General features: G+C 69.4%; 53 protein-coding genes and 4 pseudogenes (2 of these 57 only partly in view). 24 read left to right on the top strand and 33 right to left on the bottom strand.

The features are described 5' to 3' along the window. A protein-coding gene (locus MTQ01_RS06990; RefSeq protein WP_247487502.1) for a hypothetical protein crosses the window boundary here: on the top strand, positions 1-879 show its 3' portion. It extends 96 nt beyond the left edge of the window; 879 of the gene's 975 nt are visible here — the last part of the coding sequence; the start codon falls outside the window, past its left edge; the stop codon is at positions 877-879. Positions 880-1042: 163 nt separating this feature from the next. Here the strand turns inward: MTQ01_RS06990 and MTQ01_RS06985 are convergent, their stop codons facing one another. The 7 genes and pseudogenes from MTQ01_RS06985 to MTQ01_RS06955 form a co-directional block, all read right to left on the bottom strand. Next, a complete protein-coding gene (locus MTQ01_RS06985; RefSeq protein ID WP_247487499.1) occupies positions 1043-1786 on the bottom strand; it encodes an ABC transporter ATP-binding protein in 744 nt (247 codons plus the stop codon). Then, positions 1783-2331 carry a hypothetical protein gene (locus tag MTQ01_RS06980; RefSeq protein WP_247487498.1) on the bottom strand — a complete coding sequence of 183 codons (549 nt, stop codon included), beginning with the start codon at positions 2329-2331 and terminating at the stop codon, positions 1783-1785. Before MTQ01_RS06980 ends, MTQ01_RS06985 begins: the two co-directional genes overlap by 4 nt. A 35-nt stretch (positions 2332-2366) precedes the next feature. Beyond that, complete coding sequence (locus MTQ01_RS06975; protein ID WP_247487496.1) at positions 2367-3608, bottom strand: hypothetical protein; 1242 nt, start codon at positions 3606-3608, stop codon at positions 2367-2369. Between the two features lie 985 nt (positions 3609-4593). Continuing rightward, complete coding sequence (locus MTQ01_RS06970; protein ID WP_247487815.1) at positions 4594-4995, bottom strand: cytidine deaminase; 402 nt, start codon at positions 4993-4995, stop codon at positions 4594-4596. Between the two features lie 123 nt (positions 4996-5118). After that, a pseudogene (locus MTQ01_RS06965) lies at positions 5119-5517 on the bottom strand (NUDIX domain-containing protein); the annotation flags it as partial. A gap of 31 nt (positions 5518-5548) precedes the next feature. Next, entirely contained in the window at positions 5549-6403 is an 855-nt protein-coding gene (locus tag MTQ01_RS06960; RefSeq protein WP_247487494.1) for an alpha/beta fold hydrolase, read from the bottom strand. Positions 6404-6597: 194 nt separating this feature from the next. Continuing rightward, positions 6598-7191, bottom strand: a complete 594-nt coding sequence (locus MTQ01_RS06955; protein ID WP_247487492.1) for a rhodanese-like domain-containing protein — start codon at positions 7189-7191, stop codon at positions 6598-6600. Between the two features lie 261 nt (positions 7192-7452). On the opposite strand from MTQ01_RS06955, the gene MTQ01_RS06950 reads away from it, so the two are divergent. The 8 genes from MTQ01_RS06950 to MTQ01_RS06915 all read left to right on the top strand — a co-directional run bounded on the left by MTQ01_RS06950 (position 7453) and on the right by MTQ01_RS06915 (position 15413). Then, positions 7453-8292 carry a phosphotransferase enzyme family protein gene (locus MTQ01_RS06950; RefSeq protein WP_247487490.1) on the top strand — a complete coding sequence of 280 codons (840 nt, stop codon included), beginning with the start codon at positions 7453-7455 and terminating at the stop codon, positions 8290-8292. Positions 8293-8521: 229 nt separating this feature from the next. Then, positions 8522-8977, top strand: a complete 456-nt coding sequence (locus MTQ01_RS06945; protein WP_247487488.1) for a hypothetical protein — start codon at positions 8522-8524, stop codon at positions 8975-8977. A gap of 123 nt (positions 8978-9100) precedes the next feature. Then, positions 9101-10450 carry a WXG100 family type VII secretion target gene (locus MTQ01_RS06940; protein ID WP_247487486.1) on the top strand — a complete coding sequence of 450 codons (1350 nt, stop codon included), beginning with the start codon at positions 9101-9103 and terminating at the stop codon, positions 10448-10450. Positions 10451-10488: 38 nt separating this feature from the next. Further along, on the top strand, positions 10489-11748 hold the full coding sequence (locus MTQ01_RS06935; RefSeq protein WP_247487484.1) for a S8 family serine peptidase: 1260 nt from the start codon (positions 10489-10491) through the stop codon (positions 11746-11748). Positions 11749-11818: 70 nt separating this feature from the next. Next, positions 11819-12268, top strand: a complete 450-nt coding sequence (locus MTQ01_RS06930; RefSeq protein WP_247487483.1) for a hypothetical protein — start codon at positions 11819-11821, stop codon at positions 12266-12268. A gap of 9 nt (positions 12269-12277) precedes the next feature. Further along, positions 12278-14149: an alpha/beta hydrolase gene (locus MTQ01_RS06925; protein WP_247487481.1), complete on the top strand. Its 1872-nt coding sequence runs from the start codon at positions 12278-12280 to the stop codon at positions 14147-14149. Positions 14150-14231: 82 nt separating this feature from the next. Continuing rightward, positions 14232-14708 carry a hypothetical protein gene (locus MTQ01_RS06920; protein ID WP_247487479.1) on the top strand — a complete coding sequence of 159 codons (477 nt, stop codon included), beginning with the start codon at positions 14232-14234 and terminating at the stop codon, positions 14706-14708. Positions 14709-14954: 246 nt separating this feature from the next. Then, on the top strand, positions 14955-15413 hold the full coding sequence (locus MTQ01_RS06915; RefSeq protein ID WP_247487477.1) for a hypothetical protein: 459 nt from the start codon (positions 14955-14957) through the stop codon (positions 15411-15413). Positions 15414-15888: 475 nt separating this feature from the next. Here MTQ01_RS06915 and MTQ01_RS06910 read toward each other — a convergent pair whose 3' ends face one another. Then, on the bottom strand, positions 15889-16350 hold the full coding sequence (locus MTQ01_RS06910; RefSeq protein WP_247487475.1) for an ATP-binding protein: 462 nt from the start codon (positions 16348-16350) through the stop codon (positions 15889-15891). A 227-nt stretch (positions 16351-16577) separates the two neighbouring features. Here MTQ01_RS06910 and MTQ01_RS06905 point away from each other — a divergent pair, with 227 nt between their 5' ends. Both MTQ01_RS06905 and MTQ01_RS06900 read left to right on the top strand, forming a co-directional pair. Next, on the top strand, positions 16578-17429 hold the full coding sequence (locus tag MTQ01_RS06905) for a helix-turn-helix transcriptional regulator (protein ID WP_247487473.1): 852 nt from the start codon (positions 16578-16580) through the stop codon (positions 17427-17429). 10 nt (positions 17430-17439) lie between these two features. Further along, on the top strand, positions 17440-17631 hold the full coding sequence (locus MTQ01_RS06900; RefSeq protein WP_247487472.1) for a DUF397 domain-containing protein: 192 nt from the start codon (positions 17440-17442) through the stop codon (positions 17629-17631). A gap of 54 nt (positions 17632-17685) precedes the next feature. Here MTQ01_RS06900 and MTQ01_RS06895 read toward each other — a convergent pair whose 3' ends face one another. The 13 genes and pseudogenes from MTQ01_RS06895 to MTQ01_RS06835 all read right to left on the bottom strand — a co-directional run bounded on the left by MTQ01_RS06895 (position 17686) and on the right by MTQ01_RS06835 (position 29480). Further along, positions 17686-18375 carry an OmpA family protein gene (locus MTQ01_RS06895; protein ID WP_247487470.1) on the bottom strand — a complete coding sequence of 230 codons (690 nt, stop codon included), beginning with the start codon at positions 18373-18375 and terminating at the stop codon, positions 17686-17688. A 65-nt stretch (positions 18376-18440) separates the two neighbouring features. Next, positions 18441-18983 carry a hypothetical protein gene (locus MTQ01_RS06890; RefSeq protein ID WP_247487468.1) on the bottom strand — a complete coding sequence of 181 codons (543 nt, stop codon included), beginning with the start codon at positions 18981-18983 and terminating at the stop codon, positions 18441-18443. Positions 18984-19060: 77 nt separating this feature from the next. Next, positions 19061-19618: pseudogene (locus MTQ01_RS06885) on the bottom strand (pilus assembly protein TadG-related protein); the annotation flags it as partial. Between the two features lie 32 nt (positions 19619-19650). Then, positions 19651-19830 (bottom strand): Flp family type IVb pilin, encoded by a 180-nt coding sequence (locus MTQ01_RS06880; RefSeq protein WP_247487466.1) that lies wholly within the window; start codon positions 19828-19830, stop codon positions 19651-19653. A gap of 550 nt (positions 19831-20380) precedes the next feature. Beyond that, positions 20381-21127 (bottom strand): response regulator transcription factor, encoded by a 747-nt coding sequence (locus MTQ01_RS06875; RefSeq protein ID WP_247487464.1) that lies wholly within the window; start codon positions 21125-21127, stop codon positions 20381-20383. Between the two features lie 375 nt (positions 21128-21502). Beyond that, on the bottom strand, positions 21503-22390 hold the full coding sequence (locus MTQ01_RS06870; RefSeq protein ID WP_247487462.1) for a DUF5936 domain-containing protein: 888 nt from the start codon (positions 22388-22390) through the stop codon (positions 21503-21505). Between the two features lie 176 nt (positions 22391-22566). Continuing rightward, positions 22567-23535, bottom strand: coding sequence for a type II secretion system F family protein (locus tag MTQ01_RS06865; RefSeq protein ID WP_374207643.1), 969 nt, complete (start codon positions 23533-23535; stop codon positions 22567-22569). A 147-nt stretch (positions 23536-23682) separates the two neighbouring features. Continuing rightward, the gene (locus tag MTQ01_RS06860; RefSeq protein ID WP_247487460.1) at positions 23683-25020 is read right to left on the bottom strand and encodes a CpaF family protein; all 1338 of its coding nucleotides are present in this window, start codon (positions 25018-25020) and stop codon (positions 23683-23685) included. A gap of 145 nt (positions 25021-25165) precedes the next feature. Next, positions 25166-25699, bottom strand: coding sequence for a TadE/TadG family type IV pilus assembly protein (locus MTQ01_RS24920; RefSeq protein WP_282613150.1), 534 nt, complete (start codon positions 25697-25699; stop codon positions 25166-25168). After that, positions 25696-26109: a TadE/TadG family type IV pilus assembly protein gene (locus MTQ01_RS06850; protein WP_247487457.1), complete on the bottom strand. Its 414-nt coding sequence runs from the start codon at positions 26107-26109 to the stop codon at positions 25696-25698. Before MTQ01_RS06850 ends, MTQ01_RS24920 begins: the two co-directional genes overlap by 4 nt. A gap of 4 nt (positions 26110-26113) precedes the next feature. After that, positions 26114-27505: an AAA family ATPase gene (locus tag MTQ01_RS06845; protein ID WP_247487456.1), complete on the bottom strand. Its 1392-nt coding sequence runs from the start codon at positions 27503-27505 to the stop codon at positions 26114-26116. An 11-nt stretch (positions 27506-27516) separates the two neighbouring features. After that, on the bottom strand, positions 27517-28251 hold the full coding sequence (gene cpaB, locus MTQ01_RS06840; RefSeq protein WP_247487454.1) for a Flp pilus assembly protein CpaB: 735 nt from the start codon (positions 28249-28251) through the stop codon (positions 27517-27519). Positions 28252-28358: 107 nt separating this feature from the next. Next, positions 28359-29480, bottom strand: a complete 1122-nt coding sequence (locus MTQ01_RS06835) for a hypothetical protein (RefSeq protein WP_247487452.1) — start codon at positions 29478-29480, stop codon at positions 28359-28361. 459 nt (positions 29481-29939) lie between these two features. On the opposite strand from MTQ01_RS06835, the gene MTQ01_RS06830 reads away from it, so the two are divergent. Continuing rightward, the gene (locus MTQ01_RS06830; protein ID WP_247487450.1) at positions 29940-30614 is read left to right on the top strand and encodes a hypothetical protein; all 675 of its coding nucleotides are present in this window, start codon (positions 29940-29942) and stop codon (positions 30612-30614) included. Positions 30615-30807: 193 nt separating this feature from the next. Next, positions 30808-31839, top strand: coding sequence for a chitinase (locus MTQ01_RS06825; RefSeq protein WP_247487448.1), 1032 nt, complete (start codon positions 30808-30810; stop codon positions 31837-31839). Between the two features lie 236 nt (positions 31840-32075). On the opposite strand, the gene MTQ01_RS06820 is transcribed toward MTQ01_RS06825, so the two are convergent. The 4 genes from MTQ01_RS06820 to MTQ01_RS06805 all read right to left on the bottom strand — a co-directional run bounded on the left by MTQ01_RS06820 (position 32076) and on the right by MTQ01_RS06805 (position 36700). Beyond that, positions 32076-33356, bottom strand: a complete 1281-nt coding sequence (locus tag MTQ01_RS06820) for an Nramp family divalent metal transporter (RefSeq protein ID WP_247487808.1) — start codon at positions 33354-33356, stop codon at positions 32076-32078. Between the two features lie 279 nt (positions 33357-33635). Next, positions 33636-34493 carry a serine protease gene (locus MTQ01_RS06815; protein WP_247487446.1) on the bottom strand — a complete coding sequence of 286 codons (858 nt, stop codon included), beginning with the start codon at positions 34491-34493 and terminating at the stop codon, positions 33636-33638. A gap of 75 nt (positions 34494-34568) precedes the next feature. Then, complete coding sequence (locus MTQ01_RS06810) at positions 34569-36101, bottom strand: FG-GAP and VCBS repeat-containing protein (protein WP_247487445.1); 1533 nt, start codon at positions 36099-36101, stop codon at positions 34569-34571. 191 nt (positions 36102-36292) lie between these two features. Further along, positions 36293-36700: a RidA family protein gene (locus MTQ01_RS06805; RefSeq protein WP_247487443.1), complete on the bottom strand. Its 408-nt coding sequence runs from the start codon at positions 36698-36700 to the stop codon at positions 36293-36295. Positions 36701-36953: 253 nt separating this feature from the next. On the opposite strand from MTQ01_RS06805, the gene MTQ01_RS06800 reads away from it, so the two are divergent. Both MTQ01_RS06800 and MTQ01_RS06795 read left to right on the top strand, forming a co-directional pair. Then, positions 36954-38345: an alanine racemase gene (locus MTQ01_RS06800; protein WP_247487441.1), complete on the top strand. Its 1392-nt coding sequence runs from the start codon at positions 36954-36956 to the stop codon at positions 38343-38345. Positions 38346-38476: 131 nt separating this feature from the next. Then, a complete protein-coding gene (locus MTQ01_RS06795; protein ID WP_247487439.1) occupies positions 38477-40045 on the top strand; it encodes a D-aminoacylase in 1569 nt (522 codons plus the stop codon). Between the two features lie 76 nt (positions 40046-40121). Here MTQ01_RS06795 and MTQ01_RS06790 read toward each other — a convergent pair whose 3' ends face one another. After that, positions 40122-40928, bottom strand: a complete 807-nt coding sequence (locus MTQ01_RS06790; RefSeq protein ID WP_374207642.1) for a hemolysin III family protein — start codon at positions 40926-40928, stop codon at positions 40122-40124. Between the two features lie 403 nt (positions 40929-41331). Here MTQ01_RS06790 and MTQ01_RS06785 point away from each other — a divergent pair, with 403 nt between their 5' ends. Next, a complete protein-coding gene (locus MTQ01_RS06785; RefSeq protein WP_247487436.1) occupies positions 41332-43203 on the top strand; it encodes a phosphoenolpyruvate carboxykinase (GTP) in 1872 nt (623 codons plus the stop codon). A 405-nt stretch (positions 43204-43608) separates the two neighbouring features. On the opposite strand, the gene MTQ01_RS06780 is transcribed toward MTQ01_RS06785, so the two are convergent. From MTQ01_RS06780 to MTQ01_RS06770, 3 genes are all read right to left on the bottom strand, one after another. After that, positions 43609-44016, bottom strand: a complete 408-nt coding sequence (locus tag MTQ01_RS06780) for a hypothetical protein (RefSeq protein WP_247487434.1) — start codon at positions 44014-44016, stop codon at positions 43609-43611. Between the two features lie 85 nt (positions 44017-44101). After that, positions 44102-45313, bottom strand: coding sequence for a pyridoxal phosphate-dependent aminotransferase (locus MTQ01_RS06775; RefSeq protein ID WP_247487432.1), 1212 nt, complete (start codon positions 45311-45313; stop codon positions 44102-44104). Positions 45314-45430: 117 nt separating this feature from the next. Continuing rightward, positions 45431-47476 (bottom strand): thioredoxin domain-containing protein, encoded by a 2046-nt coding sequence (locus MTQ01_RS06770; protein WP_247487430.1) that lies wholly within the window; start codon positions 47474-47476, stop codon positions 45431-45433. A 194-nt stretch (positions 47477-47670) separates the two neighbouring features. Here MTQ01_RS06770 and MTQ01_RS06765 point away from each other — a divergent pair, with 194 nt between their 5' ends. The 3 genes and pseudogenes from MTQ01_RS06765 to MTQ01_RS06755 all read left to right on the top strand — a co-directional run bounded on the left by MTQ01_RS06765 (position 47671) and on the right by MTQ01_RS06755 (position 48819). Beyond that, a complete protein-coding gene (locus tag MTQ01_RS06765; RefSeq protein ID WP_247487428.1) occupies positions 47671-48237 on the top strand; it encodes a Uma2 family endonuclease in 567 nt (188 codons plus the stop codon). Between the two features lie 227 nt (positions 48238-48464). Next, positions 48465-48584, top strand: a pseudogene (locus tag MTQ01_RS06760) (Uma2 family endonuclease); the annotation flags it as partial. 22 nt (positions 48585-48606) lie between these two features. Then, positions 48607-48819 carry a zeta toxin family protein gene (locus MTQ01_RS06755; protein WP_247487425.1) on the top strand — a complete coding sequence of 71 codons (213 nt, stop codon included), beginning with the start codon at positions 48607-48609 and terminating at the stop codon, positions 48817-48819. Positions 48820-48849: 30 nt separating this feature from the next. On the opposite strand, the gene MTQ01_RS06750 is transcribed toward MTQ01_RS06755, so the two are convergent. From MTQ01_RS06750 to MTQ01_RS06735, 4 genes are all read right to left on the bottom strand, one after another. Further along, positions 48850-49425 carry a Dps family protein gene (locus MTQ01_RS06750; protein WP_247487423.1) on the bottom strand — a complete coding sequence of 192 codons (576 nt, stop codon included), beginning with the start codon at positions 49423-49425 and terminating at the stop codon, positions 48850-48852. 153 nt (positions 49426-49578) lie between these two features. Further along, positions 49579-49797: a hypothetical protein gene (locus MTQ01_RS06745; protein ID WP_247487421.1), complete on the bottom strand. Its 219-nt coding sequence runs from the start codon at positions 49795-49797 to the stop codon at positions 49579-49581. Positions 49798-50064: 267 nt separating this feature from the next. Beyond that, positions 50065-51285: a phosphatidylserine/phosphatidylglycerophosphate/cardiolipin synthase family protein gene (locus MTQ01_RS06740; protein WP_374207616.1), complete on the bottom strand. Its 1221-nt coding sequence runs from the start codon at positions 51283-51285 to the stop codon at positions 50065-50067. An 87-nt stretch (positions 51286-51372) separates the two neighbouring features. Next, entirely contained in the window at positions 51373-52641 is a 1269-nt protein-coding gene (locus MTQ01_RS06735; RefSeq protein ID WP_247487419.1) for a hypothetical protein, read from the bottom strand. 349 nt (positions 52642-52990) lie between these two features. On the opposite strand from MTQ01_RS06735, the gene MTQ01_RS06730 reads away from it, so the two are divergent. The 5 genes and pseudogenes from MTQ01_RS06730 to MTQ01_RS06715 all read left to right on the top strand — a co-directional run. Continuing rightward, entirely contained in the window at positions 52991-53299 is a 309-nt protein-coding gene (locus MTQ01_RS06730; RefSeq protein WP_247487417.1) for a hypothetical protein, read from the top strand. Positions 53300-53460: 161 nt separating this feature from the next. After that, positions 53461-53901: pseudogene (locus MTQ01_RS25260) on the top strand (SRPBCC family protein); the annotation flags it as partial. 27 nt (positions 53902-53928) lie between these two features. Continuing rightward, positions 53929-55071, top strand: coding sequence for a polyprenyl synthetase family protein (locus MTQ01_RS06725; RefSeq protein ID WP_247487801.1), 1143 nt, complete (start codon positions 53929-53931; stop codon positions 55069-55071). Continuing rightward, entirely contained in the window at positions 55068-56636 is a 1569-nt protein-coding gene (gene crtI / locus MTQ01_RS06720; protein ID WP_247487415.1) for a phytoene desaturase family protein, read from the top strand. The genes MTQ01_RS06725 and crtI overlap by 4 nt, the downstream gene beginning before the upstream one ends. After that, positions 56623-56837, top strand: the beginning of a protein-coding gene (locus MTQ01_RS06715) for a phytoene/squalene synthase family protein (RefSeq protein ID WP_247487413.1). Its footprint extends 769 nt past the window's final position; 215 of the gene's 984 nt are visible here — the first part of the coding sequence; the start codon lies at positions 56623-56625; its stop codon lies beyond the right edge, outside the window. The genes crtI and MTQ01_RS06715 overlap by 14 nt, the downstream gene beginning before the upstream one ends.

Raw genomic sequence — 56837 nt, 5'->3', positions numbered from 1 at the left:
GCCGCGGTGCGCCTGCGGGCGACCCGTCGCCGACGGCGGCGCACCGCGGTGGCGCTCGCCGGAGCGGCGTCGGTGCTCGCCGTCGGCGCGCTGGCCGTGGTGGTGCCGCTGGCCGACGGCCCCGAACGTTCCGCTCCCCCCGCCGCGCAGCCGACCCCGGACGCCTCGTCCTCCGCGTCCACCCCGGCCGAGCCCGAACCGTCCGAGCCGGGCCGTGGCACCTCGGGCGACATCGACCTGCGCCGCGCCACCCTCGCCTTCGACGGACGCACCGTCGCCCTGGAGGAAGTCAGCCTCCCGCAGCGGTTGATGGGCGAGGGGGACGACACGACCGTGCTCACGGTGACCGATACGCACCTCGTCGGCGAGCTCGGCATCCCGCCGATGACCGAGGACGGCTCCGCAGTGCGCGCCCACATGGTGGTGGAGCTGAGCGGCAGCAGCGGCGACAGCAAGGAGACGGTGTACATCGGCGTCCCCACCCGGTCGCCGGAACGTCAGTTGACGGACAAACGCGCCCCCGTCGACGGCTGGCTCGGACTGAACGCGGACGACGCGAAGTGGTTCCACAGCTCCGTACGCGTCGGCGACCGCCTCACCATCCGTTCCACCGCCCCCGAGACGGACGGACCCCGCGCGAACGGTGCACCGTCGGACGAGACCCGCGCCGACGGGACAGAGTTCGATCGAGCCGCACCGGACGGAACCGGGAGACGCGAAACCGCAACGGACAGGCCCGAGACGGACCGGATCGACCCCGGACGCCCCGCGTCCGGCGGGGCGGGTCCGCAGGAGCCGGAGCCGGAACGCACCGGTGAAGGCTCAGACGCCGACGAGGGCGCGGAAGGCGGCGCAGGAGGCGGCGCGGCAGGCCCGTAACCACCCCCGCGAACCCCCGGCCGTCGCCTCCCCCACCAACCCACCGCGAGGTCGAGAACGTCCAGCGGTGCGGACCCGCAGCGTTGCGGAAGGGCTGCGCCGCCGGACAGGCCGGATCTCCGCGGTGACCGCGGTACCCGCGTTGCTCCCGCGACAAGCTGCCTCAGGTCTGCTCTCCGCGTTCGAGCAGCGCGGTGTACGCCCCTTCCGCCGAGCGGCCCGGAGCGGTGTCCGCCGGCGCGTGGGCAAGAAAAGCGCCGGTGTCGCCGGAGAGCAGCACCCGCCCGTCGTCCATCACCGTGACGTGGTCGGCCTCCTCCGCGAGGTCGGCCACGTCGTGGGTCGACAACAGCACCCGCACGCCGTCCTCCGTGAGCTTCGTCAACACGTCCCGGAACACACGCCGTTGGCGGGGGTCCATGCCGGCCGTGGGCTCGTCCAGCAGCAGCACCCGCGCTTCGTGCACCAGCGCGGCTGCCACGCCCACCCGCCGAATCTGTCCGCCGGAGAGCCTCGTCGTCCGCGCATCCTCCTGGCTCGTCAGTTCGACGCGGCGCAGCGCCTCTTGCGCCCGCTCCCAGGCTTCGGTCCTGCCGAGCCCCTTCAGCCAGCCCACGTACGCCACGTACTCCCGCGCGGTGAGGGAGGGCAGCGGCGTGATGGTCTGGGGCATCCACGCGACCTGCCTTCGGAACTCCTTCGAGCGCGACGACAGATCGCCGTAGGAGACTCGCCCCGTCTGCGGCACGCTGACCGACGCGGCCAGCTTCAACAGCGTTGACTTTCCGGCACCGTTGGGACCGAGCAGAATCGTGAGGCCATCGGGGAGTTCGTAGGAGAAAGCCCGCAGAACGTAGGGCCGCATGCGGCCGTATCGGTAACTGCAGGATCTGAGGACCAGGGTCACAACGCCCTCCGGATTCTGAAGAGATGAACAAGGAGCCCACAGAGCAGAGCTGTGACGGCGAGAATCATCGCGTGCGGCTCACCGGGCGGTTCCGGAAGCACGGCCCAGAAGTGCGGGTCGGTCCAGGTACGGAATCCGAAGAGCATCACGGACGCGATCCACAGCACGGGAAGCAGAACCGCCACCGTGCCGAAGACCGCACGCCCGCACAGGAGGATGCCTGTGAGGAAAGCGGTGTTGCGGCCGAGCACCAGCGCCGCGTCGGATTCGAGTACGGTCCCGATCCCCATTCCCACCATTGCCGCGGCGAGAATCACCGTGACGACGAGCAGCGCGTCCAACCGAAGCACCGGACGGACTCCGGATGCTTCCGGCGCGGGCAGCCGACCGTCGAGGCAGTGCCCGAGCGCCACCAGAATCACCACGGGCACGAACATCGCCAACTGCATGCGCGAGCCACTGGTGAGCGTGAGCGAGGGGAGAACGGCGACCGAATCGTGGAGCAGTACCGCGAGCACCCCGTAGACCGCCAGAGCCGGCGGCATGAGGACATGCGCTCGGCGGGCTCTGATCCAGAGAATCACGAGTCACGCTCGCGATCCGAGCAAGCCGCGTCCCGCGTCGTGCGATACCAATCGCGCTGTTCCTCGGAGGACTTCTTCCGTACGGACGACAACTCCTCTTCCAGCGCGCGCTGTTCAGACGCATCGAAGAAGGGGTCCCGACCGAGCAGGTCCCCGAATGTCCGCTGCTCTCCAGCGGCTGCGGCAGCCCAGCCGACGACCATCCGTGACGAGTGCACATCCGGTTTCGCGCAGGGAAAAGCAACAGCCTGCCGAACCAACTGATACCGCATCAGCCCGTCACGCCGTCCTTCGGTGAGGGCGAGGCGCCATACCGAATGAGTGGATTCGCGGGGGTACCGACCGTCAACCAGAGTGTCGGTAACCGTATTCGGTGACGCCTCGACACCAGCCGTCCGCAGCCGTTGCAGTACCTCTCTGACGTCCGCGCTCACCGCTTCCGAGCTCTGCCCGGGGACTTTCGGCGTGCACACCTCGGGGCGACTGCCCACACACTCAAGATCCGCCACCCGTGTTTCCACCGGCGGCGTCGGGCCCCAGTCCCTCACGGTCGACCAGGCTGCCACCACGGCCACCGAAACCGTCAACACGCCGACCAGCCCTCTCTGCGCGAGCCTGCCGATCGGCAGCCAGAGGAGCGCCACCGCTCCGGCAAGCGCACACATCGGAAGAGCGTGGGCCGCGATCGATGACCAGGTGGCAGCTTCCCCGTACGACAGCGCATGAGGGTATTGGCCGGTCACGTGGCGAAGCCAGAAGGTGTCCAGTGCCACCGGATACGCGACCGCGAGGAAGACGACCACGCCCAGAATCGGCGAAGCCAGTTCTGGGCGCACCCACCTGCCCACGGCGAAACCAAGCACAGCGTGAGCGACACACAGGACCACAGCGAGCAGAAGAGGACGCAGACTCGCCGGCGTCGGATACGCGGCACCCTGCACGAGAGAGAGCACCACCGGCAGCACCACCGCCAGAATCGACAGGACCACCACCGGCAGCAGTGATTCCAGCGCCACTCGGTAGCGAGACCTCACGGGCCCCAACTCCCAGATGGACGCCTTTACCAGGCGCCCGCTCTCCCAAGCACCGAAAGCCGCAGCCGTCGCGTAGGCAAAGGGGTACATGGAGGAAAGAGCATACGAAACGAGGCCTGGGGCATATCCATGGCTTTCCTCGACAACATAGTCAGAAGTTACCGAGAAATAGTAGAAAACTGCCACAGCGAGCACGAAGGGCATACCCCAGAGCGCACTGGAAGACCTCACCCTGGACCACAGCTTCACTTTGCCCTCTCACCCGTCAGATTCATCGCACCGGAGGATGCAGCGACTTCACGGCGATCTAATCTGCTTTCGAAGTGTCTACATAGACCTTCTCTACGGCAATAATGCAGTGACTACAACCGCTACCACCGATATTCTCAGTGGAAAAATAGAAGGACCCCTTCGGCAATCCATTCCACTCTCCACTACTGACGGCCTTCGAACCACCGAAACACGCAGTGAACGTCTTACTGCCATGACTCGGATCAACAGCCCACGGCTTGTCCTGCCACATCTTGACACTGACTCTTTTGGACTTGGCGGATGTCAGGCAATCCGTGAAATGTATTTGCGAGTACCCCTGATCATTCCATCGTCGAGATTCGTCACCATTCGAGTAACCCTTGATCTCGCTCTGCCAGTTAGCGAGAGCCGTCGGCGCAGTCGCGAGAGAAAATGCAGCAACCACTGCGGACACAAAAGCCGCACGCTTGACAACAGTACGCATCGATACCCCCAATACACGAGAACCGAGTAGGCCCTCTCAAGCTCTGCCGCCCGAATTCGACGAGCAGCGCCGAAATCCTGGTCATGGATCGGCCTTTTGGAGACTACGCCACCCTGGCCGATCTCGTCAAAGAGCACGAGTATCCGCACCATTCGAATATCGCGATGACTCGACGTATCGGTCATTTGCGTAAAAATCAGGTCACTTCGAGTGCGAAGTTCAAAGAGCTCGTAACACGATCATGAGCGGGTCTTCTTGAGAGCAGAACGTCTGGAGCAGACAGTGGTCGAAGCTGAGCCCGAGAAGACCGAGCGGCTGCGAAACTCCGCGCCTATTGGCGACGAGGCGGAGCGTTTCGGAGGTGGCGAGGAACGGACGCTTCTGTCGCGGGGTCGAGGCCGGAGCAGTGCAGCGAGCCCCTGGCCCTCGGGCAACAGAGCGGCAGGGCGCCGGTCAGCAGTGGTCGGCGTGCCGGTAGCTGTGCGGGAGGAGGTCGGCGACGGGCACTGTGCGCAGCCCTTCGGCGGTGTCGAGGATGACGCCGACCGTCGGGAAGTAGTCGAGCAGCGTCTGCCGGCATCGGCCGCAGGGTGGGATCACGTCGCGGCCGGTGTCGCCGACCGCGACCACGCTCTTCAGTTCGTGTGCGCCCTGCGCCGCCGCCGTACCGATGAGGACCAGCTCCGCGCAGGGTCCGCCGGTGAAGTGGTAGACGTTCAGGGCGGTGAAGAACCGGCCGTCGGCGGCGCGGCCGGCCGCCGCCACGGTGTGGTTCTCGCCGAGGTGGTGGGCGCGTACGACCTCCGTCGCCGCCCGCACCAGTTCGTGGTCGACTCTGTCGGTGTCGTTGCTCATCGTCGTACGCGCTCTCTCCTGTGTGCGTGCTCTCCGCCGTGTGCTTGATCGCGCGTCCGCGCTCGCCCAGGGCCCTTCCGGCGCGAGCTGCGCCAACGCCGAGGGCAGCTGCGGCGGTTGGAGCGGGTCGGGCAGCGATCCCAACTCCGTCCAGGGGACCCAGGCGTGCCCGAGGATGTTGACCTGCTCGTCGGGCATCAGGCCGTCGCGTCCGAGCGCGGGCCGCTCGGACGGGAAGCGGGCGAGGAAGAACCGCTCGGTGCCGACGTACCGCCGACCGTTCCAGCGCGAGTCGCGCGCCACCGGCACCGACCGCTCGCCCACGGCGTCGCCGTCCAGCCCGGTCTCCTCGACGAGTTCGCGCCGTGCCGCGGCCCACGGTGTCTCGTTCTTCTCGATGCCTCCGCCGGGCGGCTCCCACAGCCGCGAACCGTCGTACGGATCACGCCAGTTGAGCAGCAGGATGCGCTGCGCCGCGTCCAGGCAGATCACCCTCGCGGCGGGTCGACGTCGCCTCTTCATCACTCGAAGCTACCCGGCCGACGCGTCTCAACTACCGCGCCTCGGCGGCGAGTTCGCCGAGCAGCCGGGCGGAGGGGCCGACGTCGACGAGCCACTTGAGGTGGCTGCCCGCCAGGGTGCGCACCTCGAACGGGTTCTCGGGGGTCAGCGCGTCGGCCTCCCGGACGAACCGGTCCTGGAGCGCCGGCGGCAGGCTGGCGTCGTCGGCGAGACGCACGTACGTGCGCGGGATGCGTCCCCAGGTCGCCGCGTCCGCACGGTCCCCGGGGCCACCGACGTCGAGGTTCTCGTCGGGCTGGAAGGTGTTGAGGAAGGTCAGGAACTCCTCGTCGCTCCCGTCGGCGAAGAAGGCCGCACGGAACGCCGCGAGGGCCGCGGGGTCGGCGGTGCGGAAGTTGACGCGCAGCAGGCCGAGTTGGGCGGGATCGGCGGCCAGCGCCAGCATCAGTCCGCTGCTGTCCACCTCCGCCGTCTCCGGCTCTGCCTGGTAGTCGCCCACGCTCAGCTCCACCGGGCACCACGCGGAGACGTACACCAGGCGGTCGATGAGATCGGGGCGGGCGTTGGCGGCGGCGGTCACCGTGATGCCGCCGCGGCTGTGCGCCAGCAGGATCACCGGCCCGTTGCGCTTGGCGCGCTCCAGGACCCCGATCAGATGGGCCACGTTGTCGGCGAGCGTGACACCGCCGATCGCTCCGGGGGCGGCGGCCAGCCCCTCCGGGTCCTGCGGTGACTGGTAGGCGGCCGGGTACGTCGCCGCGAAGCCGTGGCCGGGCAGGTCAACGGCGACCGAACGGTGGCCGAGCAGCCCCAACTCGGCCTGCAGCGGGGCGAACGAGAAGGAGTTCGCGAACGCGCCGTGCACGAGTACGAAGGTCGGTTGCATCTGTGGGTACCGCTTCCCGGGCGCCCGTGGGGCACCCACCTGCCGACACGCGGCCGGTCAGGGCCCAAGCGTGTGTCCGTCGTTTCCGCGGCTCATTCAGTCAGCAACCAAGGGCGGCCACAACCGAATTGTTCCGGGCGGGCACCGGACTGCCGGACGCCCGTTCCGGGAGGGACGACGGCGGTCCCGGAGGCTCAGCCGGCCTCCGAGCGGCCCGCGCGCAACCGCTCCAGCGTCTCCGCCCAGTCGGTGTCGCCCGGCGAAGTCCGGTTGTACGGCAGCCTGGAGAGCAGCACCGCCATCCCGCAGGTGTTCGTCAGCGCGGAGAACACCAGCCCGCCGCCGACCGCCAGCGAGAGGTAACGCGCCCCCGGCAGCAGGAAGTCGAGCAGCAGCCCGAGGACCACGAGCGAGCCGGCGGCCAACCGGACCTGCCTGTCCATCGCCCACCCCGGACGCGCCGCCGCACCCTCCGACCGCACCAACTCCTCACCCGTACGCGCCCATTCGACCGTACCGCCCGTCAGGGAGACCGCCGTTATCCCGGCGGCGGCCAGCCGTCCGACCGCATCCGCCGATCGGGCGCCGGTCGCGCAGGCCACGACCAACGAGCCGGCCGTGGACTGGAGTTCACTCAGCGCGGGTACCGCGTCGTCGAGCCGGGCGAGGGGAACGCTGTACGAGCCGGGTATGTGCCCCGAGGCGTACTCGGCCGGCGTACGGACGTCGAGGACGGTCGTGTCCGCAGTGCTCGACGCCAGTTCGGCGACCGTGGTGGAGGTGCTCATGGCCGCAGCGTAGTTCGCGGCAAGTGCCAACGGCCCGGGCGAGCCACGCCGTTCACGCGACCGACATCAATGGCCTGGTCCTCGCAGCAGAACAGCCCCTACAAGTAGTACGCGCTGCAGGGCACTCCCGCGCCGGAACCGTCGCCGCCCGCCCTCCCTACCGGCCGGGAAATGCGGTACGGATTCCCGCTCAGGCCCCGCTAGCCTTCGCTGACCGCGCGCACGGAGCGCGACCCGCCGAGCCGAGAGAGCCAGTCGAGCATGCACGTCTCCGAAGTCCCGCGCGCGGTGGCCGCCGCCACGTCAATCGCCTCCTCCCTCGGCCTGCCGGTGGACCGATCGACCGTGCTCCAGAACTCCAACAAGCTCTCGCTGCGGCTGCTGCCCTGCGACGTCCTCGCGCGGGTGGCTCCGGCGGGGCAGCACGTCGCCGAGTTCGAAGTGGAGCTCGCCCAGCGGCTGGCCGACGCCCGCTGCCCGGTCGCAGCTCTCGATCCTCGGACGGAGCCCCGCGTCCATGAACTCGACGCTTACGTGGTCACGTTCTGGACGCACCACACGTCGTCGGCGGCCGGGGAGGAGTTGCCGCCCGCCGCGTACGCCGATGCGCTCGCCCGTCTGCACCGCGGGATGAAGCAGGTCGACACGGCCGCCCCGCGCTTCACCGACGGTGCCGCTCACGCGCAGCATCTCGTCGACCACCACGACCTCACGCCCGAACTGCCCCTCCACGACCGTCAGTTGCTCAGCGAGACGCTCCGTACGCTGCGCCGCAGATTCGATGCCTGCGGCGCGTCCGAACAGCTGATCCACGGCGAGCCGCACCCGGGGAACCTGCTCCTCACCGAGCACGGTCCGCTCTTCATCGACCTCGAAACCTGCTGCCGCGGCCCGATCGAGTTCGATCTGGCGCACGCGCCCGAGGAGGTCGCGAACCACTACCCCGGAGTCGACCGCGATCTGCTGCACGACTGCCGTCTGCTCGTCCTGGCGATGATCACCACCTGGCGGTGGGACCGCACCGACCAACTGCCGGACGGACGCCGCCTCGCGACCGAGTGGCTGGCACGCCTGCGCTCCCTCACCGGCCGGCAGGACTGACACAGCACGCCTCAACGGCGAGACACGGCCCGGCAGTTGAGTACGCGTACTCATGCGCGTCCACGCCCCTGTGCGTAGCCTCCTGCGACGGGGCGACAGTGAACGCCCCGACTCCCTGAGTGACCAACAGCACAACTGCGGGGTGTCGATGGCCTGTCACACCCCGCAACTAGACTGCGGGTTGGCTGTCATGGACCCGGCAGCCACGACCACGGGTGGGGGAACACACATGGCCGAGGACTGGAGCGCCGACCCAGGGGGCGGAACCGGAAACGGCGGCGCCGACCTGCACATCGGCGACGGGACACTGCCGTCGCTCAAGAAGCAACTCGACCGTCTGCTCACCGAGTTGGAGAGCAGGGGCGTCGCGGAGGGCATCCGCTCCAGCACTGTCGGGACGGGCTCGTACGGCGACTTCGCCGGAGCCCGCGAACTCGCCACCCACCAGGCCCGCGTGCACCAGAAGCTCCAGGCCTTCTCGCAGATCTTCGGCGAACAGATCGAAGCGCTCGGCATCGCCGCCCAGATCTCGGACAAGGGCTTCGAGAACGTCGAAGCCGACGCCGTACAGCGGCTGCGCGCCATCCAGCAGAACGCCTACGAGCACTACAAGGCGCCCAAGGACGCCCCCACCGCGGGCCAGGACGCCAAGGCCACGGACGCCGACGAGCAGGGCGCGTACTGACAGACCCCGCGCCGCCGCACGCCGCACGCTGTACACGCAGCGCACCACCGCCGCGTACCCGGCACACCACACACGCGGACAACGCCGACCTGCCACCGCCGACACAACAGGGAGAACGCCCCCATGGCCCCGGGCACCTTCGACGACCGGACGCACGAACAACTCGCCGCCATGCTCGCCAACGGCGCACCGGCCAAGGTGAGTTCACACGCGCAGCTCCTCCAGGACGCGTCCCGGCTCATCGCCGAGATCTCCGTCCATGTGCGCGCGGCCGTCGACAAGGCCGACTGGAGCGGCGAGTCCGCCACCGCGTACCGCGCCTGGGCGAAGCACTTCGCCCAGGAGGGCGGCCAACTCAGCACCTACGCCAACACCGTCGGCGGCGCCCTCCAACGCGCCGGCCAGGCCCTCACCGACGCCCAGGCCGCCATGCCCCGGCCCGCCGCCGATGCCGCCCTCAAGGGCGAGCAGAACGCACCGGTCGGCGACGACCCCGCCACCAGCCGCGAAAAGGCCCGCCAAGAGGCCATCCGCACCCTCGAACGCCTCGACTCCTACTACTCCGTCACCACCACCGACCTCCGCACCGCCCAAGAACCCAACTTCCGCCCCCCACAGCCACCAGGCATGCGGCAGCTCCTGCCAGAGCAGGACCACACTCCGGGGACGCCGCCGACGGCGGGCGGGCTGGGATCGACAGAGCGTCACGCAACCGGGGAGCAACACTCGGGGACGCCGCAGTCCTCCGCCGCTCGTACTTATCTGGACTCGGTCGCCGCACCCTCCACACCAGAGGTACGTACGCCTTCCGGCGCAGGCGGCGCTCCGCCGCCTTCCCACTCCACAGCACCGAACCCACCGGTTCCGGCACCGATCGGCATCGGCCCTGCGAGCACACCGCCTACGACCGCACGCAGCAGCAACCCAGCAGTCACCGCCACGCCCCGTGGAACAGAGTCAAGAGGCTCCACCTCACCCGGCTCAGCTCAGACACGCGTCCCGTCCACGGGGCCGGTGGCGAGCGGATCGCCCTACGCCAAAGGCGGCTCGCCTGTTCCCCATCCAGGTGTCCACGGCGGTCGTCAGCTCCCCGGCGTGCCGGGGAGGTCCCTGCCACCGGGAACCGTCATATCGGCAGGCACGCCGGCTGGTGGAGGGTCAATGACCGGCACAGGCAGGTACGTGCCTCCCGGCGGCGCCACGGGTGTCGCGCCGAACCCTGGCCAGGTGTCCGGCCACAGGCCCGTCGCCGAGCCCGCAGCCAGGAACCATCCGCAGCGCACCACCGGCAACGTCGTCAAACCAGCGACGACCGGCATCGTCAACGGGCCGCCGGCACCACAGAGCACGGCATCAACGACTCCCCGCGAGAAGAGGAACGAGCGAGGTACGCACCGACCGGGCCTCGCCACGGACAAGTTCGAGCTGTCGGAAGAGCACCGTCGTCGCATCGTCCCCCCAGTCATCGGATAGCGACCACTCGCCCGCACCGCGCCCAGGAGAACACGAACATGCCCCACGCCCCCCGCACCCGTAAAGCCGCCCAGCGAGCTGTCGCCGCGCTGGTCCTCGCGGTCCCCGCCACGATCCTGAGCCCGTCGTCCGCAACTGCCGCGCCGAGCACAGACGCCCAATGGCACCTGGACGCGATGAAGGCAGAGCAGATGTGGCAGGTCTCCGAGGGCGAAGGCGTCACGGTCGCTGTCATCGACTCCGACATCGACCGCTCTCTGCCAGAACTGAAGGGACAGGTGCTTCCCACTCGGAACTTCAGCCAGGAACGCGACACGACGAAGGCCGCGAAAGAGCACGGGACGTCGATGGCAGCCCTGATCGCCGGAACGGGGGCGGGCTCCGGCATCAAGGGCCTGGCTCCCAAAAGCAAGATCCTCCCTATCGTGCTCCACGAGAGCGACCTGAGTTTCGCGCAGCTGAAGCGTCTCCCGAGAGCAATCGACTACGCAGTCAGCAGCGGAGCCAAGATCATCAACATGTCGTTCGGGACAGCGATATGGGAGGACGTTCCGCGTCAGACCCAGAACGCGATTCATCGCGCCCAGAAGGCAGGCGTACTGGTCTTCGCCAGCTCGGGCAACGACGGACACCAGTCGAACTCCAAGCACTACCCAGCAGCGATCCCCGGAGTCATCGCCGTCGGAGCCACCGACAGGCAGGCGAAGCCGGCGAAGTTCTCCTCGAACGGTCCACACCTCGCTCTGGCCGCGCCTGGGGCGGGCGTCGTGAGCCGGTGCGAGAAGAACACCACCACGTGCCCCGGCAACGGCACCAGTGCCGCCACCGCTCTGGTGTCCGCATCCGCCGCTCTGATCTGGGCCAAGTACCCGGAGTGGACCAACAACCAGGTCCTTCGCGCCCTGATCCAGACCGCCGGACGTCCCGGCGCCACCGCGGACGACCCGCCCAACACCCGTATCGGCTACGGCACCGTACGCCCCCGCCTGGTCCTCGAAGGCAAGGCCGACCCCGGCGACCCCGACAAGCACCCCACCTTCTCCAAGTACTACGCCGAACTGGCCGCCAAATCCCCACAGCCGGAGGCCAGTTCGCAGCTCGACTCCCCCAACTCCGAACCCTCCGCGGGGTCCGAGGCGGGCGCCGACACGGGTGCTGACACCGCCACCGGAAACAGCGGCGACGACTCGAACAGCACTCCCCTGCTGATCGGTGGCGGCCTGGCCGCCGCCGCACTTCTCGCCGGGGGCGGCGTCTACCTCCACACCCGGCGCAGGAGCCACGGCACCCGTCTCTGAACGCACGATCGGCCCCACCCGGGACCGGCGAAACACCACGCCCCGTCAACATCAGCACACGGAGCATTTGATGACCACGTTCCAGGAAGAGTGGGCCCAGCTGAAGGCGGATGCCGCCCGCACCAAACTGGCCTCGGCCAACGGCTCGAATGACGCTTCGGACGCGTCCGGCCAGATGAAATCCGACAGGGCCGCCTGGCGGCAGGCGGCGAAATCGGTCGGCGGGCTTCCCTCCAACACAGCCAAGCCGCTCGCCTCGCTCGAAAAGGACCAGTCAGGTTTCAGCGGCGGCAGCGGGACGCCGGAAACCGAGTCCGGTGCGGCGCAACGAGCGCTCTTCCGCTCCTGGAAGACGTACATGACGCAGGTCAACAAACGCTGCACCACGCTCGAAAGCGCGCTGGACAAGGCGGGGAGCGACCAGTCCGGGAACGAGCAGGACGTCCGGGACTCGTTCACCTCCCTGTCCCGGCGCTACAAGGACACCCCGGAACTCGGCGGTCAGAAGCAGGGGAAGTAACCGCAGACCATGGACTACAAAACCCTCTCGGCGCTACGTCCCGCCGACTTCTCCGACGCAGCGAACTCGTACCGCTCTGCGAGCAACGTCGCCCAGGTGAACCGCGAACGCATCGAACGCGACATCTCCGCGAAACTCAGAACCAAGGTGGAGGGCAAGGCAGCCACCGCCGCGCAGGCCCAACTCACCGCCCTCGGCAAGAACTTCCACTACATCCAGGTCGAATGCGGCCTCATCAGCACCTCGCTGCACGCACTGAGCACAGAGCTGACCACCGCCAAGAAGAAACTGACAACGGCGGTCTCCGAGGCACACGCGGAGAAGTTCACCGTCAACGCTGACGGCTCGGTCACCTACCCGGCAGCCGGCGAAAAGGTCGACGGCAAGGTTCCTGCGGGCGGCACGGCCCGTGGCCGCAGCTCCGCGAACAGTTCGGGCGGACCGATCGACCCCGGCGGCCAGACCAACGACGTCGCCAAGTCGCTGGAACGACAGGCCGCCCGCCTCGATCCCAACCCCCACAGCGGACCCGCGCAGGAGTACGCCAACCGCATCGCCAACGCCGTCAAGGAAGCAACCGAAGCCGACAACCGCTGGGCCCCAAAGCTCCGAAAACTCCTCGCAGACGACGACCTCACCGTCTCCAACAGGGACTGGGTGGACACGAAGAAAGACAGAGGAGGCGTCACCAAAGCCGCCGCTCCTTATCTCGAACAGCTCAAGAATCCACCCAAAGACGGAAGCCCGAGCGAAAACTCCGCATGGTGGAAAAACCTGACACCGCAAGAACGGGACTCCTATATAAGCCTCATGCCGGCCACGATAGGCGCAATGGACGGCCTTCCTGCCGTGACCCGAGACGAGTCCAACAGAGTCGTCCTCGAACAGAAACGTGGACAGTATCAGCTGGAGCTGTCCAGCATTCCACCCGAACCCAAACAAATCATACCTGCCCACAAGGACCCTGTAACGGGAATATGGACGGGGAACCTGCGAAACCCGGAATGGTTCGAGTGGCGCAAAGATCATGCTGACAGAAAAGCGGAACTCGAGTCAGCGCTCGGTGGAATGAAGAGAATCCAACAAAGATTCGACGACACAGGAAAGGATGACCTCCCCGAAGCATACCTACTTGGCTTCGACACCAAGGGCGAAGGCCACGGAAAAGTAATTCTTGCGAATGGAAATCCGGACAAGGCAGACCACACGGCAGTATACGTACCCGGCACAGGAAGCAGCCTAGGAGGAATAGGCGGCGACATCGATCGAGCAAGCGAACTGTGGCGCGAGAGCAACTCAATCAAGCCCAAGGACCAAGTATCTGTCATCACCTGGCTCGACTACGACGCCCCACAGTCAGCAATCCCAGTCGCCGACGGCCCTCTCGTCCCTGAAGCCCGAGACGGCTCGTACGCAATTAAGGGAGGACCCATTCTTGACGAATTCCTCAAAGGCGCCAAGGTCGCGCACAGCAATGAATCAGAAGGATCTGGACACACCACTGTGGTCGGGCATAGCTATGGAAGCACTGTGGTCGCAGAGGCAGCGAAAAATGGTGCGCGACCTGACGACGTAATCGTCGCTGGAAGTCCGGGGATGCAGGCCAAACATCACACCGACTTGGGCATTAAAGACGACCACATGTGGGCAATGGTTGCGGAGGGCGATATAGTTCCAAGCGTGGGGCGACTAAGCGCCCTCCAAGAAGGCGGGATCGTCCCATCCGACACACAGTTCGGATCAGCAAACATGGCAACTGACACTATCGGACACAGCGATTACTGGAAGCGAAGAGAAGACGGCCAGGCTTCCCTCAGCCTCCAGAACCAGGCACGAGTAATTGTGGGAGAGTATGAAGAGGTCGAAATCAATCAAAAGTGAATCAACGCGCAAGAGATTCACCCCTCACACCACTCTCTCTTCGTGCCTAATTGCACTATTCACACTAGGAGGCTGCTCTTCTGTGGATACCGTCGAGGACAAACTAGGATACACCCCAGATGTACGTAACTCCGCAGAAGAAAGAGGGCACGTCAATGAAATTTCGAGCAAGGTACGGGACTGGATGGCACTTTCCGGTGAAACTTCCGGTGGAGACGCCGCTGTAAATACATGCCACAGCGTGGACGACCAGCGAGAAAAATACTACCTAATCCGCCACGTTTGGTCTATCTACGATGTACGCGAAGGGAGTTACTCGGACGCGATGGACAACATCCGTCAACGGCTCCCCGAAGACGGATGGAATGTGACCAAGGACGAGCCGACGAATTCGCGCGCTCGCAACCCGCAGATAGTTGCAGTGCACGAGAAATCGAAACACACGATCGTAATCGAGTGGGCGCAACGTAAAAACGATCCCAAGAATGAGCTCATCAAGGTCAACGTCGATTCACGCTGCATGCAGGGAACTAGCGGTGACGATCTCGGCAGATCCTGACTTAAGCGTTCCACCGCACTCGGGATCGTTGGACAGCAGGCGCCCCGACGAACCTGCGTGAGCTGCCCAGTGCGTGGCACCGAAATGTTTCTCGGCCGGAGAGGAGGTGCGTCCATGAGGTCCACAGTCAGCGCAACGTATTCCAGTTGCCCGAACACTGAGACCGGGAGGGTTTCACCTCGGTTGGCGAACCGCACGCTTTCCGTTGTCATCGTTAGCTCCCTTCTCTTCATTGCAGGGTGCGCGGTGCAGAACGTTGACGATGAACTCGGCTACAAGCCGAAAATCCGCTCTCCACTGAGTGTCAACAGCGAAGTTGGCTCGCTATCGGATCAACTTGCCAAGTGGATGAAGATTGAAGGCGAAGCGACCGAAGAGGGCGCGTCTGAAACACCGTGCGAGGTCGATGGATCAAACGACCAACACTTCTATTCACGCCACTTCTGGTCAATCTACAACCTCACCAAGGGAACACTCGGCGGGGCCATGAATGAATTGCGCGACAGGTTTCAGGGACCTGAATGGGAGCTCACCAAAGACGGTCGGGATGGGAGTAAGGCAAATTCTCCGGAGCTGCGTGCCACCCACCGGAGTACGGGCCACACAGTGTTCGCGGTCTGGCGATCGAACAGAAGCGGCGGGAACGTTGACCTGATCAATTTCATCGTTGAGTCACGATGCTACGAGGCGCCCAGGCCCAAGTGACTCCAGTACCTCAACCGTAGTGTCTCCGGTGCGTAACCACATATTGGACGACGTTGTCGTGGCTGGCAGCGTGATGAGCTCGTGTGGCCCGTAATACGACAGACACAGAGTCCGTCCACATGTAGCCCGGTGACCAACGACGACAATGAAGCGTATGCAACGAGGTAGCCAGGCTCAAGGAAGCGGAGGCAACGGAGGTCTGGTCAACTTCATCGCTGAAACTCGAACCTGCAATACCCCCGCCACTGCTAAGAAGCTACGGGACAACGAGAATTCGGGCAAAATGCTTTGACAGCTGAGGGAGCGCAAGGCGGGGCGATCCACCCAGCTTGCTTACCGAGCGGACACCGCTATGCAGTGGACCGAAGTAGTTGTGTTCGGCTGTGTTGGGGTGGCGGCTGGAGTGGCTGCCCACGTGGTGGCGTGGTGGGCAGCCGGCTGGTGTGGTGCGTGGGTGGGTGAGGAGAGGCGTGGGTCAGGTGGTGAGTTCGAACCAGGTGACTTTGCCGGAGGAGTCGGAGTCGAGGGAGTAGCGGCCCCAGTTGTGGGACAGGTGCTGGACGAGGTAGAGACCGCGGCCGAAGGGGTCGGTGGTGGTGAGGGGAAGAGGTTCGGGCAGTTCGGGGTGGCTGTCCCAGACGCTGATGCGGACGATGCCCTCGCGTGCGCGGGCGCGTACGTAGACGGGGCTGTCGGCGTGCTTGACGGCGTTTCCGACGAGTTCGCTGGTGAGCAACTCGGCGGTCTCGACGGCTTGTTGGGACACGTCGTAGGTCAGCAGAGCGACGCGGACGGAGTGGCGGATGATGCGTACCGCGCGGGGGTTGTTGGTGAGTTGAATGCTGCACTCCCACGTGTCGGGCGGGTTGGCGGTGGGAGGTGCGTTGACAGATGGAGTGAAGGGGTCGGCGGGGGTCGCGGACGGGGCAGTGGACACAGTTCTCCCAAGGTCGGGGTGGGGAAGTTGAGTTGGTGTCACGGTCCGGGCGGTGGCAATGCCGTACTGCCGCGCGCAGGCAGCACGGTGCACTTCCGACCCTGAGGGGACACAGTGATCGATGCACTACCGACAGTAGGGGACTTAGTCTCACTCAATCAACCCCGTTAGGTACATTCATGTACCCACATAGGATCTGTCGTGCGCGCCCAGACGAAGGGGAATCGATGCCGCCCAGGACCACGACGACAGCACGCCAGCGTCGGCTGGGCTACGAGCTGCGGAAGCTACGTCAACGTGCCGGGCTCAGCGCCACCGAGGCCGGCAAGCAGCTTGGCCTCGACCAATCACGGATCAGCAACATCGAGGCAGCTCGATTCGGGATCAGCGCCGACCGCGTTCGCACTTTCGCCTACAACTACGGCTGTGCGGACAGTAGTTACATTGATGCGCTCGCTGCCATGACCACGTCGCGCAGGAAGGACTGGTGGGACGAGTACGCCAGCACACTTCCCAGCGGCCTCCTTGATCTGGCGGAGACCGAGCATCACGCCAGTGCCATAGAAACGGCACAGACAACGCATCTGCCCGGGCTGCTGCAGACTGTGGACTACGCACGCTCCGTCTTCCGCCAGTCCATCCCGAGCCTGCCTCCTCCACAGGTCGAGTTCCGGGTCTCGCACAGAATCAAGCGGCAGGACCTGCTCTACCGGGACGCTCCTGTCCCCTACAGAGCCGTAATCCATGAGGCCGCGTTGCGGATGCAGTTCGGTGGAGCAGCCGTGACACGCGAGCAACTCGCGCACATCCTCGACATGAGTGAGCGCGAGCACATCACGATTCTGGTCATCCCGTTCACCGCTGGCGCGTTCCCGGGCGCCGGTCAGAGTGTCCTCTACGCCCACGGACCGGTTCCGCAGCTCGACACCGTTCAACTCGACTCCGAGCACGGATCGTTGTTCCTAGAAGCTGAGGGGCAGCTCGAGAAGTACCGTACGTTCATGCGGGAGTTCGAGTCGGTGGCAGTCGACGATCACGCCTCGCGCAGCATCATCCGGCACGTCATGGAAAGCCTTTGAGGAGTCCACGATGAGCAACGTCAACTGGCAGAAGTCGACCTACAGCAGCGAAGGCAACAACTGCGTGGAACTGGGGCGTTCACACGCTTCAGACGTAGTTCAGGTCCGGGAATCCGAGGAACCCGGAACGGTGCTGCACAGCTCTCCGGCGCGGATCGCCGACCTGCTGGCAGCCGTGAAGTGCGGACGCCTGAAACCATAGAGCAACGGGGGCGGCCAACCGGAGTTGCCGCCCCCGTTGCTCGTGTGAGGTCGCTCAGTCGGCGCGTTGGAAGGAGATCTCGACGCGGCGGTTCTGGGCTCGGCCGTCCTCCGTGGAGTTGTCAGCGATGGGGAAGTCCTCGCTGTAGCCACGGATGTTGAACTTGAGCGAGGAGTCCTTGAGGGACTTCACCAGCACCTTGTGCACGGCTTCGGCGCGTTCCTGCGACAGCCTCTTGCCGTTCTCGTACGAGCCGAGGTTGTCGGTGAATCCGTAGACGCTGACCTCGCTGGCCTTCTGCTTGTTGATCTCGGCCGCGATGTCGGCGATGCGGGCGTTCGCCTTCTTGTTGAGCTTGGAGCTGTTCTTTCCGAAGAGAACTTCCGCCTGGAGCGTGAACTTGGTCTGCTCGTTGGTCTCTTCGCGACGCTCCTCGGCGACTCCGCTCCCGGACTCGTCCTCGTCGTCGTCCTCGGTCGGCGGCGGAGTGGTGCTGTCCTCGGGGCTCGGGGTGTCGCTGGGAGTGGGAGTGGGCGACGGGGTCGGATTGCCTCCGCCCACTCCACCGCCCTCCTCAACGACCTGCACGATGTCGATGACTCGAGCCTTGTCGAGAGTGGCACCGTCACGCATCATCAGCTTGGGTGAGTTGGCGTCGATCTCGACTGGAGGCTTGTCGTTGGCCGGGCCGTAGGGGCTGTCCTCGGCGGCTGCGCTGGGCGCTCCATTGAGTGTCAGAACCATGGCCGAAGCGGTCGCCACCGCGGCACCGGCTGACAGGCGGGCTATCCGTCGCTCCACCACTGGTGTCACCCCTCCGAAAGCTTGATGGTTGCCGGAGTCATCGAAGGAAGCTGGAACTGAACTTCCTTGACGTCCTTGGACGGTGCCGGGAACTGCGCGTGTATCGCACGGCTCTCCTTGGCCTTGATACCGGTCAGTCCCGTTGTGCAGAGGCATTCGCCGTCGGTGTCTCGAAGAATCATGTAGCGCTTCTTGTTCTTCGTGTCGACCAGAGTGGCACCGGAGATCGACGACTTGGAACGAACGGAAGTCTCGGCAGAGGACCACACGTTGTAACTGAAGGTTTTCGAACCGTCGTTGGTCAGCGTGCCCGTTACTGTGACGAAACCACCTTCATCACGAACCGCCGAGTGCAGCTTGACGCTCATGTCGTTGCTGCCCTTGAGTTCGCCGATCACCTTGCTTGTGTCGACCTCGTTGGCCGGCCCATCGCCCGCATCATCGCCCTTACCACCGTCGGTCTGGGAGGAGTCCTTGCCGTCGTCGGACGACGAGTCATCACTTCCCCCACCACAGGCAGTCAAGCTGAACGCCATCGCGCTGCTCACCAGGGCAATGGACACCACGCGCCAGTGCCTACTCACACGGCTCCTCGCCATCTCCGTACTCTCCTCACAGGCCGTGGTCAGTCGACCAATCGCACATCAAAAATCAGGCCCGGATCCGGTATCGGATCCGGGTCTTCGGGGTCAATCTCGATTACATCGCCGTCGCAGTCGAGTTCAATCAGGTCACCGTCGCCATCAGGCTCAACAGCCAGTTCGCACCTGGGTTCCAGAACTGCGGTTGCTTTGGCAGTCGATCGCACGGAATCTGTGCCCGGGATCACCGAACTCCCCACGGATCCCGTAGTCCTGACGGTCACCGAGAAGCCTTTGCGCGGCAGGCCGGTCCGGGCACAGGACTCGGACTGGGCATTGTTCTTCGAAGCGAAGCTCTCAGCTTTGGCGCATGACGGGCCGTTCGGGAAAAGCAGCCCTTGCAGGAGTTCCTCCCACTCCTCCAGGTCTTCGATGTCGTCGATGAGGTCGTCGGCGATCTGCTCGCGCGCTTCATTGGCCGCCGCAAGTGCCGCAGCATCGGCGGCTCCCTGCGCATCACCACGATTGACCACGGCCTGCCCGACGGCGAAGTAGGCAAATGCCAAGAACAACAGGGCGGCTACTACCATGATGTACACGGGAACCGCCTGACCGGAATCGCCTTCAGAAGGAGCTACTCGGCTCCACCTGTGACCTTCTCGATCTGGTCGGTGATCGCGTTCGAGATGGCCGTACCAAAGTCGGTGGTCAACAGTACGAGAATGATCGCGGCGACTACGGCGAGGATGCCTAGGTATTCGATGGCCGTCTGGCCTCGGTCCTTTAGCTCGTATCGCTGCCGAAGGTCTCGCATGCTGGTCTACCTCTCCGGGCTGAGCGGATGGCGATGCCTGAACCGCCGAAGTGCTGTCGTGATCGGACGCCCGTCGACCGATCGCGTTGCCGACACGAGGAATATACGCCTCGTCGCCTTCGCCCGGGTTGCGGCCCGGTTGCCAATTACCGTGCGTACGGGGCGAGTTGCCGGGTTCAGCCATATTCGACCGTTCCCTTCGGCGACTCCTCGTTCTTGCACCTGTAGTGGTTCTGCACGGTCGGGCGTGCGTTGAAACCGGTGGAGCGGAGGGAACTGAAGGGTACGACGTGGTTGTGGAGCGCCATCACCGTTCCTCCTCGCTGCTCGGTCCCGCCGGCCGAGGCGCCGCCCCTCCGGGGTGCCTGCCGCCCGTATCCGCAGGTGCGGACGGTGTTTCGGGCTGCGAGTCGGACGGTTGTCGGGCGTTCGGTGCGGCCCGGCGGCGGTTGCGCCTCAGTTCTCCAGAGAGTGACTGTGCCACAACGGCTTGCGCATACGAAACGTCCTCAGGGCTACGTTCTGGACACGAGTGCGGGTGCCGACGGGTTCAGGACTCCAGGCTGTTGACGGAGAGGCCAACGCGCGTGGCCGGTGCGACGTTTGAGGCTCCGGACGCCTCGGCGGTGGCGCCCCTGGTGTCGCGTACGGCCCGTACGGCGGCGACGAGTTCGTCGTCGGTGAAGCAGCCGTGGACGAGGTAGCCGAGTGCGCCGAGGCAGAGGGCCTGGCGGGTGATCTCGCTGTCCCGGTCGTAGGTGAGCAGCAGCACGGGGGCGAGGGAGACCAGTCGGCGCAGCGCGGCGACGCCGTCTCCGCTGGGGGTGTGCACGTCCAGGAGTACGACGTCGGGGGCGTACAACTGGGCGGCGTCGCAAGCCTGTTCGGCGTCCACCGTTTCCGCGACGACGGTGACGTCCGGCGGCACGTGGAGGGCGGCGACGATACCGGCGCGCTCCGCCGGGTTCTCGTCGGCGAGCACGACCCGGCACTGCGGACGCTGCGCGGAGGCCTCCGCGGTCACCGGCGGACGCGGCGGCGACGCGGCGGGGGCGCGGTCCGCGGGGCAGTCGACACGGGCGGCGACGGAACGGCCGGAACTGCTCGCTCCCGCCAACGGACGCGCCGGGGCCGGGCTGGAGCTCTGCTCCGCGCTGCACGTCTCGGAGGCGTGCGAGGAGCTGTGCTGGGAGTGGTGGTCCACGCGGCCGGACGCCGAGTGCGGCCAGAGTGAGGGGCCGACGGCGGAAGTCTCCGCGCGCTCGGGCCATGAGCCCTGTGACCTGTGGTCGGACATCGCGCGTATCCCTTCGGCGGTGGCGTGCCCCGGACGCGTACTACCCGACGGTACCTGCCGATGCGGGCGGTGGCGCGGCCCGTCCACCGCCCGAGTGCACGGCGAACGACGCTCGTTGGCTGGGTGGGTACCCGGTTCGGGCGGTGCCTACGCGCCCCTTTCGCGCCCCGGGGCGCGGAGGTGCGCAGGTCGCGGCGCCCGTGACGGTGTCGCACGCCGTTTGCGCCGCGGGTACGGGCTGGTGCGTGGAAGACGCGACACGCGCGGGAGGGAGTCGCGCACGCCACAAGTCGCGTACGCCACAGGGCGGTTGAGGCCGAGCCACGGGCGATGCGCGGCGGGGAGCGGGTGGCGGGTTGGGTGTGCGCCGTGCGGTCAGTCGCCGGTGATGCGGTTGAAGTCGGTGTCGGTGCCGAGGAAGAGGCCCGCGACGAGGAGGATCAGCGTCGCCGGCACCATCACAGTGGTGATGACCAGAGTGGCCTTGGGGACGGTCTTGGCGGCGCGTCGGCGGGCGTTCTGGGCGTCGGTGCGGCGCATGTCGGTGGCGAGCGCTATCAGGGTGTCGACGATCGGGGCGCCGAGGTCCTCGCCCTGTTGGAGGGCGGTGACGAACATCGCGACCTGCTCGGAGTCGTTGCGGCGGCGCAGGTCCTCGAACGCCTGGCGCCGGCTCACTCCCATGTCCATCTGCCGCAGGGTGATGCGGAGTTCGTCGGCCCACGGGCCCTCGTAGCGGGCGGAGACGCGGTCCAGCGCCTGGCGGAAGCCGAGGCCGGCGGAGACGACGACGGCGAGGACGTCGAGGAAGTCCGGGAGGGTGCGTTCGATCTCGTCCTTGCGGATCCGGATCGAGGCGGCGATGCCCACCTCGACCCAGAAGAGCCCGAAGGCGACCATGAGGACGGCGAAGAGGTAGTTGCCCGCGCTGAGCATGACGAGGGCGCCGAAGAGGCCCAGTCCGCCGTAGACGGCACGGCGGGCGGCGTAGCGGTCGACGGTGAGGCCGCCGGGGTTGCCGGCGAAGTCGATGCGGCGGCGCACCCTGTCGACGCGCTTCTCCCCCATCAGACGCAGCACCAGCGGCGCCCAGCGCATTCCCAGGCGGTCGACGGCGGAGCCCACCGGGGTCGTACGGGTGGCGCCCACCTCCAGGGCGATCTGGAGGTCGGCGGGCAGCTTGGTCTGGGAACGGTAGAGCCGGTAGCCGTACACGAGTCCGGCGGCGCACAGGGTGGCGGTGAGGGCGAGCAGCAGCGCCATGGCGGGCGAAGTCCCTCCCTTCGGGGGCGAGTTGGCCGCCACGGCTGGTCCGGGCGGGCTTCCTGCGTATATGAGCTGGGGTGGTGCGTGAACCGGGGTGGTGCGTGAGCCGAGGTCTTGGGTGGGTGTGTTGTGCGTGGGTGTGTGGTGCGTGAGCGGGGGCCGGGCGGGGCGGGTCAGACGTCGATTCTGGACATGCGGCGGATGACGAAGAAGCCCAGCGCGTAGAGCGCGAAGGCGGTGACGACGGCGGCCTGCCCCAGGAACGTTCCGGTGAGCCGGTCCAGTGTGCCGGGGCCGGTGCGGTCCATCATCAGCAGGACGCCGAAGCCGATGAGCGGTACGGAGTAGGCGGTCATGTTGACCTGGGAGAGCTGGGTGCGGACCTCGCGGCGGGTCTCCTTGCGCTGCTCCAGGGTGGTGGTGAGGTTCCGCAGGGAGTCGACGACCTGGCCGCCGGCGCGACTGGAGAGCACCAACGTGGTGACGAGGACGACGAGTTCGCGCGAGGGCAGACGTTCGGCGAGCTCGCCGAGGGCGTCGTCGACGGAGTGGCCGAGGGCCAACTTGTCGGCGATCTTGGCCAGTTCCTCGCCCGCGGGGGCGTCCATCTCCTCCGCCGCCATGGTGATGGCGGTGCGCAGCGCCAGGCCCGCCTGGGTGCCGTTTGCCAACAGTCGAGCCAGTTCGGGGAGTTGGTTGATGAAGCGGTCGATGCGCTTCTGCCGCTGCCAGTTGAGGAAGGCGAACGCCGCCCAGATGCCGAGGAGTCCGGCTATCGGGCCGAAGAAGGCGGCCAGCACCGATCCGGCGATCAGCCACAGTCCGACGACCGCGGTGGCGACGTAGACGGTGAACTCGCCCACGGTGAGGTCGAGTCCGGTGGCGGCGAGCCGCAGATCGAGCTTGCGCCCGTATCCGGAGGAGCGCAGCCGTCGGTCGAGTGCGGCGAAGCGTCGGCCCTCGGCGGCGGCCGGCGAACCCGGCCTGCGGTCGTCGAACCGCGCGATGAGGTCCCGCTGCTGGGCGCGGCCGGAGAGGTAGAGCCGGCCGCCGATGAGCGCCAGCGCCAGGGTGAGCAGCGCCGCGCCCAGGACCAGCGTGGTGAGGTTGTCGCGGACCGCCCCGGCGGCGGACGGGAGCACGGCGGCGGTCGCGGCGTCCGCGGCGGACGCCGCGTACGGGAGCACCGCGTCCGCGGCGGCAGGGGCGTCCGTGCCGGCGGTGGCGGTGGCGCCGGTGACGGGGACGAGGGCGGTGAGGAGTGCGGTGGTCACGGTGTCGGTCGGCTCCTACTTGGCTTCGCGGGTGGCGAGTTGGAGCTCGGAGTCGGCGACCCCGAAGACGGGCGGGAGGGCCTCGCCGGCGAGATAGAGGCGTTCGGCGACCCTGCGCGGTACCGCGTACTGCTCGAAGCGGCCCCGCACGGAGCGGTCGCCGGTCGCGGGGAGGCTGCGGAAGCGGCAGACGGAGGTGAGGCGGTAGTCCTCGCGGCCGGCGGAGTCCAGCAGGGCGACCTCGGTGACGCGTCGGACGCCGTCCGGGTGGCGGGTGAGCTGGACGATCACGTCGACGGCGCTGTTGATCTGGTCGCGCAGCGCCTCGAACGGGATCTTCACCTCGGACATCGAGGCCAGGGTCTGAAGGCGCATCAGCGCGTCCTCGGCGCTGTTGGCGTGCACGGTGGCCAGCGAGCCGTCGTGGCCGGTGGACATGGCCTGGAGCATGTCCAGCGTCTCCCCGCCGCGCACCTCGCCGACGATGATCCGGTCGGGGCGCATGCGCAGGGAGTTGCGGACGAGGTCGCGAATGGTGATCTGGCCCTTGCCCTCCACGTTCGGCGGGCGCGATTCGAGGCTGATCACGTGCGGCTGCTGGAGCTGGAGCTCGGCGGCGTCCTCGACGGTGATGATGCGTTCGCCCTCGGGGACGAGTCCGGAGAGGGCGTTGAGCAGGGTCGTCTTGCCGGAGCCGGTGGCGCCGGAGACGATGACGTTGAAGCGGGCGCGGACCAGCGCGCCGAGGAAGAGCATCGTCGCCTCGTCCAGGCTGCCCAGCTCGATCAGCTCGGCGAGCCGGTAGGACTTGGGGAAGCGCCGGATGGTGAGCGTGGGCCCGGTGAGGGCGAGCGGCGGGATGATGACGTTGACGCGCTCGCCGCTGGGGAGGCGGGCGTCGACCATCGGGTTGGACTCGTCCACCCGTCGGTTGACGGTCGAGACGATCCGCTCGATGGTCTGCATCAGCTGCTCGTCGGAGGCGAAACGCAGCGGCAACTGCTCGACGCGGCCCGCCCGTTCGACGTAGATGTGGTTCGGCCCGTTGACCATGATCTCGGTGATCGAGGAGTCTTCCAGCAGCGGTTCGAGGATGCCGAGGCCGAGGGCCTCGTCGACGACGCGACGGATGAGCATCGCGCGCTCGTGCGTGGACAGGACCGGGCCCTCGCGGCTGACGATGTGGCCGAGCACGCGCTCCAGCCGGTCCCGACGGTCCGCCGCGGCCAGCGAGGACATCTCGGCGAGGTCGATCTCCTCCAGCAGCTTGGCGCGGAAGACCGCGACGAGTTGGTTCTCGTCGTGGGCGGTGGAGGCGGCCTCGGGGGCGGTGAGGCGGGCCTTCAGGCTCATGGTCTCTCCCGGTGGGCGGCTGGGCGGCGGGCTGGACGGCGTTGGTGGTGCGCGGCCAGTGGTCGGTCGGGTCCGGCGGAGGGGCCGGGGTCGGTGGTCGGTGGTCGGTGGTCGGTCGGGCGTGGGCGGCGGGGGTCGGGGCGGGTCAGTCGTCGGCTCTGGGCATGGTCGAGGAGCGTTGCACGGAGCCGAGGTCGACTCCCGGGATGACGGAGGGGATTCGCAGCGTGGCGGTGACGGTGACCTCGCCCTCGGGAGTGTCCTGGGCGAAGGCGGCACCGTCGGCGAGCCAGCCGCTGATCGCCTCGCGTCCGGCCGCCGCCGGGCTCCCGCCGGCGTCCTGGGAGGCGGTACGGGCGGCGGCACGCGCCGCGGTGCCGGACTGGGCCGCGGTGTAGGCGACCAGGCCGAGTTGGACCCCGGCGAGGGCGATGAGCAGCAGCAGCGGCAGGAAGCCGATGAACTCGATGGCCGCCTGCCCCCGGTCGCCGCCCCGACGGCGCGTACGGGCGGACGGGCGCGTGCGGGCGGACGGGCGCGTGCGGGCCCACGGGCGTGGGCTGGTGCGCGGGACCGGGCTCGTACGGGCCGAGGGGCGCGGGCCGGGCCGGACGGCGCGGAGCGGACGGGGGCGCAGGCGGGTGCGCGCGGAGCGCGGAGCGCGGGGCTGGTGGCTCATTCCTCGGCCTCCGAGGGGGCGCCGCCGGTGCCGGTGACCGTCATCGGGAAGCTGACCGTGCCGGGGAAGAGCACCGGCACCTTCAGTCCCACGGTCGCCTTGGCCAGCTGTCCGAACTCCGCTTCCTGACACGACACTTCGGCGCCGGAGGCCCACGCCTGGGGCAGGTCCTCGGTCGCCGCGTCCTGGCAGTCGCCGCCGACCGCCGCCGCGCGGGCGCCCTTGTCGGCGGCGTTTCCGGCCAGTACGAAGGTGTAGCCGACGAGGACGAACTGCCAGCACAGCACCAGCACCAGCAGGATCAGCGGCAGCATGCCTAGGAACTCGACCGTGGCCTGGCCACGGTCGGGCTCCCGGGCGGCGGCCCGCCCCCGATCCCGTATCCGCTCCCGTACGCGTCGGCTGCGCATGTCTTCAGTACTTCCCCGCAGGGCCCGGCCCATCCTGCGCGCCGGGTCCGGAAGCCGCGCCGGGCCCGGAAGCCGCACCGGTGTTGGGCGCGGGGCCGGTGCCGCGGGTCGCGCCACGGCCGCCGCGACGCGGTGAGAGCGCGCCCCGGCCGCCGGCCCCGCGGTCGCCGCCGTAGCGGACCAGACCGCCGCCGGAACCGCGCTCCTTGCCCGCGGCGTTCGCGGCGCCGGCGACCAGGCCCAGCTCCCCGGCGAGCGCCCACAGCGCCTGCCGCACCGCGCCCCGGCTGTCCAGCTCGTGGACCCGGGCGGAGTCGACGTACCCCTGCAACTCCTTGTAGTTGGCGGGGACATGGGTACGGGCGACGCGGGTGCCGGTGAGGCGCTGCACCAGGTTCGGCTGGATCTCGCTTCCCCGGGTGTGCCGGTTGACGACGGTGAGGGTGTCCTCGGCCTTGCGGATCTGGAGGCGCTCCCACAGGCGTACGGCGCGTTTGACGCCGCGCACGGCGACCACGTCGGGCGTGGTGACCAGCAGCGCGGTGTCGGCGGTCTCGATGGCGGCGGCCCCGGCGCCGGTGAGCTGGGAGCCGCAGTCGATGACGACCGTGCCGTAGCGGGCGCGGAGCAGGCCGATGATCTGGCGGGCGGCGGCCTCGTTGACCTCCTCGGCGCGCTCGCCCTCGGCGGGGGCGAGCAGCAGGGTGACCCCGCTGACGTGCGGGAAGACGGCGTCCTGGAGCACCCGCGGCGAGATGTCGCTGATCCCGGCGAGGTCGGCGATGGAACGGCGGAACTGCACGTCCACGAACGAGCCGACGTCGCCCGCCTGGAGATCGAGGTCGACCAGCGCGGTCGAGCTGCCGCCGGCCTGCGCGGCGAGCGCGAGCTGTACGGCGGTGAGGGTCGTGCCGACGCCGCCCTTGGCGCCGCTGACCGTGACCACGGTGCCGCCGGGCCCGCTGAGCAGGTCCTCGCCGTACCCGAGGTGGCGCCGTACGCCGGCCGCCCACTGGGCGACGGACTGGACGCGGTTGGTGAGGTCCTCGTAGCCGAGCGGCTGCGCCAGTACGCCGCGTGCGCCGGCGTCCATCGCCGCGGAGAAGACCGCGGGGCTGGGATCGCTGGTGATGAGGACGGTGCCCACCGCCGGGAAGCGCAGGGCGAGTTCGCGGATCAGCTCCAGCGCGGGCAGCGGGCTGATGCTCTCGTGGACGAGGACGACCTCGGGCAGTTCGGCGACGGACTGCTCGGCGAGGTGGTTGAGCAGATCCAGCAGTGCGGTGGAGTTGCCGGCGGGCTGGGCGGGCTCTATGCCGGGAAGCTGGCCGAGCATGGAGGCGACAGCGCGCACCGAGTCGGCGTCGCTGGCGGCCGGGATGACGCGGATGACCATGGCGCCCCTCCTCAATCGTCCGTGGACAGGCGGTAGTCGCGCTCGCCCTCGCCCTTGCCGTCGGCGTCGCCGGGGGCGACCAGGGCGAGGCGTACGTGGGTGGCGAACGACTCGGCGTACGCGACGCGTTGGGCGTCCAGAGTGGACAGCGCGAAGGTGATCGGGACCGCCCGGCGGTTGCCGGAGGCGGCCCGGTCGTCGTCGTCCTCGTCGAGGCTGGTGAGCCGTCCGACGTCGATGACCCGGGCGCCGGAGACCAGCACCTTGGAGACCGGCTCGCCGCCCGCGCCCTTGCCCTTGCCCGAACTGCCGTCGCCCGCCGGGAAGGTGGCGAAGATGTTGACCCGGGCGCCCGGCGTGATCTTGCCGGCGACTCCGGTGGCCGCGTCGATCATGATCGCGATCTCCTGCTGGCCCTTCTCCAGCGCCGGACGGTCGGCGATCATGTCGGACTGGAGCAGCGAGCCCTTCTTGAGCGGGTTCACCGCGATCTTGTCGCGGATCTCGTCGAGATCGGTGACGGCGGTCCCCGGAAGCCAGCGCTTGGGCATGCTGACCTCCTTGAAGTGCTTCTCCTCCAGCTCGGCGTACGGCTCGACGTCACCGGCGAGTTCGTAGGCGGTGACCTCGGGGCCGACCTTGGACTCCACGTCGTTGACGACGGTCAGCACCCCGCCGAAGACGACGAGGGCACCGAGTATCGACAGCAGCATGAGGATGACGCCGCGGCGCTGGCGTGAGTTCATCGGGGGCTGTTACCTCGTTCGGGGCGGGAGCGGGTCGGGTCGAGTCGGGAGCGGGTCGGGTCGGGAGCGGGTCGGGTTCCGGGGCGGCCGGGTCCGGGGCGGCCGGGTCAGGGGTCCGGGGCGTCGAAGGGGGTTCGGCGCGGGGTGAGCGGGGTCGTACGGGCCTGGGTCAGCCGGCTGGCCGCGTGCGGCGGCACCGTCGGCGGTGACGGGTTGAGCGCCGGACGGTCGGTGCGCTCCGGCTGCCCGCCCGGGTGCACGCCCGGCCGGGCGTGCGGGAGCGGCGGCGCCGGTGTGCGCGGGTCGGCCGCCGGCGCGCGCTCGGCCGCCGGCGCGCGCTCGGCCGGCGGCGTCGTACGGTCGGCGGGCCCGGTCCCGCGGTCCTGCGCACGCTGCCGCGCGGCGGCCTGTGCGGCGACCGGGGCACGGCAGAACACACAGCGGTCGCCGATGAGTTCGAGGCCGCACCAGTGGCAGAGCGCCCGCTGCACCGAGCACACCAGCTGGTACAGCATGGAGATGTCCGGGATCGCCGCGGCGAACTCGATCAGTTTGCCGCTCCCCCACCAACGGGCGGACTCCTGCGGCAGCGGGGCCGGTTCGAGCGCGGCGACCCGCCAGCGCTCGGCGAGCGTGTCCGAGACCCAGTCGGAGCCGAAGTGGCCGGCGGCGGTGGTCATACAGGTCGTGTAGTCCGGCCCCTTCAGCACCTCGGGCCCGCTGCCGATCTTGATGAGCTGCGGCGTCGGCGAGGCGAGCACGGCGAACTGGCTGCCGGGCAGCCAGGACCGGGCGTGCGAGGAGACCGGCACCGGGACGTTGTCGAGCTTGCTGACCGAGTTCAGCACCGCGCCCGCGTGGATGTAGTACGACAGCAGTCGGATCGCGCCGGCCAGCACCCCGGGGTTGAGATCGGCGGTCGAGAGCTGACGCAGCTGCCGCACCAGCACCGCCAGTGCCAGCGGCGGGAGTTCGGACTCGACCAGCGCGATCCGGTCGCTCTCCAGAACGGACCGGATCGCGTACAGCCGCTGCACGGATGCGCGGGAGGCGGCCGAGGTGTGGAGGACGATGAGATAGCCGTGCTGGTCGAGGATCACGCGTATCTGCGACAGCGCGTCGTCCAGCGACTGCCGGTCCGGCGGGGTGAGGACGTGGGCGGCCGGGGTGTGGGGATCAACGGCCGGCAGGGCCAGTTCGGCACTGGTGACGGCTATCGCGGTGCTCACGTCGGGACGTCCGTCCTCTCCTCCAGGGTCGGCGCCGCCTCCGTGCGCTGTGACGGCTTCACCTCGAGTGCGCTGACTGTCAGTTGGCAGCCTAGCCGGGCGGGGCGCGGGGGTGAACCGTTCCCAGGAAAGCGGACCGGCACGCTGTGGCTGGTGGGAGGCCGCGGGCGGCACCGAACGGTGGCGCGCCCCGCACCCGCGGAGAGCCGTTCGGACCTCGCCCGGACGTCCGGGGCACCGGCGCGGGGTGTCGCGCGGACGCCCGGGCGGCTCGGGCCGGCGGGGAGTCGGGCAGGGACGGGTTCGGGGCCGGCCGGCACTGGGTCGGGCACGGGCGCGGGGCCGGTACGGAGGTCGGGCACGGGCGCGGGCGCGGGCGCGGGCGCGGGCTCGGTGCCGGGCTCGGTGCCGGGTACCGGGGCCGGTACGAGGGTCGGGCTCGGGTGGGAGAGTGGGGCGATGTCCCTCCGCAGTGTTCCCCGGGCTCCTCGGCTCGTCTCGGTCATCGGCAACTCGCCCGGCGTCGGCAAGTCCACGCTCGCCTCGGCGCTCGCCGACGGGCTGGCGCGGGAGGGGAGTTCGGTCGACCACTTCGAGGAGGCCGACATCCTCACCCGGCCCGCCTTCGCCCCGGTGGTCGCGGAGTTCGGCGACGGTGACGGCGCGGTCCGCCCCGCGACGCTGGTCGCGGCCACCCGGGAGTACGTCCGCCAGTCCCGCGAGGCGGGCGTCGAGTGGCTGGTGACGGATGCGCTGGTGCCCTTTCTGCCCTCCCTGGTGGCGTGGGGCCACGACGAGCGCGCGCTGGAGGGCGTGCTGGAGGAGCTGGTGGCGGCGCTGGAGCCGCTGGAGGTCGTCCTGGTGTGGGTGCGGGACGATCCGGCGGTCGCGCTGCGCAGGGCGGTGGCGCGCGAGGGCGCCGCGTGGGAGCGCTGGTACGTCGACAAACTGGCCGCCGCACCCGGCACCTCGCACGTCCACGACCTCGCCTCGGCGGCCGACCAACTGCGCGCGGAGACCGAGCTGACCGGCCGGCTGCTCGCCCGTACGCCGTGGCAGATCGTCCCGGTGGACGTCGCGACCCTGGACGCGGAGGCCGCCTGCTCCTACGTTCGGCGTCAACTCCCTGTCTGAGCAGTGGTGTTGGCGCGGGGAAGCCGGATCGGCGACCGGCGGGCGGGTGCCGGGTGGCCGGCCGGGGGTTGTGAAGGTTCGTGTCGCAGGGGTTGACACGGAGATTGGTATGAACCAATGTCCAGTGGCACATCGGTGGCCACCGAAGTTCCCCCCTCATCGCGAACTCCCCCACACGCACCAGGAGAATCTCGTGGACCGGACGCATCGCAAGAAGCGCAGCAAGAAGCTCCTCGGCGGCGGTGTCGCCCTGGCCGTCGCCGCCGGTGGACTGATGGCAGCCACCAGCCTGACCGGCAGCGCGGGCGCCGCCGACACCAAGGCGGACCCGACCCCGGCAGCCGTACCGGCCCACGCGGTCACCGGCTACTGGCAGAACTTCGACAACGGCGCGACCGTCCAGAAGCTCGGCGAGGTCCAGGACGGCTACGACATCATCGCCGTCGCCTTCGCCGACTCCACCGACACCGCCGGTGAGATCGAGTTCAACCTCGACCCCGAGGTCGGCTACGCCTCCGAGGACGACTTCAAGGCCGACATCGCGGCCAAGCAGGAAGCCGGCAAGAACGTCATCATCTCGGTCGGCGGCGAGCTCGGCAACGTGACCGTCGACAGCTCCGAGTCGGCCCAGAAGTTCGCCGACAGCACGTACGCCCTGATGGAGGAGTACGGCTTCAACGGCGTCGACATCGACCTGGAGCACGGCATCAACGCCCAGTACATGGGCGAGGCGCTGAAGTCGCTGTCGGAGAAGGCCGGTGACGACCTCGTCCTCACCATGGCGCCGCAGACCATCGACATGCAGACCACCGACACCGAGTACTTCAAGCTGGCGCTGGACGTCAAGGACATCCTGACCGTCGTCAACATGCAGTACTACAACAGCGGTTCGATGCTCGGCTGCGACGGCAACGTCTACCAGCTCGGCACCGTCGACTTCCTCACCGGACTGGCCTGCATCCAGCTGGAGAACGGCCTCGACGCCGACCAGGTGGGCATCGGCGTGCCCGCCTCGACCAGCGGCGCCGGCTCCGGCTACGTCGAGCCCAAGGTCGTCACCGACGCGCTCGACTGCCTCACCAAGGGCGAGAACTGCGGAGAGTTCAAGCCCGAGAAGACCTACCCCGAGCTGCGCGGCGCGATGACCTGGTCCACCAACTGGGACGCGTCCAACGGTGACGGCTGGGTCGACACGGTCGCCCCGCACGTGCACGACCTGCCGTAACCCCCGGCAGCGCACCACCAGCCGATGACCACACGAGCCCGGCCGTCCCCCAGCGGCCGGGCTCGCGGCATGCCCGCCCACGGTTGCCCGGGCCCGACCCGCCAGCCAGGCCGCCCCGACCGCGGTTCGGGGGAAGTCGGCAGACGGTGGGGCGGCGGTCGGGCACCGGCCTCCGCCCCTGCGCACGCCGCGCCGTCCCGCATCAGCCGCGCCCCGACCCGCACCACCGCGCCCCGCTACCAGGGCAGGTCGCGGATCTGCTCCGTGCAGAGGTAGACGAAGAGCAGGAGGGCGGCGACGAGCATCGTGTTGGAGAGCGGGCCGTTGCGGTGACGGGCCGGGACGCCCGGGCGGTTGAGCAGCCACAGCAGGGTGGCGGCGAGGAACGGCAGGAAGAGCGAGCCGAGGACGCCGTAGGCGATGATCAGGCCGAACGGCCGGTCCAGGAAGAGCAGAAGGATCGGCGGGAAGGTGATCCAGAGCAGGAAGCCGCGGAAGGGCACCGACCGCTCGCGGACGCCCCGGGCCACCTCCTCGGTGTCGGAACCGCCGTGGCGCAGATGGGCGACGTAGTCGGAGAAGAGCAGGCTGACCCCGTGCCAGACGCCGACCAGCGAGCTGAACGCGGTGGCGAAGAAACCGACCAGGAAGAGCTTGGCGGTGAAGACGTCGAAGCGGCGCTCCAACTCCTCGCCGACGTCCAGCAGTCCGCGGTTGTTGCCCTCCTCCAGCGTGATGTTGGTGGCGTGCAGCAGCTCCGCACCGACGATGATCATGGCGATGGTGAAGACGCCGGTGGCGACGTACGCCATCGAGTTGTCCAGACGCATCATCCGCATCCAGCCGGGGGTCCGCCAGCCCTTGGCGTTGACCCAGTAGCCGTACGCGGCCATGGTGATCGTGCCGCCGACACCGCCGATCACACCGAGAGTCCTGGTGATCTCCCCGTCCGGCACGGTGGGTACGAGCCCGGCGAAGGCGCGGCCCGCGTCCGGCACGACCCGCACCGCGAGCACCACGACGACCAGGAACATCACACCGATCAGTACGGTCATGACCCGCTCGACGACCGCGTACCGGTTGAACCACACGAAGAGCAGCCCCAGTACGCCGCAGCCGACGCCCCACACCTTGAGGTCCACCACGTCGGGGAAGAGCGCGGCCAGCGGCAGCGCACTGGCGGACATCGCGGTGGCGCCGTACACGAACGCCCAGACGACGCAGTAGAAGCCGAAGTAGTACAGCGTCCAGCGCCCGATGGTCCGCCAGCCGTCGAACAGCGTGCTGCCGGTGGCCAGATGCCAGCGGGCCGTGCCCTCGGCGAGCGCGATGCGCACGATGCAGCCGATGACGACGGCCCACAGCAGGCTGTAGCCGAAGAGGCTGCCCGCGATGAGAGTGGCGACGAGGTCGCCCGCGCCGAGCCCGGTCGCGGCGACGACCAGTCCCGGCCCGATGGAGCGCAGCCGGGGGCGCTGGGCCGGGTCGAGCTCCAACGGCTCGTCCCTGTCGTGCAGTTCGGTCACGGCGACCTCCGGTACTCGTCCCCCGCGCTGGTGTGGCGCATTTCACCGCCGGGTGCGTGAGTGGCGCAAGAGGGCGTGCCCGGGTGTTTCGCACGGGCCGCTTCACCGGGAGCCGCATTGCGGGCGGCAGTGAACAAGCCGGACCGCCGACGCCGGAAGCCGGCGAAGACGTACCGGGGCGCCGGGGAGGGGCGGAGACGGGTCCGCGCCCCGTGCACGGTGGGTGCAGGGGGCGCGGAGTGCCGTTCGGCCGGAACCGTTCGGCCGGGTTTACGGCTTGGGCAGCGCGCACTCGGGAAGCGAGAGGTCCACCTTGTTGCCGGTGGTGACGCACTTGGTCAGGTGGTGCACCTGCTGGCCGTAGTTGATGCCTTCGCGGACGGTGACCTCACCGTTCTCGTCGACCTCGCACGGGTTGTTGAGGGTGCACTCGCCGCCGGACTCGTTGCCGGTGTTGTTGACGCCGACGACCTTGCCGCTGTCGCGGTCGATCACCGGGGAGCCCGAAGTGCCGCCGACCGTCTGGCAGTCGGAGGTGTAGCGCAGCGAGTCCTTGGTGACCCAGCCGTCCTCGTGCAGCTCGTGCACGAAGGCGTCGAGGTTGCAGCTGTAGACCTTCTTCCAGTAGCCGGAGACGACGTCTATCGGGGCGCCCTCGGTGCCGCGCTCGGCGGCGATCTCCAGCGGCTCGATGCCGTACTCCGCGCTGACCGCCTCGTAGGTGGTGTCGGTCTCGTAGATCGCCATGTCGGTGTCGGTCATGGTGGCGTACGAGATCTTGGTGGCCTTCAGCGTGCCGAGGTCGCCCGCGTCGGCGTCCAGCAGTGTGAAGCTGCGGCTGGACGGCTTGTCGACGACGACCTCGCCCGGCGAGGGCATGCCGCTCTCCAGGCAGTGGCCGTTGGTGAGCACGAGCGCCGGGTCGCCGGGCTGCGAGTCCGGCAGCGCGACCAGCGAGCCGGAGCAGTTGTTGAGCGCGACGATGCCGGCGAAGTCCGGGGCCGCGGCCGTCTGTCGAGCGTCCTGGGCGGAAGCCGGAGCGGCGCCGAGACCGACTGTCGCGGCGGCTCCGAGCAGCAGCGCGGTGGCCGCGCCGAGGACAGGACGGGTGAGTGCGTTGCGCACCATGTGGGGGGTCCTCCCGTACCGATGGTGAAGATTGTCGTGAGCATTATCGATACGGGAGAACGCCCTGAGAAGACCTCAGTTACGGGCCATGAGGGGTCCGTAACTCGAATTGGTGAGGTCTCTGCCGAATTGAGCGCCCGGCAGTTCGGCACCGACGGTTCCGGGGTTCACGTCGAAACTCCCGGTGGCCGTCAGGCCGTCGGCCGTGCCGGGGAGGTACCAGATCGCACCGGCGTCGGCCGCGTCCCCGATCGCCTCGCCCGGCGAACCGACGGTCAGGTCCGCCTTCCCGTCGCCGTTGACGTCCAACAGCCGCACCGCGGCGCCGAATCGGTCGTTCGCCTCGGCGACTCCGGAGATGCCCGGGGTGTCCTGGTGGAACGCCTGCGCGCCCGCACCCGTCAGCCCCTCGCCCTCGGAGCCCTTGAGCAGCACGACCGAGCCGGCCGCGTACCTGTCGCCGATGGCCTCGAACGGTACGGCGACGGCGAGGTCGTCGATGCCGTCACCGGTCACATCGCCGGCCGAGAGGGCCCCGCCGAACTGGTCGTTCTCCTCGCTCGCGCCCGGCACTCCGGCGGTGTCCTGGGTGTAGGTCTTCACCCGGTCGCCCAGCCCGTCCGCGGTGCCGTGGATGACCTTCACGGTGCCCTCGTCGTACGGCAGGTTCTCGACGACGCCCCCGGGCATCTCGCGGTAGGCCAGATCGCCGTAGCCGTCGCCGTCGAAGTCGCCGATCGCACCGGTGGCACCCATCGGCACCTTGGTGTCGGTGCGGGTCAGGCCGTCCTCGCCGCCGGTGAAGAAGAGGTTCTCGCGCGCCATCTCCTCGAACCCCTGGTGCACGACGAGGTCGTCCGCACCGTCGCCGTCGATGTCGCCCGCGGTGACGCTCAGGACGTCGTTGTAGCTGGTGGTGAGCGGGATCTGCTGCTCCTCGGCCCACTGGCCGTCACGGGTGAACGGGCCCTGGAGCAGCCCGTAGGTGCCGTGCTCGTGGCCCCGGCCCATGAGCAGGTCGGGGTTGCCGTCACCGTTGAAGTCGCCCGCGGTGAGCAGCTCGCCGGCGTCGAAGGTGTTCCCGGGGTTGTCGCCCTCGATGACCGCCGAGCCCTTGCCGGTGACGCCGTCCGCCCCGCCCCAGAGCACGACGACCTGCTTGTCGCCCGGCACCCGCACGGCCAGGTCGGTGTAGCCGTCGCGGTCCAGGTCCGCACCGGCGATCCGCCAGCCGAAGCGGTTGCCGTCGGTCGGTTCGCCGGGCACCCCGTCGGTGGCCTGGCTGATGGTGACAGCGTTATCGCGGTCCAGCCCGTCGGGCGTCCCGTAGAAGACCGTGACGTAGCCGGCGGAGCCCGCACCGGAGGAGCCGCCGGGCGCGGTGACTGCCATGTCCTGGTAGCCGTCGCCGTTGAAGTCCTCCTCGACGGCGGCGGACTTCTTCGCGCCCTTCGCGTCCTGCCCGCCCTTCGCCGAACCGTCCTGTCCGGCCGAGGCGACGGCCGGTACGACGACTGCGGCGGCGAGCGCGGTGGCCGCGCCCGCGGCGACCAGCGCGGCGGTACGGCGGTTCCGGCGGGCACCGGGTTTCGCGAAAGGTTGTTCCATGGGTCCTCCCCCAGGTCGACTGCGCCCCGCCTTCCGATGAACGCGGGGTGAATGTCGCCGTGTGAGACGAGTGAATCGTTCCGCGGGTTGCACGGTGCCCCGCCCGATGTCGGGGCACCGTGCAACACCGGCCGCGGCGGCGGAAGTCGGCCGGGGCCTCCCGGCCGGCGACGGGCCTCCGCCTTCGGGCCCTAGTCCAGGACCGCCTGCGCGTCGATCTCGATCAGCAGCCCGGCGGGCAGGCCGACGTACACCGTCGTACGGGCGCCGGGGACCTCGACCCGGTCGGCGAGGTACTCGTTGAAGATCTCGTTGAACTCGGCGAAGTGCGCGGTGTCGGTCAGGTAGACCCGGGTCATCACCACGTCCTCCCAGCTCGCGCCGGCCTCGGTGAGCACCGCCTCGACGTTGGCGAAGGTCTGGAGGGTCTGCTCGCGCAGACCGGGCCCGGCCGGGGTCGGGGCGACGCCCTCGGCAGCGGGCAGGAAGCCGACCTGGCCGGCGACCTGCACGATGTTCCCCTTGCGCACACCGTGCGAGAAACGCGCGGGCGGGGTGGTGTGGGTGGCGGGCGTGTAGGCGGTCTTGGGGTGCGACATGCGGGCGTGACCTCCGAAGGCGGGCGCGGTACGGAGTCGGCGCGGCGTGCGCGGTACGGCGGCGGCCGGCGCCGGCCGTACCGACCGGAAACCGTGCGGCACAGCCCGGCACCGACCGTCACCCGTCGACCCGCGACGGACATGTCCGGACAGCGACCGCTTGATTGATCTGGACCTTTCCCTTGATCCTAGGCGGAGTTCACTCCGCGCCGGACCCGTGCGCGGTGTCGGTGCGACGAAGTAGCGTGACCAAATGGCCCAGCACAGCGACCCGTCCGGTGCCCCCGGCACCCACCCCGCCCCCGCGCCAGGCAGCAGCGCCCCGGCCGCGCCGACCCCGCCCGGCTCGGGTCCGGCCGCGCCGCCGCAGGTGCTCGCACTCGCCGAGGAGCGGCTCGACCACCGGTTCAAGGGCCTGCCGCCGGACGCGGACGGCCTGACCGTCCGGGAGTTCGCCGAGCAGCGCCGCGAGCTGTTCTCCGGCGGCTTCACCACCCCCGTACTGGCGCTCTCCGCCGAGGCGTTGGAGCACAACCTCGCAGCGCTGGAGGGGTACACCGAGCGGCACGGGCTGGCGTTCGCCCCGCACGGCAAGACCTCGATGGCACCGCAGCTCTTCGCCCAGCAGCTGGCGCGCGGCGCCTGGGGCATCACCCTGGCCAACCCCCACCAGGTGCGGGTGGCCAGGGCCTTCGGGGTCTCCACCGTCTTCCTCGCCAACGAGCTGGTCGACCGCGCGGCGCTGCACTGGCTCTCCGGCGAGCTGGCGGCCGACCCGCAGTTCCGGCTGGTGTGCTTCGTCGACTCGGTGCGGGGCGTGCGGCTGATGGACGAGGCACTGCGCGAGGCCGGCGGCAGTCGGCCGGTCGAGGTGGTGGTGGAGCTGGGCGCCGGGGCCGGCGCCCGCACCGGCGCGCGCACCCCGCAGGAGTGCGCGGCGGTGGCCGACGCGGTGGCCGCCACCCGTACGCTGCGCCTGGTCGGCGTCGCGGGGTACGAGGGCGAGGTGCCGACCGCGACGCCCGAGACGGTGCGCGAGTGGCTGCGCCGACTCACCGCGCTGGCCCGCCGGTTCGACGCCGAGGGCCGCTTCGCCGGGCTCCGGGAGATCGTGGTGAGCGCGGGCGGCAGCGCCTGGTTCGACGCGGTGGCGGAGGTCTTCGGCGACGCGCACGAGCTGCCGGAGCTCTCCGCCCCCGTGCTGCGGCTGCTGCGCTCGGGCGCGTACGTCTCGCACGATGTGGGCCACTACCGGGAGTTGACGCCGTTCAACCGGGTGCCCGACGAGGGCGGGCTGCGATCGGCCTTCGTCCTGTGGGCGCAGGTGGTCTCCCGCCCCGAGCCCGGCCAGGCGTTTCTGAACGCGGGCAAGCGGGACGCGGCCCACGACCTGCGGCTGCCCCGGGCGGAGTTCGTCCGGTCCGGCGCGGGCGGCGAGGTGCGGCCCGCGGACGGGGTGGAGATCGTCAAGCTCTCCGACCAGCACGCCTGGGTCGAGCTGACGGGCGCCGGCAGGGATTTGGAGGTCGGCGACTGGGTCGGCCTCGGGATGTCCCACCCCTGCACGATCTTCGACCGGTGGCAGCTGATTCCGCTCGTGGCGGCCGACGGCACCGTCACCGACTGCGTCAGGACCTTCTTCTGAGCCCGGCGGGGCCGACCCCCCGGCCCGACCGCAACGACCCGACAAGCCCCGCCGACCCGACCGGCCGGCAGGTCCGCCGTGTCCTGTCGGGGAGCGCGGGCACGCCCGGTTCGGACGCAGGTCTCGACCTCGTGATCCGCGGTGCAACCCTGGTCGACGGCAGCGGCGCCCCCGCCCGTCCGGGCACCGACGTCGGGCTGCGCGACGGCCGCATCGCCGCCGTCGCGCCGAGCGGGCGCGGCACGCGGCTGACCGGCCGCAGGGTGCTGGACGCCGACGGGCTGGTCCTGGCGCCCGGCTTCGTCGACATGCACGCGCACAGCGACCTCGCCCTGCTCGGCGACCCCGAGCACACCGCCAAGCTCGCGCAGGGCGTCACCCTGGAGGTCGTCGGACAGGACGGCCTGTCCTACGCCCCGGTCGACGACACCACCCTGCCGCAGATCCGCCAGGCCATCACCGGCTGGAACGGCGACGGCAGCGGCCTCGACCTCGACTGGCGCGACGCCGGCGGCTATCTGGACCGGCTGGACCGCGGTGTCGCGCTGAACGCCGCCTACCTCCTGCCGCACGGCAACATCCGGATGCTCGCGGCCGGCTGGGAGGACCGTCCGGCGACGGAGGACGAACGCGTCCGGATGCGCCGCCTGGTGGCCGAGGGGCTGGAGCAGGGCGCGGTGGGCCTGTCCGCCGGGCTGACGTACACCCCGGGCATGTACGCCCGCGACGACGAACTGACCGACCTCTGCCGGGTGGTGGCCTCCTACGGCGGTTACTTCTGCCCCCACCACCGCTCGTACGGGGCGGGCGCGCTGACCGCGTACCGGGAGATGATCGCACTCGCCCGCGCTTCGGGCTGTGCGCTGCACCTGGCCCACGCCACGCTCAACTTCCCCGTCAACAGGGGCCGTTCGGCCGAGCTGCTGGCGCTGCTGGACCAGGCGCTGGCAGAGGGCGTCGACCTGAGCCTGGACAGCTACCCCTACCTCGCCGGCTGCACCACGCTCGCCGCGCTGCTGCCCAGCTGGGCGGCCGAGGGCGGGCCGGAGGCGACCCTGGCGCGGCTGCGCGACCCGCTGGTGCTCGACCGCATCCGGCACACCATGGAGGTCACCGGCTCGGACGGCTGTCACGGTGTGCCGGTCGACTGGTCGACGGTGGAGATCTCCGGCGTCGCCGACCCCGCGCTCGACGGCTGGACCGGCCGTCGTCTCGCCGGCTTCGAGGAGGCCGTGCAGCTGCTGCTCGCCGACCGTCTCGGCAGCACGATCCTCCAGCACGTCGGCGACGAGGAGAACGTCCGCGCGGTGATGCGCCACCGCACCCACACCGGAGGCAGCGACGGCATCCTGCGCGGCGCCAAACCGCATCCGCGCGCCTGGGGCACCTTCCCCCGTTATCTGGGCCACTACGTGCGGGAGTTGGGGGTGCTGACGCTGGAGGAGTGCGTCGCCCGGCTCACCTCGCGCCCCGCCGCCCGCCTCCGGCTGCCCGACCGCGGGCTGGTGCGCGAGGGGTACGCGGCCGATCTGGTGCTCTTCGACCCGCTCACGGTGGCGGCCGGTTCGACGTACGAGCAGCCGCGCACGCTGCCCACCGGCATCCCGTACGTGCTGGTCAACGGCGCCCTCGCGATCGACGGGGGCCGACGCACCGACGCGCTGGCCGGGCGTTCGGTGCGGCGCACACCGCTCCCGTAGCCGGGCCCCGCCGCACCACGGGCGACTCGCGGGACCGGCAGACCCCGGGGAGGCCCGCTCAGCCGTGCCCGGCGGCTCAGGCGTGCTGGTAGGCGACGAGCGAGATGCCGATGTAGTGCGTGAAGAAGGCCGCCAGGGTCAGGGAGTGGAAGACCTCGTGGAAGCCGAACCAGCGCGGTGAGGGGTTGGGCCGCTTCAGGCCGTAGATCACTCCGCCGACGCTGTAGAGCACGCCGCCGACGATGACCAGGATCAGCACGGCGAGCCCGCCGGTGCGCAGGAAGTCGGGCAGGAAGAAGACCGCGGCCCAGCCCATCGCGATGTAGCAGGGCGTGTAGAGCCAGCGCGGTGCGCCCACCCAGAAGACCCGGAAGGCGATGCCGGCCGCCGCCGCCCCCCAGATCCCCCACAGCAGCGCCTGCCCCTTGGCGCCTTCGAGCAGCAGGATCGTCAGCGGGGTGTAGGTGCCGGCGATGATCAGGAAGATGTTGGCGTGGTCCAGCCGCCGCAGCACCGCCTCCGCTCGCGGCCCCCAGTTCCCCCGGTGGTAGAGGGCGCTGATGCCGAAGAGCAGGCAGGCGGTGAGGGTGTAGATCGCGCAGGCAGCCCGGCCGCGCGGGGAGTCGGCGAAGGCCGTGAGGAAGACACCGGAGACCAGCACGGCGGGGAACATCCCGGCGTGCAGCCAGCCGCGCAGCCGCGGCTTGATCTCCTGGTGGACGAACTGCGCGGCGCGCTCCGCGGGAGCGGCGAGCGCGCCGGCGGCTCCCCCGGACCCGGCCGACCCGGACCCGGCCGACGCGGACCCGGACGCGGACGCGGAGGCAGACGCAGAGGCGGACCCGGCGGACCCGGGCTCGGACCCCGTCGAGGATTCGGACATTTCAGCGGTGGTGCCCTCGGCAGGCTGAGTCGTGCCGGAAGCGGCGTCGAGACGACCGTCGGCGGCACCCGTCACCTCCGAGGACGCTCCGGCGGGTTCGTGCGCGGCAGCAGTCATGGGGCCAGGCTACCTACGCCTCCGTAGGTTTCGGAGCAGGGCCCGCGCCACAACTCCCGGTGCGGCAGAAGTGACCGAGGAAGTGGTGCTGCTCACCTGTCGACCCCCTGGACACATACGAGCGCGAACGCCATGATCAGATGAGCGTGGTCGACACCGGATGAGCATCGCCGCAGCATCCGGGTCGCAGCCCCCAAGGGGTCGGTACGCGGATTCACTCCCACCGCGACGTGGGACGCATCCGTACACACAAAGCAACAAAACCCTCAAACACTCTGGAGCGATTGTGGCGCGCAGCTCTGCGGCTCCCACCACCACCGAGGTCCCCACCCAGCACCGTGAACTGGTCGCGTGGGTGGACGAGATCGCCGCCCTCACCCAGCCGGACCGAGTCGTCTGGTGCGACGGCTCGGAGGCTGAGTACGAGCGCCTGTGCGAGGAGCTCGTCGAGGCCGGCACCTTCACCAAACTCGACCCCGAAAAGCGCCCCAACTCCTACTACGCGGCCTCCGACCCCTCGGACGTCGCGCGCGTGGAGACCCGTACCTTCATCTGCTCCGAGAAGGAGGAGGACGCGGGCCCCACCAACCACTGGAAGGCCCCCGCCGAGATGCGGGAGATCTTCACCGGCGACGGCGAGCAGGGCGGCGTCTTCCGCGGGTCGATGCGCGGGCGCACGATGTACGTGGTGCCGTTCTGCATGGGCCCGCTCGGTTCGCCGCTCTCCGCGCTCGGCGTGGAGATCACCGACTCCGCATACGTCGCGGTCTCCATGCGCACCATGACGCGGATGGGCCGCCCGGTGCTGGACGAGCTCGGCGAGGACGGCTTCTTCGTCAAGGCCGTGCACACCGTCGGCGCCCCGCTGGCCGAGGGCGAGCAGGACGTGCCGTGGCCGTGCAACGAGACCAAGTACATCTCGCACTTCCCCGAGGAGCGCGAGATCTGGTCCTTCGGCTCGGGCTACGGCGGCAACGCCCTGCTCGGCAAGAAGTGCTACGCGCTGCGCATCGCCTCGGTGATGGCCCGCGACGAGGGCTGGCTCGCCGAGCACATGCTGATCCTCAAGCTCACCCCGCCCGCCTCCGCCTCCGGTTCGGCCGAGCCGAAGTACGTCGCCGCGGCGTTCCCCTCGGCCTGCGGCAAGACGAACCTGGCGATGCTGGAGCCGACCGTTCCGGGCTGGACGGTCGAGACCATCGGCGACGACATCGCCTGGATGCGCTTCGGTGACGACGGCCGGCTGTACGCGATCAACCCCGAGGCCGGCTTCTTCGGCGTCGCACCCGGCACCGGCGAGCACACCAACGCCAACGCGATGAAGACCCTCTGGGGCAACACGGTCTTCACCAACGTGGCGCTCACCGACGACGGCGACGTCTGGTGGGAGGGCATGACCGAGGACGCCCCGGCCCATCTGACGGACTGGAAGGGCAACGACTGGACCCCCGAGTCGGGGACCCCGGCCGCCCACCCCAACGCACGGTTCGCGGTGCCGGCCGCCCAGTGCCCGACCATCGCGTCCGAGTGGGAGGACCCGAAGGGCGTGCCGATCTCGGCGATCCTCTTCGGCGGCCGGCGCGCCACCGCCGTACCGCTGGTGACGGAGTCCCGCAGCTGGCAGCACGGCGTCTTCCTCGGCGCCAACGTGGCCTCCGAGAAGACCGCCGCCGCCGAGGGCAAGGTCGGCGAGCTGCGCCGCGACCCGTTCGCGATGCTGCCGTTCTGCGGCTACAACATGGGCGACTACATGGCCCACTGGGTCAAGATCGGCCAGGACGCGGTCGAGCGCGGCGACGGCGACAAGCTGCCGAAGATCTACTACGTGAACTGGTTCCGCAAGAACGACGCCGGCAAGTTCGTCTGGCCCGGCTTCGGCGAGAACAGCCGTGTGCTCAAGTGGATCGTCGGCCGGCTCAACGGCGAGGCGGAGGGCGTCGAGACCCCGATCGGCGTGCTGCCGACCAAGGAGGCCCTGGACACCGACGGCCTCGAACTCTCCGACGCCGACCTGGAGTTCCTGCTGACGGTAGACAAGGACGAGTGGCTCGAGGAGGCCGCCCTGGTCCCCGACCACCTCAAGACCTTCGGCGACCACACGCCGGAGGAGCTGTGGGAGGAGCACCGCGCCCTGGTCGAGCGACTGCAGCGCGGCTGACCCGCGACGCGGTGATCGACGGCGCGGTGATCGACGGCGCGCGGACCCGGGCCTGAGCCCGGACCGAAGTGCGCGCGACGAGGCACGCGCGACGAGGCAGAGCAAGGGCCCGGGCCACCACCCGGGCCCTTCGCCGTACCGTCCGCACGAGGTGCGCACGAGCGTGCGCGAGGTGCGGCCGAGATGCGCGCCAGTGTGCGCCGGGGCGCCGGGGCGCCGGGGCGCCGGGTGCGCGCGGCAGACGCGTACGGGCGGCGCGCGACGCGGGCGAGCCACGGCCGTACGCCCGCCGCAGCCGAGTCACGGCCCGAGCGGCCGGCCCGAGCGCCGGCCACAGCCGCCCTGCGGGACCTGCGACGGCCGCGAGACATCCCGTACGGGCCCCGGGCTTCGGGCGCGCGACGGCTACAGGCCGAGCGCCGCCGCGTGGTAGCGCAGACGGGCGGCGGCCAGCGCCTCGCCGGGCACGTCCCCGCGCGCGGTCGCGACCACCAGCGCGTTGCCCGCCAGCGTGTGGGCGCGGCGGTGCAGCGACTCGACGTGCTCGGGCGAGCTGTCGCGCACGGAGGGCTCGGCGCGCAGCGGCGGCTGTCCGTCGCCGAGCCGCGCCACCTGGACCGCGAGCCGGTTGGCGGCGGCGTTGAACTCGGGGCTCGGCGTCAGCGCGCGCAGCTCGTCGGTGACGGTCAGCAGCGCGGTCAGGCAGCCGGCCAGCCGGATGTCCAGCTCCTCCTCGCGGGAGCGGTGCGGGAAGTCCTCGGCGGCAGGCTCGGTCATGGTGTGCACCGACTTGTCGCGGATCTGTTCGTACATGGATGGCCTCCTGGCGCGGGTGCAGGAAACCAGCCTAACTTGGACTCTGTCTAAAGTTGTAGTCAGTACGAGCAGAGTGACGTGCTCAGTGCTGGCTGTAGCCGTCGAGGAAGTTCCCGATCCGCTCCACCGCGTCGCGCAGATCGTCCGGCGCGGGCAGGGTGACGATCCGGAAGTGGTCCGGTTCCGGCCAGTTGAACCCGGTGCCGTGCACGATCATGATCTTCTCGGCACGCAGCAGGTCGATCACCATCTGCCGGTCGTCCTTGATCTTGAAGACCTTCGGATCGAGCCGGGGGAAGGCGTACAGCGCGCCCTTGGGCTTCACGCACGTCACGCCGGGGATCTGCGTCAGCGTCTCGTACGCCGCGTCCCGCTGCTCCTTGAGCCGGCCCCCGGGCAGTACCAGATCATTGATCGACTGGTAGCCGCCGAGCGCGGTGGCCACCGCGTGCTGCACCGGCATATTGGCGCACAGCCGCATGTTGGCGAGGATCGTCATGCCCTCGATGTAGCTCTCCGCATGCGATTTGGGACCGCAGATCGCCAGCCAGCCGCTGCGGTAACCGGCCACCCGGTAGCTCTTGGAGAGGCCGTTGAAGGTGAGCGTGAGCAGGTCGGGGGCGACGGCGGCCGTCGGGTGGTGGACGGCGTCGTCGTAGAGGATCTTGTCGTAGATCTCGTCCGAGCAGACCACCAGATTGTGCCGACGGGCGATCTCGGTCAGCGATTCGATCATCTCGCGCGAATAGACCGCGCCGGTCGGGTTGTTGGGGTTGATGATCACCAGCGCCTTGGTGCGGTCGGTGATCTTGCGCTCGATGTCGGCCAGGTCCGGCATCCAGTCCGACTGCTCGTCGCAGCGGTAGTGCACGGCCGTACCGCCGGAGAGCGAGACCGAGGCGGTCCACAGCGGATAGTCCGGCGCGGGCACCAGCACCTCGTCGCCGTCGTCCAGCAGCGCCTGCATCGCCATCTGGATCAGCTCGGACACACCGTTGCCGAGGTAGATGTCCTCGACCGAGAGCTGGATGCCCTGCGTCTGGTAGTGCTGGACCACCGCCCGGCGAGCCGCGAGCAGACCCTTGGCGTCGCCGTACCCGTGCGCGTGGTGCACCGAGCGCAGCACGTCCTCGAGGATCTCCGGCGGACACTCGAAGCCGAACGCGGCCGGGTTGCCGGTGTTCAGCCTGAGGATGCGGTGACCTGCCGCCTCAAGCCGCATCGCCTCCTCAAGGACCGGGCCCCGGATCTCGTAGCAGACGTTGGCGAGCTTGGTTGACTGGAGTACCTGCATAGTCCGTCACGATACGGCCGGGCCGGGCCGGGCGCCCGGTGTTTTTCGCCACCCCGGCGAGACCCGCGCTCGCCTCCGCCCCAGCTCGCGGCGCTACTTGAGCATTCCGGCCGGCCGCTACTTGAGCATTCCGGCCAGCACCGCCGGCTCGGCCGTGGGAGCGTCACAGACGAAGTGCCGGCACACGTACGCGCCCGCACGCCCACCGACCAGCGGACGATCCGCCAGCAGCGGCACCCCCTCGGTGCCCACCTCCCCCACCGCGACCGCGGCACCCGGAGCGGTGGACAGCAGCGCGACGCGGTGCAGCGCCGCCCGGCCCGGGTCGCCCTCGGGCCCGACGATCGCGATCTCGCGCGGGCCGTCCAGCGCCGCCTCGGCGACCGACAACCCCCAGCCGACGAACCGCGGCGCCCGCGGACCGAGCGCCTTGACCATGCCCAGGCCCCGCTCCGCCGCCTCGCGGTGCCTGCTGCTCCCGGTGTACGAGGCGTACGCCAGCAGCGCGCCGACCGCGGCGCTCCAACCCGAGGGCGCAGCACCATCGGTGGGGTCCTGCGGGCGGCGGATCAGCGTCTCGGCGTCGTCGGCGGTGTCGTAGAACGTGCCGTCCGGTGCCACGAACCGCTGGAGCACCGTCTCCAACAGCACGCCGGACAGATCGAGCCAGGCCGTCTCGCCGGTGACCGCGTACAGGGTGAGCAGCCCCTCGGCGGTGCTGCCGTAGTCCTCCAGCACGCCGACGCTCTCGCCCGCCAGGCCGTCCCTGGAGGTGCGCGCCAGCCGGCCGCGCGCGTCCAGATGGACGCCGACCAGCAGATCGGCCGCGCCCGTCGCCGCCTCGATCAGATCCGGCCGCTCGAAGTACGCGCCGACCTCGGCCAGCGCGGCCACCACCAGTCCGTTCCACGCGGCAACGACCTTGTCGTCCCGGCCCGGACGCGGACGCTCCTCCCGCGCCGCGTACAGCCGCTCGCGCACCGAGGCCAGCCGCTCCCCCTCCAACGCCGGTGCGCCCACCGGCGGTTGGGGGCGCTGCAGCACCGAGGCGCCCTCCTCGAAGGTGCCCTCCTCGGTCACGCCGAAGTACGCGGCGGCGGCTGCGCCGTCCTCCTCGCCGAGCACCTCGCGCAACTGCCTGGGCGTCCAGACGTAGAACGCGCCCTCCTTGTGGTGGCCGTCGTCGGCGCCAGGCACCGCGCTGTCCGCGTCCAGCGCGGAGGCGAACCCGCCCTCGTTCGTACGCAGTTCACGCACCAGGAAGTCGGCCGTCTCCAGCGCGATCCGCCGCGCCGACTCCGCCCTGGTCGTACGCCACAGATGCGCGTACAGGCGGCAGAGCAGGGCGTTGTCGAAGATCATCTTCTCGAAGTGAGGAACCCTCCACTGGGCGTCCACCGAGTAGCGGGAGAAACCGCCGCCGAGCTGGTCGTAGATACCGCCCCGGGCCATCACGTCGCACGTCGACTGCACCATCTGCAGCGCACCCTGCGAGCCGGTCCGGGCGTAGTGCCGCAGCAGGAACTCCAGCGCCATCGACGGCGGGAACTTCGGCGCACCGCCGAAACCGCCGTACATCGCGTCGAACTCCTTGGTCAGCCCCAGCAGCGCGGCACTCATGTCCGCCGCACCCGGCAACTCCGGCGTGCCCTCGCCGTACTTGATGCGCCGCCCGGCCAACTCGCGCGCGATCTGCCCCGCCGTGTCGTCCACCTCGCCGCGACGCTCCTCCCACGCGGCCTGCACACCCTCCAGCACCTCCTGGAAGGACGGCACCCCGTGCCGGGCGGTGGGCGGGAAGTAGGTGCCGAAGTAGAACGGCTCGCCGGTCGGGGTGGCGAACACCGTCATCGGCCAGCCCCCCTGCCCGGTCGCCGCCTGCACCGCCTCCATGTAGACGGCGTCGACGTCCGGCCGCTCCTCGCGGTCGACCTTGATGTTGACGAAACACTCGTTCATCAACGCGGCCGTCTCCTCGTCCTCGAAGGACTCGCGCGCCATCACATGACACCAGTGGCAGGAGCTGTAACCCACGCTCAACAGCACCGGCACATCCCGCCGTCGCGCCTCCGCGAACGCCTCCGGCGACCAGGGCCACCAGTCCACCGGATTGTCCGCGTGCTGAAGCAGATAAGGCGAGGTCGCGTCGGCCAAGCGGTTCATGCCGCCCACCCTCTCACAGCGCTCGAACCCACCGAGGAGACCCTGACGAGCCCCTTCAACCGGCCGAAATGCCCTCATGCGTTCTTGCGTGGCGGGTGGTTCCTCCCATGCGACCCGGGCAGCCGGGCACCCTCGGAACAGTAGGCTTGGCGCAGCAGCGTCGGCCCTGTCGAGCCCCTCGGAGGAGGTGCACCATGACCGCCGAGATGGTGGCGCCCGCGTGGATGCACACGCAGATCAGCGCGGAGCAGTACGACTCGTGGTCCGAGGAGCAGTGCGCCGGCATCGAGATCGTGGACGGGACGGTCATCGGGAGCCCGAGCGCCTCCAAGCGCCACAACCGGCTGGCCCGCATCCTGGCCAACGCCCTGGACACCGCCGCGGGCCCGGACTGGAACGCGGACACAGACTTCGACGTCCGCCTGCACGACGTTCCCCTCACCAACCGCCGCCCGGACGTCACCGTCTACCGGGCGGAAACCATCGACCTCACACCCACCCGCCCCGAGCACGTGCTCCTGGTCGTCGAGGTGGTGTCGCCCGGCTCGGAGACCACCGACCGGATCGTGAAGGTGGACCAGTACGCCAAGGCCGGCATCCCGTTCTACTGGCGCATCGAGCAGGCCGCCACCGGCGTTCCGATCGTCTACACATACGTCCTCGACCCCGCCACCAAGGCCTACCGGGACGGCGAGATGTTCACCGGCACCGTGAAGGCCAGCGTTCCCTTCTTGATCACTGTGGACTTGGGCGCCGTCTGACGACCAGCGTCCGCGCAGGCACCGCGACTGCTCGGGCCGCAGCTCCCGGCTCCGCTCGGCCGATCCGCACTCGTGCACCAGCACGTGGAGACTGCAGGGTGTTCGTTCCGCGACCAAGTCGCTCCGGTGCTCGACGGGGTTCCGTTCATGCCGGGAGCCGGTGCCCGGCTGGGAGCAGGCAGGACTGCGAGTCGAGCAGCACCGCTCCTGACGCGCATCCTCGAAGGCGGTACGACTCGTGGTCCGAGGAGCAGTGCGCCGGCATCGAGATCGTGGACGGGACGGTCATCGGGAGCCCGAGCGCCTCCAAGCGCGACAACCGGCTGGCCCGGATCCCGGCGAACGCTCGGATCTTCCCGTGACCGCATCGTGCCGGCACTGCCGGCCGAGCGCGAACCCCAGGGTCAGCCGGGAGTCGTGTTCTTCGTCGGCCAGCCGGGCGCCGGCGAGAGCCGTGTGAACGAACTGGTGGCCGAACGCCTCAACGCGCGCGGCGGATTCGTGGGCATCGACAGCGACCGGTACAAGCCGTTCCGTCCCGCCTACGACGGCCTCATGGCCCGGGACGACACGCTCGGTTGAGATCGTGGGCTGGCTGCGAGCACCCGGGCACTATGCGCCGGCCGCCCGTTCACCCGCCGCCCGTGCGGCCCCCTTCTCGGAGGTCTGGTCGCTCGTGCTGAGTGAACCGCCCGAGTTCTCCAGGTGGGCACGGACAAACCACTGGAAGAGCTCGAGGCTGCGGAGATGCTCGATCAGCAGGTCCTGGCTGACCGGGTCTGATTTCTCGGTGGCGGCAGCGGCCTTTCGGTGGTCCTCGATGATTCCGGTGAAGACCAGGTCCAGCGCGCCGAGGTGCTCGATGGCGTCCGCTCGTCCGATGGCGTAGTCGTCCCAGGAGCGTTCGGCGACGAGCACGCCGGGGGTGCCGCGCGGTGAGCCGCCCAGGGTGGAGATCCGCTCGGCGGTCGCGTCGACCATCTCCCGTACCGAACTGACCTGGGGGTCCAGCATCTGGTGCACCGCGATGAAGTGCGGTCCCACGACGTTCCAGTGCACGTGCTTCAGTGTCAGGGCGAGCTCGTTCAGAGCGTGCAGCCGCTTGCTCAGCAGCTGGATGACCTCACTGCCCTGCGAGGTCGTCATGCCCGGCACCGTGTACTGCGGGGTGCTGTGGGATTGCGACATAAGGCGCTCCTTCCGACTGCGTTTCTGTCTCTTCTGTGTCCGGTCCGCACGCGTGAGGGCCGCCGTTCGGTCGCCCACGCTCTCGGCGGTGAGATCGGTCCGGGGCCCACCACTGTCCGCAGAAAGAAGCGGGTGTGAGCGAGCCCCTGGCCGTCACTCCTTCTCGTACTGCGCCAGCGCGACGCCCAGTGCCATGAAGGTGGGGGCCCACTCTCCGATGAAGATGCCCCACCGGTCGGCCCGGGCGACGCTCGCGGACTCCATCTGAGTCGATGCGTTCCAGGAGAGGATCGAGGCACCGATAGAGGCGAATGCGGCCAGGTAGGCGTGCTCGCTTTTCAGTCCGGCGTCGTGCAGAACTTTGACGATCATGGCTCTCCTCCTGCGGGAAGCTGGTTCGGTGAGCCCTCTCTACTTCAGTGGAAGAGCGCCCGGCGCGCGCGTTGAGTACTCCGAACCGGTGACCCGCCCCTGCTTGATCCGACTACCTCTGGGGGCGACAGGTTCGCTGCCCCTCATCGGTCGCCGGTGGCCCTGGCCGGGTCGGGCGACTGGTGCGCCGAGCGGGTTTCGGCACGTCGTGGTGTCGTGTCAGCAGCTCTGCCCGGAACGTTCCGCAGGAGGCGCCTCGCGTGCTGTTCACAGGAAGCGCCGGATGGGACGCACGGCGGCTTCTCCCAGACGCTGCTGTACGGGCCTGCGCTTCCACTGTCCGGGCGTGATGAGGTCGCCGCCCTGCCAGTCCTCGGAAAAGTGCTCGTCCAGGGCCGCGGTGAACTCCTCGTCCACGACCGCGAGCATGACTTCCTCGTCGTGTTCCAGCGAGCGACGGTTGAAGTTGGTGGAACCGACCAGAGAAACGATGGCGTCGATGGTCACGATCTTTGCGTGCAGCATCGTGGGCTGGTATTCGGCGATCCGGACCCCCGCGTCCAGAAGTTCCTCGTAGGAGCGGCGGCCGCCCAGCTGCGAGACGCGTTTGTCCGTGTGCGGGCCGGGGATGAGGATCTCGATCCTGACACCTCGGCGGGCTGTGCGACACAGGAGCTGGACAAAGAACTCGTCCGGGGTGAAGTACGCGGTCGATACGCGCACCCGCTCCCGCGCCGACTCGAGGACGACGCGCATCAGGGTCTGCATGTCCTGCCAGCCGAAGCTGGCCGAACCGCGGACCACCTGGACCACGGAGCGGCCCGTCACAGCATGTTCGACGAAGCGGTCGTTCTCGTCGAAGAGCTCCTGATGGCACTCCGCCCAGTTCTGGGCGAAGGCGGCCGTGATGCCGTCGACCGCGGGGCCGCGCACCTGGATGTGGGTGTCTCGCCACTCGCCCGGATGACGTGCGTCCCCGCACCATTCCTCGGCGATGCCCACCCCTCCGGTGAAGGCCGTGCGCTCGTCGACCACAAGGGCCTTCCGGTGGCAGCGATGGTTCTGTTTCAGAGGGGAAACCCACGTCGGCTTGCGGAACCACACCACCTGCACTCCCGCCGAGGCCATCTCGTCGAGCAGGTTCTGCTGGATCGGGCTGCTGCCGAACCCGTCCAGCAGCAACCGCACGCGCACGCCGCGCCGGGCGCGTTCGGAGAGCGCGGCGGCGAAGTCGCGGGCGATCTCACCGCGCCAGTAGACGAACGTCATCATGTCGATCGTGTACCGGGCCGAACGGACCGCCTCGAGCATCGCGGGAAAGATCTCGTCGCCGTTGCGCAGTACGCGCAACTCGTTGCCCTCCGTCGCGGCGATGCCGATCAGCCGCTCCAGACGTCTGCGTATCTCCTGCTTCTGTCTTTCGACATCCATGGCGGGCCGGCTCGGTTCGGCCTCGTCGGGGCTGGCGGGCTTCTCCTCAACACTCATGAGCGGACCCTACGGAACACTCCGGCGGGGCGGGACCCCTCGACCCACCGGCGAGGGCGTGGGACGAGGGGTGGCGGCGGCCGGCGCTCAGCTCTCGTTCTCCTCGGCTCGGGTCGCCCGGCGGTCGGTGCGCTTCTCTTCCTTCTCGCGCTGCGCCTGTCGTTCACGCTCCCGCTCGCTGTAGGCGGCTTTGCGCACCGCCTCCTCCCCCGCGAGGCCGGACCCCAAGGCACCTGCGATCGTTCCCATGGACGCGGACAACCACGCGGTGGTCGCGAGGTCGGACAGACCGGCGCCGTGGCCCAGCGTGGTGGCGAGGTAATCGGTCGGGATGGCGACGAACGCGGCGAACAGGGTGACGGCGTACAGCAGCACGTACATGCAGAAGACACCGAAGGAAACCGTCAGCGTCGTGACCGAGTTGTAGAGCGCGGATTCGGAACGCAGACGGCGGTTCCTCGGACGCTCCCACAGGCTGTTGTCGAAGATCAGCCAGACGATCATCGCAAGCACCGCGACCGCATTCGCCAGAACGAGTCGTACGGTGCTGTAGGAATCTGCCAGCTGCCAGATGTTGGAGTAGAACACGCCGAACGCAGCACCCGCGGCAGCTCCTGCCAACGCAGGCGAGAGGCTGGGGACCAGTCGCCAGGGACGGTTCGCCCTGACCATCCCGGTCAGTAGCCGCAGCTTCCCACGCGCACCTCTCGACACCATGTGCAGCGATTCGCCCCGGGAGCCGAGCTGTACGTCGGTCTCCTCGCCGTGCTCCTCGTTGTGCTCCTCGCCGTGCTCCTCGTTGTCGGCGCTCCCCTTCTCGCTGTCACTGATGATCTCGTAGGAGAATCCCGGCAAGGGCCCGGCGAGCTCTCGTTCCCTTCGCGCTTCCGTGGTCGCGGAAGGCGCACCCCCACCGTTTCCGAGACGCCCGGCCACCACGTACGCGATGGTGTCGCACGCCCGGCTGCGCACCCGAACTGCCCCCAAGGCAGGCAACGACACAAGGCCGACCCCGCAATCGGGGTGATAGTCGGCGAGGATCGGCTGCTTGCCCGCCCAACGCGGCAACTCGGTCAGCAGGACGGTGACGTCCCAGCCCTGCTCCTCGCGCTGCCGCCGCCCGATGTCGAGCAGCGGCAACGAACCTTTCTCGTCCAGGGGCAGCAGCTGCGACGAGGTCTCCACCCGCCAACGCTCCCGGCGGCCTTCTCGCTCCGCGAGCAGAGCAGGCAGCTCCTGCCCGATCGCGTTTACAAGTTCTGCCGCCAGACCCGGGTCGGCGACCAGCCCGAGGACGAGTTCCTCATCGTCCGCCCGACCGTTGCCTGTTTCCCCCGCGTCTTCCTTCGAACTCAACCTCGTCTCCCTTCGCACCGCACCGCTCCGCCGTCACAGAGGTGACGGCGCGGCCGGGCAGCGTCTCTTTTTCGTACCGGTGCTGCCTTCGCGGCCCAGCGTCAACCGGGGAACCCACGTCTCCAGCGAGACCCGGAGAACGCCGCGCCCGGCCCGGAAGGCTGTCACAGCCCCAGCAGGCAGCCGCAACTCCTTTTCGCCGGTAGCCACCCGCACCCCTCAACCAGTCCGGAGACGCACACGCCTCCGCACCGACGAGACGGAGCCGGCCGCCCACCCCGAGTCGACTGCCGGGCAGGCGCCGCCGGCCGCCCGTGCGTCGGCCCGCGGAGCGGGTGACGATGGCTTCGTGGCGACAAGGAACGTGCAGCGCACAGCAGACGGCCACTACGTCATCATCAGGGGGCGACGCTGGCGAGCCACCGATCCCCTGGTGCCCGAGGCCGTGAAACAGCGCCTGATCCACCACCTGATGTCCGCCCGCCGGGCCGTGGCCGCCGCGGGTGACGACGAAGACCTCCGAAGAGCGGCACGAGGCCGTGTGAAGGTCGCGAAGACGGGGCTGGGCGAACGCGGCACAGCTTGGTGGGAACAGACCGCAGCCGAACGACGCCAACGCTGGAACGACTGCCTGCGCCAACTGGAACAGACCGGATAGCTCCGGCACCGACCCTCTCTCCTCCCAAGCCGACGGGTTTCCCTGCCGGGGTCTGCTCGGCACTCACGTGCGGCACAGGGCGACGACTTGTTCGGCTGTTGGAGCGACTCCCCGGCCAGGCGGCGCAGCGCGAAGACAAGGCGGGAAGAACACGGACAAGCATGAATGAAACGTCCGCCTCGTGCTACCGCGGTGGTGTCGCAGCCTCTAGCAAGAAGCGAGGTCTATCTGTGTCGCAGGTCGAAGAGTCCATCGAGGTCAACGTCGACGTCCATACGGCCTACCACCAGTGGACCCGGTTCGGGGACCTCCCCCTGTCCGTGGACAGTACCGAGTCCATCGGTCAGCGCACCGACGTCCTCACGCGCGGGGAGACGCGGATCGGCGGTGTCGCGCGCTCGTTCACGGAGATCACCGAGCAGATCCCCGACGAACGTGTCGCCTGGACGATTGGTGCAGGCGACGCCAAGCAGACCGTCGTCGCCACCTTCCACTACATCGACGACAACCTCACCAAGGTCCTGCTGCGGTTGGACTGCGCCCCCCACGGCACAGCCGAGACCACCGTCGACACCCTCGGCTTCGTACAGCGACAGCTCAGCGGCGATCTTCACGCCTTCAAGCGGTTCATCGAGAGATGCGAGGGCGGGGAGAGCAGAGCCGGATACGGTGCCGAGGGTCCGCTCACCGCCGTCGGCACCGCGAAGGCCGTCGAGGCGGTCCTCGCACAGGTACTGGGTACGGAACTGCGCCGGGCCCGCCGCATCGACCCCGTCCACGCCCATGACGTCGCCCACCGGGTCAGTGCCTTCGTCCAGCGCGGCGGGAAACGGCTGCGAACAGCGTTCGCCTGGTGCGGCTGGCGGGCTGCAGGCGGCTCGGGAGACGCAACGGCCGTCCTCCACGTCGGGGCGGCCCTCGAACTCGTCCAGGCGTGCGCTCTCCTCCACGACGACGTGATGGACGGCTCGCCCGTACGCCGAGGCGCGCCCACCTTGCACGTCGAGTTCGCGCGCCGACACAGTGCCGCGAGGATGACCGGGCCGTCGGAGGCGTTCGGAACGGCCGCCGCGGTACTCGCGGGAGACCTGGCGCTGGTCTGGGCGGACGACCTGCTGGCGGAAACGGCCCTCGCCTCGCCTCACGGCAGCCGCCTCCACAGTGAGTGGCGGGCCATGCGGGGCGAGATGGTCGCCGGGCAGTACCGAGACATCCACGCGCAGGCGACGGGCGCGTCCGGCCTCGACGAGGCCGTGACCATCGCGACCCTCAAGAGCGCCCTGTACACCGTGGCGCGCCCGCTGGCGCTGGGCGCTTCGGTGGCTGCCGCCGACCGGCACACCCTGGACGCCCTGCGCTCCGCCGGCCGGTGCGCCGGCCTGGCGTTCCAACTCCGGGACGACCTCGTCGGCGCATTCGGCAACCCTGAGCTGACGGGCAAGCCGGCCGACGAAGACCTGCGCTCGCGAAAGCTCACGTACTTGCTCGCTGTCGGGCTCACCCGAGCGGAGACCAGCGGTGACAGGGACGCGACCGACGCACTCACCGCTGGTGTTGCCACCCGGCCGCATCACGATGTGGAGCGTATGCGGCAGGCGCTGGAACGGACCGGGGCGCGTGCCCTGGTCGAGGCGAAGATCGCGGAGCTGACGGCCGGGAGCCTGCGGCACTTCGAGAGGACCGGCGCGGAACGGGCCGTGCAGGAGGACTTCGCCGCCTTGGTCGAACGGGCCACGGGCACCACCGCGTCCCACATCGAGGAGGAGCGGTGAAGACGGTCAGCGGGCCGACCGACCACGTGGTCGTCGTCGGCGCAGGGTTGTCCGGTCTCGCCTGTGCCCTGCACCTGCTGGGCGCCGGACGCCGGGTCACGGTCGTCGAACGGGACGCGGGGCCTGGCGGGCGGGCGGGGCAGATCGATCTCCGCGGCTACCGGGTGGACACCGGCCCCACGGTGCTGACCATGCCGCATCTGGCCGACGAAGCCTTCGCCGCGGTCGGCGACAGCCTGCACAGCCGTGTGCAGCTGGTGGCGCTGCACCCGGCCTATCGCGCGCACTTCGCGGACGGCGGCTCGCTGGACGTGCACACCGACGGTGCGGCGATGGAAGAGGAGGTGCGACGTTTCGCCGGTCCCGCGCAGGCCGCGGGCTACCGCCGGCTGCGACGCTGGCTGGAGCACATCTACCGGGCTCAGATGCGGCGCTTCATCGACACGAACTTCGACTCGCCCTTCCAGCTCCTTCACCCGGATCTTGCCCGTCTGGCTGCTCTGGGCGGATTCGGACGGCTGGACAGGCGCATCGGGCACTTCCTCTCCGACTCCCGCCTGCGCCGCATCTTCTCCTTCCAGGCCCTGTACGCCGGCGTCGCTCCCGCGCGCGCTCTCGCCGCCTACGCCGTGATCGCCTACATGGACACCGTGGCCGGTGTCTGGTTCCCCCGAGGCGGCATGCACGCTCTGCCGCGCGCGATGGCCGAAGCAGCCGCCGACGCGGGCGCCGACATGCGCTGGTCGGCCGAAGTGAACGAGCTGGAGCGCTCGTCCGGCCGAGTGCGCGCCGTACGGCTGGCCACCGGAGAGCGGATCCCCTGCGACGCGGTGGTGCTGTCCTGCGAGATGTCCACCGCCCACCAACTCCTGGGACGAAGCCCGCGGCGCCCGGTCCGCCTGCGCCACGCACCGTCAGCCGTGATCCTGCACGCCGGGACGGACCGCACCTGGCCCGGCCTCGCGCACCACACGCTCTCCTTCGGCAACGCGTGGGAGCGGACTTTCGACGAACTGACCCGCACGGGGCAGCTGATGAGTGACCCTTCTCTGCTCATCACCCGCTCGACCACGCACGATCCCACTCTGGCACCGCCCGGACGGCACCTGCATTACGTCCTGGCTCCCTGCCCGAACACTGCCGTCGGGCCCTCCGCCGCTGCCTGGCGCGACCTGGGGCCGCGCTACCGGGACAACCTCGCCGCCGAACTGGAACGCCGAGGACTCGAAGAGTTCGGGGCCAGCGTTCAGGAGGAGCTGCTGGTGACGCCGTTGGACTGGACAGCACAGGGGCACGCGGCCGGCAGCCCCTTCTCCGTCTCGCACACGTTCGCCCAGACCGGCCCGTTCCGACCGCGCAACCTGGTGCGCGGACTCGACAACGTCGTGCTCGCCGGCTGCGGAACCACTCCGGGCGTAGGTGTGCCGACCGTACTCATCAGCGGCAAGCTCGCCGCCGCCCGCGTCACCGGCGGCCTCCCGCGCCGCCCACTGCTTGCACCGCCACCATCGGCTGCCCGAAACGTGCCCGCCTCGGCTGTGAAAGGCTCCCATGACCCGTCGTGAACTGGCCGCCGCGGGGATCACCGATCCCGCTCTGTGCACCGCCTACACCCGGTGCCGACAGCTCAACGCCCGCCATGGCCGCACCTACTTCCTGGCCGCACGGCTCCTCCCCGCGGAGCGCCGGAGCGCAGTGCACGCGTTGTACGGCTTCGCACGCTGGGCGGACGACATCGTGGACGACTTCGACCAGCGCCTGACCCC

This window comes from Streptomyces sp. XM4193, from assembly GCF_023072595.1.
Classification (GTDB): domain Bacteria; phylum Actinomycetota; class Actinomycetes; order Streptomycetales; family Streptomycetaceae; genus Streptomyces.
This window is presented reverse-complemented; position numbering and strand designations above follow the sequence as displayed.

Coding starts and splice junctions, on each gene's coding strand:
- MTQ01_RS06980 (WP_247487498.1), bottom strand. CDS start 2,331: ATGCCGCCGGCTCTGGCGGTCTACGGGGTGCTCGCGGTACTGCTCCAC.
- MTQ01_RS06975 (WP_247487496.1), bottom strand. CDS start 3,608: ATGCCCTTCGTGCTCGCTGTGGCAGTTTTCTACTATTTCTCGGTAACT.
- MTQ01_RS06970 (WP_247487815.1), bottom strand. CDS start 4,995: ATGAGCAACGACACCGACAGAGTCGACCACGAACTGGTGCGGGCGGCG.
- MTQ01_RS06960 (WP_247487494.1), bottom strand. CDS start 6,403: ATGCAACCGACCTTCGTACTCGTGCACGGCGCGTTCGCGAACTCCTTC.
- MTQ01_RS06955 (WP_247487492.1), bottom strand. CDS start 7,191: ATGAGCACCTCCACCACGGTCGCCGAACTGGCGTCGAGCACTGCGGAC.
- MTQ01_RS06950 (WP_247487490.1), top strand. CDS start 7,453: ATGCACGTCTCCGAAGTCCCGCGCGCGGTGGCCGCCGCCACGTCAATC.
- MTQ01_RS06945 (WP_247487488.1), top strand. CDS start 8,522: ATGGCCGAGGACTGGAGCGCCGACCCAGGGGGCGGAACCGGAAACGGC.
- MTQ01_RS06940 (WP_247487486.1), top strand. CDS start 9,101: ATGGCCCCGGGCACCTTCGACGACCGGACGCACGAACAACTCGCCGCC.
- MTQ01_RS06935 (WP_247487484.1), top strand. CDS start 10,489: ATGCCCCACGCCCCCCGCACCCGTAAAGCCGCCCAGCGAGCTGTCGCC.
- MTQ01_RS06930 (WP_247487483.1), top strand. CDS start 11,819: ATGACCACGTTCCAGGAAGAGTGGGCCCAGCTGAAGGCGGATGCCGCC.
- MTQ01_RS06925 (WP_247487481.1), top strand. CDS start 12,278: ATGGACTACAAAACCCTCTCGGCGCTACGTCCCGCCGACTTCTCCGAC.
- MTQ01_RS06905 (WP_247487473.1), top strand. CDS start 16,578: ATGCCGCCCAGGACCACGACGACAGCACGCCAGCGTCGGCTGGGCTAC.
- MTQ01_RS06900 (WP_247487472.1), top strand. CDS start 17,440: ATGAGCAACGTCAACTGGCAGAAGTCGACCTACAGCAGCGAAGGCAAC.
- MTQ01_RS06895 (WP_247487470.1), bottom strand. CDS start 18,375: ATGGTTCTGACACTCAATGGAGCGCCCAGCGCAGCCGCCGAGGACAGC.
- MTQ01_RS06880 (WP_247487466.1), bottom strand. CDS start 19,830: ATGCGAGACCTTCGGCAGCGATACGAGCTAAAGGACCGAGGCCAGACG.
- MTQ01_RS06875 (WP_247487464.1), bottom strand. CDS start 21,127: ATGTCCGACCACAGGTCACAGGGCTCATGGCCCGAGCGCGCGGAGACT.
- MTQ01_RS06870 (WP_247487462.1), bottom strand. CDS start 22,390: ATGGCGCTGCTGCTCGCCCTCACCGCCACCCTGTGCGCCGCCGGACTC.
- MTQ01_RS06860 (WP_247487460.1), bottom strand. CDS start 25,020: ATGAGCCTGAAGGCCCGCCTCACCGCCCCCGAGGCCGCCTCCACCGCC.
- MTQ01_RS24920 (WP_282613150.1), bottom strand. CDS start 25,699: ATGAGCCACCAGCCCCGCGCTCCGCGCTCCGCGCGCACCCGCCTGCGC.
- MTQ01_RS06850 (WP_247487457.1), bottom strand. CDS start 26,109: ATGCGCAGCCGACGCGTACGGGAGCGGATACGGGATCGGGGGCGGGCC.
- MTQ01_RS06845 (WP_247487456.1), bottom strand. CDS start 27,505: ATGGTCATCCGCGTCATCCCGGCCGCCAGCGACGCCGACTCGGTGCGC.
- cpaB (WP_247487454.1), bottom strand. CDS start 28,251: ATGAACTCACGCCAGCGCCGCGGCGTCATCCTCATGCTGCTGTCGATA.
- MTQ01_RS06830 (WP_247487450.1), top strand. CDS start 29,940: ATGTCCCTCCGCAGTGTTCCCCGGGCTCCTCGGCTCGTCTCGGTCATC.
- MTQ01_RS06815 (WP_247487446.1), bottom strand. CDS start 34,493: ATGGTGCGCAACGCACTCACCCGTCCTGTCCTCGGCGCGGCCACCGCG.
- MTQ01_RS06810 (WP_247487445.1), bottom strand. CDS start 36,101: ATGGAACAACCTTTCGCGAAACCCGGTGCCCGCCGGAACCGCCGTACC.
- MTQ01_RS06805 (WP_247487443.1), bottom strand. CDS start 36,700: ATGTCGCACCCCAAGACCGCCTACACGCCCGCCACCCACACCACCCCG.
- MTQ01_RS06800 (WP_247487441.1), top strand. CDS start 36,954: ATGGCCCAGCACAGCGACCCGTCCGGTGCCCCCGGCACCCACCCCGCC.
- MTQ01_RS06790 (WP_374207642.1), bottom strand. CDS start 40,928: ATGTCCGAATCCTCGACGGGGTCCGAGCCCGGGTCCGCCGGGTCCGCC.
- MTQ01_RS06780 (WP_247487434.1), bottom strand. CDS start 44,016: ATGTACGAACAGATCCGCGACAAGTCGGTGCACACCATGACCGAGCCT.
- MTQ01_RS06775 (WP_247487432.1), bottom strand. CDS start 45,313: ATGCAGGTACTCCAGTCAACCAAGCTCGCCAACGTCTGCTACGAGATC.
- MTQ01_RS06770 (WP_247487430.1), bottom strand. CDS start 47,476: ATGAACCGCTTGGCCGACGCGACCTCGCCTTATCTGCTTCAGCACGCG.
- MTQ01_RS06765 (WP_247487428.1), top strand. CDS start 47,671: ATGACCGCCGAGATGGTGGCGCCCGCGTGGATGCACACGCAGATCAGC.
- MTQ01_RS06750 (WP_247487423.1), bottom strand. CDS start 49,425: ATGTCGCAATCCCACAGCACCCCGCAGTACACGGTGCCGGGCATGACG.
- MTQ01_RS06745 (WP_247487421.1), bottom strand. CDS start 49,797: ATGATCGTCAAAGTTCTGCACGACGCCGGACTGAAAAGCGAGCACGCC.
- MTQ01_RS06740 (WP_374207616.1), bottom strand. CDS start 51,285: ATGAGTGTTGAGGAGAAGCCCGCCAGCCCCGACGAGGCCGAACCGAGC.